48 protein-coding genes and 2 pseudogenes (2 of these 50 cut by a window edge) are annotated in these 57,671 nt (G+C 44.3%); 5 read left to right on the forward strand and 45 right to left on the reverse strand.

Annotated features, from left to right (window positions below; all coding sequences use genetic code 11):
- The 4 genes from ACFQ0C_RS01995 to ACFQ0C_RS02010 all read right to left on the reverse strand — a co-directional run.
- Window positions 1–620, reverse strand: partial view of an ABC transporter substrate-binding protein gene (locus ACFQ0C_RS01995; RefSeq protein ID WP_379363465.1) — the beginning only. 754 nt of this gene lie to the left of the window's left edge; the window shows 620 of its 1,374 coding nt (coding positions 1–620); it begins with the start codon at window positions 618–620; its stop codon lies off the left edge, out of view.
- A gap of 96 nt (window positions 621–716) precedes the next feature.
- Window positions 717–2,267: a response regulator transcription factor gene (locus ACFQ0C_RS02000; protein WP_379363467.1), complete on the reverse strand. Its 1,551-nt coding sequence runs from the start codon at window positions 2,265–2,267 to the stop codon at window positions 717–719.
- Entirely contained in the window at window positions 2,267–4,090 is a 1,824-nt protein-coding gene (locus ACFQ0C_RS02005; protein ID WP_379363469.1) for a sensor histidine kinase, read from the reverse strand. The genes ACFQ0C_RS02000 and ACFQ0C_RS02005 overlap by 1 nt, the downstream gene beginning before the upstream one ends.
- A 31-nt stretch (window positions 4,091–4,121) precedes the next feature.
- A complete protein-coding gene (locus ACFQ0C_RS02010) occupies window positions 4,122–5,015 on the reverse strand; it encodes an AraC family transcriptional regulator (protein ID WP_258212285.1) in 894 nt (297 codons plus the stop codon).
- 292 nt (window positions 5,016–5,307) lie between these two features.
- Here ACFQ0C_RS02010 and ACFQ0C_RS02015 point away from each other — a divergent pair, with 292 nt between their 5' ends.
- The gene (locus ACFQ0C_RS02015; RefSeq protein WP_379363471.1) at window positions 5,308–6,480 is read left to right on the forward strand and encodes a copper amine oxidase N-terminal domain-containing protein; all 1,173 of its coding nucleotides are present in this window, start codon (window positions 5,308–5,310) and stop codon (window positions 6,478–6,480) included.
- A 48-nt stretch (window positions 6,481–6,528) separates the two neighbouring features.
- Here the strand turns inward: ACFQ0C_RS02015 and ACFQ0C_RS02020 are convergent, their stop codons facing one another.
- From ACFQ0C_RS02020 to ACFQ0C_RS02120, 21 genes are all read right to left on the reverse strand, one after another.
- The gene (locus ACFQ0C_RS02020) at window positions 6,529–7,080 is read right to left on the reverse strand and encodes a class I SAM-dependent methyltransferase (protein WP_379363472.1); all 552 of its coding nucleotides are present in this window, start codon (window positions 7,078–7,080) and stop codon (window positions 6,529–6,531) included.
- The gene (locus tag ACFQ0C_RS02025) at window positions 7,080–7,751 is read right to left on the reverse strand and encodes an ABC-2 transporter permease (protein ID WP_379363473.1); all 672 of its coding nucleotides are present in this window, start codon (window positions 7,749–7,751) and stop codon (window positions 7,080–7,082) included. Before ACFQ0C_RS02025 ends, ACFQ0C_RS02020 begins: the two co-directional genes overlap by 1 nt.
- Complete coding sequence (locus ACFQ0C_RS02030; protein WP_258212289.1) at window positions 7,738–8,439, reverse strand: ABC transporter ATP-binding protein; 702 nt, start codon at window positions 8,437–8,439, stop codon at window positions 7,738–7,740. Before ACFQ0C_RS02030 ends, ACFQ0C_RS02025 begins: the two co-directional genes overlap by 14 nt.
- Window positions 8,436–8,804 (reverse strand): GntR family transcriptional regulator, encoded by a 369-nt coding sequence (locus ACFQ0C_RS02035; RefSeq protein WP_379363475.1) that lies wholly within the window; start codon window positions 8,802–8,804, stop codon window positions 8,436–8,438. Before ACFQ0C_RS02035 ends, ACFQ0C_RS02030 begins: the two co-directional genes overlap by 4 nt.
- A gap of 130 nt (window positions 8,805–8,934) precedes the next feature.
- The gene (locus ACFQ0C_RS02040) at window positions 8,935–9,327 is read right to left on the reverse strand and encodes a c-type cytochrome (protein ID WP_379363477.1); all 393 of its coding nucleotides are present in this window, start codon (window positions 9,325–9,327) and stop codon (window positions 8,935–8,937) included.
- Window positions 9,328–9,449: 122 nt separating this feature from the next.
- Complete coding sequence (locus ACFQ0C_RS02045) at window positions 9,450–10,682, reverse strand: S-layer homology domain-containing protein (RefSeq protein ID WP_379363479.1); 1,233 nt, start codon at window positions 10,680–10,682, stop codon at window positions 9,450–9,452.
- Window positions 10,683–10,865: 183 nt separating this feature from the next.
- Window positions 10,866–11,942 (reverse strand): response regulator, encoded by a 1,077-nt coding sequence (locus ACFQ0C_RS02050; protein ID WP_379363481.1) that lies wholly within the window; start codon window positions 11,940–11,942, stop codon window positions 10,866–10,868.
- Window positions 11,920–13,677 carry a sensor histidine kinase gene (locus tag ACFQ0C_RS02055; protein ID WP_379363483.1) on the reverse strand — a complete coding sequence of 586 codons (1,758 nt, stop codon included), beginning with the start codon at window positions 13,675–13,677 and terminating at the stop codon, window positions 11,920–11,922. Before ACFQ0C_RS02055 ends, ACFQ0C_RS02050 begins: the two co-directional genes overlap by 23 nt.
- Window positions 13,678–13,896: 219 nt before the next feature.
- Entirely contained in the window at window positions 13,897–14,829 is a 933-nt protein-coding gene (locus tag ACFQ0C_RS02060; protein ID WP_379363485.1) for a manganese-dependent inorganic pyrophosphatase, read from the reverse strand.
- Between the two features lie 258 nt (window positions 14,830–15,087).
- The gene (locus tag ACFQ0C_RS02065) at window positions 15,088–15,879 is read right to left on the reverse strand and encodes a flagellar motor protein MotB (RefSeq protein WP_258212296.1); all 792 of its coding nucleotides are present in this window, start codon (window positions 15,877–15,879) and stop codon (window positions 15,088–15,090) included.
- Between the two features lie 2 nt (window positions 15,880–15,881).
- Window positions 15,882–16,667: a flagellar motor stator protein MotA gene (motA, locus tag ACFQ0C_RS02070; RefSeq protein WP_258212297.1), complete on the reverse strand. Its 786-nt coding sequence runs from the start codon at window positions 16,665–16,667 to the stop codon at window positions 15,882–15,884.
- Between the two features lie 357 nt (window positions 16,668–17,024).
- On the reverse strand, window positions 17,025–17,852 hold the full coding sequence (coaW, locus tag ACFQ0C_RS02075; protein ID WP_379363488.1) for a type II pantothenate kinase: 828 nt from the start codon (window positions 17,850–17,852) through the stop codon (window positions 17,025–17,027).
- 47 nt (window positions 17,853–17,899) lie between these two features.
- Entirely contained in the window at window positions 17,900–18,220 is a 321-nt protein-coding gene (locus ACFQ0C_RS02080; protein WP_379363490.1) for a histidine phosphatase family protein, read from the reverse strand.
- Complete coding sequence (locus ACFQ0C_RS02085) at window positions 18,220–18,429, reverse strand: histidine phosphatase family protein (RefSeq protein ID WP_379363492.1); 210 nt, start codon at window positions 18,427–18,429, stop codon at window positions 18,220–18,222. Before ACFQ0C_RS02085 ends, ACFQ0C_RS02080 begins: the two co-directional genes overlap by 1 nt.
- Before the next feature lie 12 nt (window positions 18,430–18,441).
- Complete coding sequence (locus ACFQ0C_RS02090) at window positions 18,442–19,326, reverse strand: class I SAM-dependent methyltransferase (protein WP_379363494.1); 885 nt, start codon at window positions 19,324–19,326, stop codon at window positions 18,442–18,444.
- Window positions 19,327–19,973: 647 nt separating this feature from the next.
- Window positions 19,974–20,930 carry a 3'-5' exoribonuclease YhaM family protein gene (locus ACFQ0C_RS02095; RefSeq protein ID WP_379363496.1) on the reverse strand — a complete coding sequence of 319 codons (957 nt, stop codon included), beginning with the start codon at window positions 20,928–20,930 and terminating at the stop codon, window positions 19,974–19,976.
- Window positions 20,931–20,962: 32 nt separating this feature from the next.
- Window positions 20,963–21,229 carry a DUF1294 domain-containing protein gene (locus ACFQ0C_RS02100; RefSeq protein ID WP_379363498.1) on the reverse strand — a complete coding sequence of 89 codons (267 nt, stop codon included), beginning with the start codon at window positions 21,227–21,229 and terminating at the stop codon, window positions 20,963–20,965.
- A gap of 252 nt (window positions 21,230–21,481) precedes the next feature.
- The gene (locus ACFQ0C_RS02105; RefSeq protein ID WP_379363500.1) at window positions 21,482–22,924 is read right to left on the reverse strand and encodes a nicotinate phosphoribosyltransferase; all 1,443 of its coding nucleotides are present in this window, start codon (window positions 22,922–22,924) and stop codon (window positions 21,482–21,484) included.
- A gap of 454 nt (window positions 22,925–23,378) precedes the next feature.
- Window positions 23,379–25,391: a penicillin-binding transpeptidase domain-containing protein gene (locus ACFQ0C_RS02110; protein WP_379363502.1), complete on the reverse strand. Its 2,013-nt coding sequence runs from the start codon at window positions 25,389–25,391 to the stop codon at window positions 23,379–23,381.
- Window positions 25,392–25,607: 216 nt separating this feature from the next.
- Window positions 25,608–26,276, reverse strand: a complete 669-nt coding sequence (locus ACFQ0C_RS02115) for a YdeI/OmpD-associated family protein (protein WP_379363504.1) — start codon at window positions 26,274–26,276, stop codon at window positions 25,608–25,610.
- A gap of 93 nt (window positions 26,277–26,369) precedes the next feature.
- Window positions 26,370–26,684 (reverse strand): Dabb family protein, encoded by a 315-nt coding sequence (locus ACFQ0C_RS02120; RefSeq protein ID WP_379363506.1) that lies wholly within the window; start codon window positions 26,682–26,684, stop codon window positions 26,370–26,372.
- A 296-nt stretch (window positions 26,685–26,980) separates the two neighbouring features.
- Here ACFQ0C_RS02120 and ACFQ0C_RS02125 point away from each other — a divergent pair, with 296 nt between their 5' ends.
- Window positions 26,981–27,100: a YjcZ family sporulation protein gene (locus tag ACFQ0C_RS02125; RefSeq protein ID WP_379363508.1), complete on the forward strand. Its 120-nt coding sequence runs from the start codon at window positions 26,981–26,983 to the stop codon at window positions 27,098–27,100.
- A gap of 204 nt (window positions 27,101–27,304) precedes the next feature.
- On the opposite strand, the gene ACFQ0C_RS02130 is transcribed toward ACFQ0C_RS02125, so the two are convergent.
- From ACFQ0C_RS02130 to ACFQ0C_RS02185, 12 genes and pseudogenes are all read right to left on the reverse strand, one after another.
- On the reverse strand, window positions 27,305–27,805 hold the full coding sequence (locus ACFQ0C_RS02130; protein ID WP_379363510.1) for a DUF421 domain-containing protein: 501 nt from the start codon (window positions 27,803–27,805) through the stop codon (window positions 27,305–27,307).
- Between the two features lie 291 nt (window positions 27,806–28,096).
- The gene (locus ACFQ0C_RS02135) at window positions 28,097–29,464 is read right to left on the reverse strand and encodes a DJ-1/PfpI family protein (protein ID WP_379363512.1); all 1,368 of its coding nucleotides are present in this window, start codon (window positions 29,462–29,464) and stop codon (window positions 28,097–28,099) included.
- A gap of 364 nt (window positions 29,465–29,828) precedes the next feature.
- Window positions 29,829–31,205 carry a DJ-1/PfpI family protein gene (locus ACFQ0C_RS02140; RefSeq protein ID WP_379363514.1) on the reverse strand — a complete coding sequence of 459 codons (1,377 nt, stop codon included), beginning with the start codon at window positions 31,203–31,205 and terminating at the stop codon, window positions 29,829–29,831.
- 1,152 nt (window positions 31,206–32,357) lie between these two features.
- Window positions 32,358–34,760: pseudogene (locus ACFQ0C_RS02145) on the reverse strand (heavy metal translocating P-type ATPase); the annotation flags it as partial.
- A 46-nt stretch (window positions 34,761–34,806) separates the two neighbouring features.
- On the reverse strand, window positions 34,807–35,004 hold the full coding sequence (locus ACFQ0C_RS02150) for a copper ion binding protein (RefSeq protein WP_379363516.1): 198 nt from the start codon (window positions 35,002–35,004) through the stop codon (window positions 34,807–34,809).
- Between the two features lie 27 nt (window positions 35,005–35,031).
- Window positions 35,032–35,361, reverse strand: a complete 330-nt coding sequence (locus tag ACFQ0C_RS02155; protein ID WP_379363645.1) for a metal-sensitive transcriptional regulator — start codon at window positions 35,359–35,361, stop codon at window positions 35,032–35,034.
- Between the two features lie 81 nt (window positions 35,362–35,442).
- Window positions 35,443–35,763 (reverse strand): hypothetical protein, encoded by a 321-nt coding sequence (locus tag ACFQ0C_RS02160; protein ID WP_379363518.1) that lies wholly within the window; start codon window positions 35,761–35,763, stop codon window positions 35,443–35,445.
- Entirely contained in the window at window positions 35,738–36,085 is a 348-nt protein-coding gene (locus ACFQ0C_RS02165) for a heavy-metal-associated domain-containing protein (RefSeq protein WP_379363520.1), read from the reverse strand. Before ACFQ0C_RS02165 ends, ACFQ0C_RS02160 begins: the two co-directional genes overlap by 26 nt.
- A 413-nt stretch (window positions 36,086–36,498) precedes the next feature.
- Window positions 36,499–37,845 carry a DJ-1/PfpI family protein gene (locus tag ACFQ0C_RS02170; RefSeq protein WP_379363522.1) on the reverse strand — a complete coding sequence of 449 codons (1,347 nt, stop codon included), beginning with the start codon at window positions 37,843–37,845 and terminating at the stop codon, window positions 36,499–36,501.
- Window positions 37,846–37,908: 63 nt separating this feature from the next.
- Complete coding sequence (locus ACFQ0C_RS02175) at window positions 37,909–38,373, reverse strand: hypothetical protein (protein ID WP_379363524.1); 465 nt, start codon at window positions 38,371–38,373, stop codon at window positions 37,909–37,911.
- A 451-nt stretch (window positions 38,374–38,824) separates the two neighbouring features.
- Window positions 38,825–39,472 carry a response regulator transcription factor gene (locus ACFQ0C_RS02180; protein ID WP_379363526.1) on the reverse strand — a complete coding sequence of 216 codons (648 nt, stop codon included), beginning with the start codon at window positions 39,470–39,472 and terminating at the stop codon, window positions 38,825–38,827.
- 9 nt (window positions 39,473–39,481) lie between these two features.
- Window positions 39,482–41,866 carry a sensor histidine kinase gene (locus ACFQ0C_RS02185; protein WP_379363528.1) on the reverse strand — a complete coding sequence of 795 codons (2,385 nt, stop codon included), beginning with the start codon at window positions 41,864–41,866 and terminating at the stop codon, window positions 39,482–39,484.
- A 400-nt stretch (window positions 41,867–42,266) separates the two neighbouring features.
- Between ACFQ0C_RS02185 and ACFQ0C_RS02190 the strand changes: the two are divergent.
- The 3 genes and pseudogenes from ACFQ0C_RS02190 to ACFQ0C_RS02200 all read left to right on the forward strand — a co-directional run.
- Window positions 42,267–42,473: pseudogene (locus ACFQ0C_RS02190) on the forward strand (DUF2239 family protein); the annotation flags it as partial.
- Between the two features lie 65 nt (window positions 42,474–42,538).
- Window positions 42,539–42,691: a hypothetical protein gene (locus tag ACFQ0C_RS02195; protein ID WP_379363530.1), complete on the forward strand. Its 153-nt coding sequence runs from the start codon at window positions 42,539–42,541 to the stop codon at window positions 42,689–42,691.
- Window positions 42,692–42,709: 18 nt separating this feature from the next.
- Window positions 42,710–43,600 carry an alpha/beta fold hydrolase gene (locus ACFQ0C_RS02200; RefSeq protein ID WP_379363532.1) on the forward strand — a complete coding sequence of 297 codons (891 nt, stop codon included), beginning with the start codon at window positions 42,710–42,712 and terminating at the stop codon, window positions 43,598–43,600.
- A 474-nt stretch (window positions 43,601–44,074) separates the two neighbouring features.
- Here the strand turns inward: ACFQ0C_RS02200 and ACFQ0C_RS02205 are convergent, their stop codons facing one another.
- From ACFQ0C_RS02205 to ACFQ0C_RS02240, 8 genes are all read right to left on the reverse strand, one after another.
- A complete protein-coding gene (locus tag ACFQ0C_RS02205; RefSeq protein ID WP_379363534.1) occupies window positions 44,075–44,353 on the reverse strand; it encodes a hypothetical protein in 279 nt (92 codons plus the stop codon).
- A gap of 102 nt (window positions 44,354–44,455) precedes the next feature.
- A complete protein-coding gene (locus tag ACFQ0C_RS02210; protein ID WP_379363536.1) occupies window positions 44,456–45,844 on the reverse strand; it encodes a PASTA domain-containing protein in 1,389 nt (462 codons plus the stop codon).
- 722 nt (window positions 45,845–46,566) lie between these two features.
- Complete coding sequence (locus tag ACFQ0C_RS02215; protein WP_379363538.1) at window positions 46,567–47,337, reverse strand: sugar phosphate isomerase/epimerase family protein; 771 nt, start codon at window positions 47,335–47,337, stop codon at window positions 46,567–46,569.
- A gap of 34 nt (window positions 47,338–47,371) precedes the next feature.
- The gene (locus tag ACFQ0C_RS02220) at window positions 47,372–49,750 is read right to left on the reverse strand and encodes a hypothetical protein (RefSeq protein WP_379363540.1); all 2,379 of its coding nucleotides are present in this window, start codon (window positions 49,748–49,750) and stop codon (window positions 47,372–47,374) included.
- 274 nt (window positions 49,751–50,024) lie between these two features.
- A complete protein-coding gene (locus ACFQ0C_RS02225) occupies window positions 50,025–54,215 on the reverse strand; it encodes an S-layer homology domain-containing protein (protein WP_379363542.1) in 4,191 nt (1,396 codons plus the stop codon).
- A 106-nt stretch (window positions 54,216–54,321) separates the two neighbouring features.
- Complete coding sequence (locus ACFQ0C_RS02230; RefSeq protein WP_379363544.1) at window positions 54,322–55,836, reverse strand: extracellular solute-binding protein; 1,515 nt, start codon at window positions 55,834–55,836, stop codon at window positions 54,322–54,324.
- A 41-nt stretch (window positions 55,837–55,877) separates the two neighbouring features.
- Entirely contained in the window at window positions 55,878–56,759 is an 882-nt protein-coding gene (locus tag ACFQ0C_RS02235; protein WP_379363546.1) for a carbohydrate ABC transporter permease, read from the reverse strand.
- A 19-nt stretch (window positions 56,760–56,778) separates the two neighbouring features.
- Window positions 56,779–57,671 carry the 3' portion of an ABC transporter permease gene (locus tag ACFQ0C_RS02240; RefSeq protein ID WP_379363548.1) on the reverse strand. It continues 28 nt past the right edge of the window, so the window shows 893 of its 921 coding nt (coding positions 29–921); the start codon falls outside the window, past its right edge; it ends in the stop codon at window positions 56,779–56,781.

A 57,671-nucleotide genomic window follows, 5' to 3' on the forward strand; every position in this document is an offset into this window, starting at 1 on the left:
CCTGAGGCTTTAATTTTATCGCTGTTGGCAATGAATTCTGCCCATGTTTTCGGTACAGTCAGACCAAGCTCTGCATACACCTTCTTGTTGTACAGAATCCCGCCGACATTCGATGACCCACCTGGAACTCCGAATACCTTTCCATTCGAGGTTACGGTCTCTTTGTACGAATCCAGAGGATTAGCCATGAACGGTTCTTTCGTCAGATCAACGAAGTTCTCTTCAGGATTTAGCGCCTTTAGTAGTGAACCTGAGTTGTAATAGAGAATATCTGCCATTTCACCTGTAGCCAAACGAGTTTTAACCAAGTTGTCGCCCTCTGTCCCGTCCGGTTTAATATCGAACTTGATTTTGATATTCAGCTTTTTCTCCGCCTCCGCCGCGACAGCTTGTGTAGCAGGGTAAGGAGTACCTGTAGAACCAATCAGCAATGTTAGCGTCACTGGTTCTGCAGGCTTGCTTGGCGCAGGTGCAGGAGCGGCTGGAGCTGCGGGCGTAGAACTTGCAGCAGGTGCTGGAGCAGTGCCTGCTGCCGGCTGGGATGAAGTACTGCATCCCGTGAATACGGTTGATATCAGGGCCGCGTAAGAACATACAGTTAAGAACCTGGCTCGATTCATAGTGGTATCCTCCTAAAATTTTTCACAGCATAATCTCGTGATTTAAATAAATTGTACGTGCCGCTCTGTTTTTTGAACACTTGCGATTTGTACTTGTTAACGGGGGGGATTTTTCCTATTTTTGCTGATTGGTCTTACTGCATGCCGCTTGGCATAGGTGATCGGAGCTACTCCGACTATTTTCTTGAACAAAGCACTGAAATGTTTGGAGTCCTCATAACCGACAAGCTCACTTACCTCCTGCAGCCGCTCGACTCCTGAAGTCAGCAGCTCCTTAGCCTTTCGGATCCGGTAACCGGCCATATAATCAGAGAACGTCGTTCCTGTCTGACTTTTAAACAAGCGGGATAGATAACCGAGACTGACATGATGATCCGCTGCAAACTGCTGTAAAGAAATGCTATCCTGATAGCTTTTATGTATATGCTCGAGCAGCACGGGAATAAGTCCTTTCGGACTAAGATCTTTCACCGCCAATCCACAATAGAGGCTTACGATGGTTTTGTTGAGCCATTCGAACAATTCATTGTAATCACCAAAGCGATTGAGTATTCGGTTGTCTTCCTGCAAATCGTTGATGCTTGTCGGCCCCTTCCCAGAAGCAAGTAAATTGTATTTCAAGGAAAACAGCATATCGTGGATGAAAAGCCTGAGCTGCCGCTTGGTTATTTGCTTTTCGCTCAAATCCTCCAGTATTTGTTCTAATACTGCTTGCCCCTTCAGCATATCGCCCTTCTTAGAATAGGTCTCCATTACTCTAACCTTTTCCCACAAGTCGCCAATCTCGGCATCGTAATTTTTCATTCCAGGCATTATGCAGGTTGACTTACCAAAAATCATATTTTCATTCATATGCTGGTTCAAATCCATAAAAATGCCGTACAACGAATCGGACTCCGATTTAATGGCAAACCCCATATGAGCCGGCCTTGGAAGCTGCTGTAGCTGTTGGAATAAAACCGATAATTTTTCTCTAATACGGCCTAACTGAGCTGTGTCTGCTAACGGAATCAGAATCACTCTTTGTCGGCAATCGAGGTCCAGGCAATGTAACTCCTTCTCTTGCGCGGGTCCAAATGCGAATGGCTGTTTAAACTCTTTCATACCTATGCAGGTATCTTTCCAGCCTCTTAACACCACCCCGGTTTCCAATACGAGCAGTACCATACAGTATGCACGTCCATTAACGGCACGCAAAATATCATATTGCGGAATGTCAGCAGTTAAGAGCATCTGCCCTATCGAACCACTCATCCATTCCTCCGTTCGTTTGCTATCCATCTCGATGTGCTGTATGGCTTTATCCACCGCTTTAAATAAAACATCCTTTTTCACAGGCTTAAGCAAATAATCGAATACGCCGAATTTCATCCCTTGTCGGGCATATTCGAATTGATCGTGAACGCTTAATATCATACTTTTGATGGTTGGGTCCAAGTGGTGCAATTGCTCAATCAGCTCAAGTCCGTCAATTCCTGGCATATTGATATCGGTCAATACCAATTGCGGGCATATGGAGTGTGCAGCCAGCAAAGCATCATCCCCATTGTCATAGGCGTAAATACTATGTTCGGGCTCGTAGATTTTTAACAACTCAACCAATTCAGCCAATGCCCATCGCTCATCCTCTACCACGAAAATATTCATTATGCGATTCCACCCTCTTCCTGTTGAACAATGAGGAAAGGGATTACCAAAGTCACCTTCGTCCCTCCGCCTGTTTTGCTGAATAAGCTAAGTCCATATTGTTTCCCATAAAATAGCTGGATACGTTGGTGGATATTGATTAACCCGACTCCATGCGTTAAATCCGTAAAGTGATAATGCATATTGGAAATGTCCAGAGCCTTGCTCAACTGCGCCTGCTTTACATCAGTCATTCCTTCTCCATTGTCTGTTACTGTTATGGTTAAAAGCTCATTGCATTTGGTCGTATGAATGGTAATGCAGCCTCCCGATTTCATTCTGCGAAGACCATGATTAACCGCATTCTCGATGAGCGGCTGAATGGTTAGCTTAAGAATCGAAGCTTGCAGATGATCATTCGGAATATCACATTGCAGCTCCACACGATTGCCGAATCGGTGCTGCTGTATTTTGAAATAATTGTTGATATGATCAATTTCCTCCCATAAAGAAACGGGTTGATGAAGATTTTTCATGCTATATTGGAACAAACTGGCCAATGACTCCGAGATTTCGGCTACCTCTTCGACTCCCCTTAAACGGCTGATCGATTTCATGATATTGAGTGTATTGTATAGAAAATGGGGATTAATTTGCGCGTGCAGTGCAGAAAGCTGAGCATTCTTCTCCGCCAGTTTCGATTCGTACACTTCTTTGATCAAACGGGACATACTGTCGAGCATCAAATTATACATCCGGCTCAATCGCCCGATTTCATTGTTCCCTGCATACTCCATCCGTTGACTGAAATCGCCCAGCTCCACGCGGGACATTTTGCGCATCAGATTATTGAGAGGAAGCGTAATTTGATGAGATAGAAGATAGGAAACGGCAGCAATTAACAGCATAGTAATAATTCCGACGATTATCACAATATCCTGAACCTTTTTTTGCTTTAACAAAATAACATCCTTCGGGATAAGAATGACTGTATTCCAGCCGGTATACGCAGATTTTTCATAGGTGTACAAATACAGTTTGTTGTTCCACTGCAGCTCCCCTTCGGGAACGGTCCTCTTGAATACAGCAGTGTCAAAATCGGCGTGTGAAAGCCCGCTCATCTGGTCCCAATTTTCAAAAATAACCTGCCCCTCATCACTCACTAGCAATACATGCATGGCGTTGTTGCTTTCATTGGCTTCCTTATTGGCCAGCACCATTTTGAATGCATTTATATCGATGTCAATGCTAACGAATCCAATAATCGTTTGAGTGGGGATTTTTGTGATTTTATGGATAAAAGAAACGATTGCTTCAGACCGATCTCCGAACACACGTTCTCTAATGGATGGTTTCAATAAAAACGGCTTGCCACTCAATACATCTGTAAAATTCCGCAGCTCCTCGTTTGTAAAAACTTGGGACGGTCTCGGATGATTGACTACCTTCGTATAGTGATACCCATGTCCATCCAACGTATAAATCGAAATACTCTGCACATAAGATTTGGGGTATGAGAAATTAAATAAAACCGGGTTTAGCTTGTAGCCAATAGTTTCTTTCTCAATCGGGTTAGTAGCTTTGAAGAAATCAAATAAGTTGCTTTGAATAGCGGGGTCAATGGAAATGGATAAAGATAATTCTTCAATATTTTGCATATACAAATCTATCATCTCGGAAAACTGCTTGGCTATGATTTTGGATAAGGAGAACGTCTGATTTTTTACATCACTTGTATTTTTATAATAAAAAATAATGCAGGTTATACCGACAATAAACAAGGCTACGATGGAAAAGGAAATAAACATTTTGATCTTCAGCATGCGATCATTCCATCGTCTCATTGGAACAGTCCCTCCAATTATATGCTTACCTTCAAGACGATTCCCGGTACTTACCCGGTGAACACCCTACTTGTCTATGAAACAGCCTACTGAAAAACGCCGGATCCTCATAGCCTACTTTGCCTGCTATCGTTATCACCTTCTCATCGGTCTCCAGCAGCAAATGTTTGGCTCTCTCAATACGTATCTGATGGATCATATTAACTACAGTCATTCCCAGTGCTTCTTTAAAAACCCTGTTTAATTGTCTGGGACTAATGGTAAACAACTCGCAAAGATCCGGAATTGACAGTTTTTTATCATAATAACGTTCCAAATAACCGCAAATCCGACGAACGAGTAATTGTTTTGAATTCCATCGTACAGGTTCTCTCCCACACTGCCCTTCTGCCTGCTGGTAAGCCCGTGATAACAAGATAAGCAGCTCCACCATCTGAAGCCGGATCAAAGATTCGAAACCGGAGTACCTGCTATCAAATTCGTTCATTATGGTTTCCAACAGTAATAGAGTGCGAGTCGCATCCTGACCATTCAGGTTCAATCGCCTATGAAAGCGTTCTCTTTTATCCAAAAAAGGATGTACATAAAAATAATCCATAGACTGGGAAATACCTAGCTCCAGCAGCCAATTGCCTTGTATCAAATCGGACAAAAACAAGCAATTGATAATCTCGATTTCTTTACCCGGCTGAATGCTGTAAGTATGAACTTCGCCCGGATTAATAATAAACACATCTCCTGCCCGGATTTCGTAATGATTGCCTGCAAACACATGCTGGGCTTCACCGCGGACAATATATACAAGCTCCACAAAATCGTGGCCATGCAACAAAGGAACATGCTCATGGTCATGGAAAAACCGCCGGATCCAGAAAGGAAAAGATTGCTCTTTAATAAATTGGCTGCTGTGCAACTGTCTCTCCATATAAAGTCCTCCTGTAGGTAACAATATTTCCAGAACTGGCGGCCGTACAGTATATAGTTTTTTTTGCTATTCTATGCAGGATACATCTATATATTACGGCAAGTGTCCAAATTCATCATGGTCGATTGTGACATTCTTATAGCGTATTTATACATTTTGAATATGACTAGTCATCGTTTTTCGCATGAAAGGACATGATTCATAAGCCACTTCCTACAGTCATTCGAAAGGAATACAATGAACCTTGCTTTGGGAACATTAGAATTTTTAGAATTGGATGGTGAAAGAGAGAATGAAAAGCAGAATGCCTCGTACTACTATGATGATCATTACCGCCTTACTGTTGTTGATGTTTGCATGGCAAGCCGTTGCAGCGTCCAAACCCGTGAATGTATATTACAATGATGTGCCGCTTGAGTTTGAAGATGCGCCACCTGTCATCGTAGATGGCACCACACTCGTGCCTTTCCGCGCTTTGTTCGAAGCGCTTGGCTTTCGGGTGAAATGGATCGATTCGGACGGTATCAAGCAAGCCATAGGAACAATGGACGGTCTTACTATCCAGCTTACCATAAATAGTAAAGCAGCCAAAGTCAACGACGTCGCCGTTCCGCTAGAGGTTCCGGCACAAATCCTGAACGGCAAGACGATGGTTCCTTTGCGGTTCGTATCCGAGAACAGCGGGTATGATGTATCGTTTGTAGATAAAGGAAGCGAGTATGTTATTAACGTATTGCACGGCGGACTTGCTCCCGCTAAGGAGGCATCTATGAGCGTCGAGCCTTGGGTGGTGAAAGGCGTAGTAGTGGACGGTCAAGGCAAACCTCTCCCGGGTGCACAGATCTTCGCGGACAATACGTTGGTATATAACAGCAACTTAATCGCCATTACTGAAGCGGATGGCAGCTACCGTATTCAATTGCCCAAGCTCGCAACGACTTGGCAAATGAGTGGCAATATTACGCGGAAGCAGAACAGCAATACATTCGAGATTGACCTGACTCCCGACAACGATAATCCCTTCGCCGGCAATACAGGAGCTATTCGCAACTTCCAATGGAATTCGACCGCGGCAAGACCCGAAGGATGTTTTTCATGCAGCGGTAAAGTGCTGTTCACGACTGAATTGATCCATCCGGATGATCCGACCCTTGTCCCTCCGGAACGGGAAGATGTCAAGCTGACACTTGTTCCTCAAGGTCCACTGCTCGATGGAAGTGCAGGTAAGACGATCTCCGCACACGGCGAAAACTCGCCTGATGGCTTCGGTCTACAGGATGTTCCTTTTACACGCTACAAGATCACAGCCCTTTACGAACCGAAGAATGATAAACCTCGCGCAATGCTAATTCGTATAAATGGCAAAGGCGAATATACCGATTCTTTAGTGACTGATTTCCAATCCTTGATGACTGGCATCTATCATATCGAGCTTGAAGTGAAGCTCGCCCCCAAAAAGCCATGAGCAGTAAAAAATAAGCAGGAGCCTTCATCGGGCTGACTGCTTTTTTTATTACAACTTTTTTTTACATTTAAAAACCCATGCAGGAGGAACATTCATCCAGGTGTAGCCGGTATCCATCCATGGAAAATACAGTTGAAACTCCCTTTTCAGCAGCAAGGTGTACTGAAAGGCAACAAAGGTTCCGTTTTCTGCTAAAGAGTCATGAATCGTTCGGAACAGCTGTTCTTTCAGTTCTTGTGAAAAGTTGGCAAAAGGCAGCCCCGAAACAATCAAATCAAACGGTTTCCCTGTTTCTTTCACGATTTCGCCGAGCTCTAATGCATCTTCAAGTACTTTCAATTGTGGAAATTGCTTCCCCAGATCTTCCCGAAACTTTTCGTTTTTTTCGAATAAATACAGTTGGCTTTGAGGACTTCTATTTTTCTCTATATATTGTGTTATCACACCAGTCCCTGGGCCAAGCTCTGCAATCTGGTTCATTTTATGCCAAGGCAATGTTACCGGAAGCATCTTGCGGATTAAAAAACCTGAGCTCGGAATAACACTGCCTACTTGACCTGAATTCATTAGAAACTGACCGAAGAAAGACGGCTTTTTCATTAAACACCTACTTTCTTTTCCAACAAATACATGCTAACCAGAAAGTACGCAAGACTAAGGATAGCTAAAGTCAATATCGAGGGAAAATTGGCAAAAGTAAGGACCCCAACCAGTAATCCGCAAAAAAAACTGAGGAAGGTTGCACCTAAGGAAAGTCTGCCGCAGCATTTTCCAATAAACATACTCAATGAACTTAAAAATACAACACTTGTTAAGACTAAAAGCAGCTTCAGTACTAATACTACCTTCGACCATTCGAACGTGATTAAGGGCTCAGCTCTAAGCAGCATCCCATCACTTAGCTTGTATTGCATCCATAAGCCTGCGATCATCACCACAGTAATCAACACTACCTCCAGGACAATCGAGATATATTTCGACATAAGCAAATAGGTTCTATGAACCGGCAGGGACAGTAAGTGATAGATCGAATGCTGCTTCCACTCTTCACGCCATGTTGAAAAACAATGCAGAAACGGGATAAGCAGCACAATGGAAAATAAGGTAATATTCATTACCATGACAAATCCATAAGCGTCACTAGGAAGTTGCAGTTGGTACGTTAAAATGGCAATTGCAGCATGTAAGAGTACAAAAGCACTCAAAGTCGCGATGATGGTATTTCTACGATTTCGCAGATCGGTTATTAGCAACCGCCTAAACGCGTGCATGGTCATATTCCTCCTTCAAGATTTCGATCAAGGACTTATTCCTCTCCTGTTTTAAAGTTTCAACATGACCTGTCAGCATTAGGTTTCCTTCGTGTATAAACAATACCTCATCGAGCATAACTTCAACTTCCGATATTTCATGTGTTGTAATGATAATGGTTTGCCCTTCTTCCATGAAATCTTCTACAATTGCTTGGGCAATCTGCTGTCTTGCGAACGGATCGATTCCGGTAAAAGGCTCATCCATAAGTAAATACTTGGCTTGCCGGCTCAAGGCCAGAAGCAATTTCATCTTGGCTCTTGTCCCTTTGGATGCTTGTTGAATCAATGAATCTTCCCTTAGCTTAAAAAAATCGAGCAAATGATGAGCCTTCTTATCATCCCAGTCCCAATACATATCCTTCATATACTGTATCGCATCACTTAATTTCATCCATGGATACCAGACATCTACATCAGGAAGATAGGTTAACATCCCTCTTGTTGACAGACTTGCTGTTTTCTCGTCAATGGTGATTAAACCTTGGTCCAAGCGCAACAGACCTGCAACGGCTTTGAGCATCGTCGATTTCCCAGCACCATTGGATCCAAGCAATCCAACAATCTGCCCTTCTCCCGCGGTAAACGAAATACCATCCAAAGCTTTTTTGTTGCCAAATGATTTTACGGCATTATCCACTCTAATCATTGCGAGGTCCCCCTTTCCATGTATCTTTTCATCGTATCTAATATCTCCGAATCTGATTTCCCGAATGAACGCAGCATATCAATGCTTTGGCTTACTGCAGCGTTCAGCGCTTCTTCTCGAAGGGTTTCAAGAATAATCTTATCCGTTGTTATGAAGCTGCCTTGACCTCTGGCTGTAATAATCAACTTCATATCTTCCATCTCTCGATATGCCCTCTGAACCGTATTCGGATTAACCCCCAGTGTTTTCGCAAGCTCACGTCTTGAGGGGATTTCTTGCCCCAGCTGATACGTGCCGTTGATGAGCTTTACTTTGATATCATCGATTATTTGAGTATAAATCGGTTCCTTCTGATTAAATTCCATAGTATCCTCCATACAGCAACTCTTCGTACCACTGTATTAATTAATTAATACAGTATCACAAACTAATAAATGAAGTCAACGAGAAAAAGCTTAAAAAAAAGAGACAACCATAGAGGCTGTCTCATCCGATTTATTTTTTAGCCGCTAACCAATCAGCTAATGTCGCAATTTCATCATCTTTTAATTTTCCTTTAAAAGCTGGCATTCCACCTCGGCCATTTGCTATGGTTGTAGCAATCTGATCCTTCGATAATTTTGCCCCTACTTTTTGGAGGTTCTTTTTCGAATCTCCCATACCATCCAAGGTATTTCCATGACAGGCGATACAATTTGCTTTGGCAATAGCCTCCGCATTTGCGTTGGTAGTTGCAGTACCGCCTCCTGGAGTTGTACCTGGAGTCGTTCCACCCGTATTGTTTCCAGCTTGTTGACCCGCATTATTATTGCTCTTGCCACATGCCGTCATTACACAGACGATCGCAATGACACATAGGATTAAGATGAATCGCTTCTTATATTGCATGATCTAGCTGCTGCCCCCTCATTCACCTTTTTTAGTAAAACAAGTATCGGTCTTATTATTTTCAGGTAGTAAATATTTATTCATGCAGCTCTATTTACTCCTTAAAGACCGATTCCCCTTCACTACTTACGGGAGAATGAAAATATGACAGGTTGACCGTATGGCATCACGTTGATTTCAACTGAATAATCGCCTATTTGCAGCGTCTTATTCTCAACTGTTTCTTTTTTGGCAATTTTATCGCATACCCGCACAAATTCCTGGTAAAAGGTATCCGCATTATAACCAAATATAAAATCAGTAAATTTGCGAATACTTTCCATATTCCGGGCTAGCACGCCATCCTCTACCTTTACCGTTACCCCATATGTACGAAATTGCGGCTCCAGCCACAATGAAACCTCGTTTGAAAATCTTGCAGCGTCGGTCGTACCGTTTAATGCAGTGTTTTTGGCATCACTGTCCTTAAACAGTCTTAAAGTCGTTTCCTCCAAATCATAGTTGGTGCCTCTGAGCTTGCCTGCATCTTCCATGATGTCATAGGTTTGAAGCATTTTTTGATCAGGAAAAATCAGCTTTTTATAGCTTCCGTCTTTTGTCGGAACAACTCTAACATTTTCATTTTTAAGTCCGGAAGTCGAGATCCGCATATTTTTATCCATCAATCGTTCCAGAATTCGCAATGCTTCGGCTCTGGTGACATATCGACCAACACCGAAGTAACCATTAGGATATCCTTCCATGATCCCTTTGGCATACACCTCGCTTACGAACTTTTGCTGTCTTGAGGTAGCGCTTTGAAAGTCTCCAAATTGGGAGGCCAGACTTACACTGTATTTCTCGTCCTCCAAATATTCCGTTTCCTTGACGGTATAATAAAGAATTTCTGCAACGTCCTCCCGCTTCAAATTCGCTTTATAATCGGGGAACTGGTTTTTACTTATCAGGTTCAAACCGCCAGCCAGATCGATGTATGGCTTTGCCCAATATCCAACTGTGCTCGGCTTGAATGAGAAATCCCGGAAATCCTGCTTCAACACACTTTGGTTAACAGGACTTACTTGCTGAAGAAAAGATGCCTTCCAATTGCGTTCTCCATTCGGATACAGCTGTGAGAAAGACAGCAATAAAATTTTGATGAATTGATCGGCTGTCACGGTTTCATCAGGACGAAAAGTACCATCCGGAAATCCATCCAGCAAGCCTTGCTCGACAAGCTGGTTGATGGTTTTCTCAGCCCAATGGGCTTTAACATCCATGAATTTTGTCGCTCCTGCGGCCTGTACCATTCCGACAGAGGTTGACATGATACAACAAATTGTAATGAGTGCTACAAGCTTTCTAAGCTGTTTCATCTAGCCATATCTCCGCTTCTCTATAAGAAATTTGGGCAATTAATGCGCCATTTCCTAGAATACCCTTTCCCATTCCGTTTGAGAACTGGCTCTATGCCTATATGAGAAGCCGAAGTAAACTATCAATTCTGGGACTAAAGCCATAGAATGAACCTTGAAGTATACTTGAGACGGCTTCCGGGCTTAAACAGGAATACGGATCAGCAGCAATGTTCCTATCGGGTCAGCACTCGCTGTCAATAACAAAGTCCCTCCCAACTGCTTAACCCGTTCATACATGCCAGTCAATCCGAACCCCATCTCGGTTGTGTCGTATGGACGTCCGTCATTCCATAGTGAGAAGCGCAGCTCTTCATCTTGAATATGGAGCCGAAGCTGGAAATAATGTCCGTTACCATGTCGAATCCCATTCGTTATTCCTTCCTGCAACGCATGATAAACAACTTTCATATAGAATGGATCCGTTACAGGAACGGGCAGGTCAATCATACAATTGACGGTAATGTCGGCTGTTTGTTCCGCCTCCTGAATGAAACGTCTTAGCTGACTCTCCAGATCCGCTTCCTCATCTGGTTGCTTCATAACGCGCACAGCTACTCGAATATCATCTAAGCTTTTGCGAATAAGCTGCTGTGACTGCTCCAAACGGTATAATCCCTTCTCATCATTCCGAATAATTAATTGTCTGGCTGCTTCAATCTGAACTAATGTAGCAGTTAAGGTATGTCCAACGATATCATGAATATCATGAACGATTCGATTGCGTTCCTCTATGACAGATTGCTCAGCATGGGTTCTGGCCGCCAGCAATTCCGCTTTTAATTGCGGCAGCTGGTGCTCCAGAGCTTCCTTGGTTCGTTCCAGCTCCGCTTGCTCTCTCATGCGGTGCTTCTGCTGCTCCGTTATTTTGCTGATAGATAGCAGCAGCTCTTCGTCCCGTACAGGCTTAATTAAGTAATTGACTGCCTGGAGTTCAACAGCACGTTTAGCATACTGGAAATCTGCGTAGCCCGTTAACAGGATACAATCAATAGCTGGCCAACGAGTACGTACCTGCTCAATAAGCTCAAGACCTGACATAACAGGCATACGTATATCTGTAATGAGGATATGAATATGATGTCGGTTGATTAGCTCCAAAGCCTGCTGCCCCGAATATGCTTGATACACATGAGTGACCTCGAAATTTTCCCACGGTATAGTTGTAGCCATGCTTTCAACAAGATGCTTGTGATCATCAACGATCAGTATCGAGAACATATGAATTCACTCCCTTTTCCAGCTCGGCTTTCTGCCAACGCAACACAACCTTCATACCGCCTGATGACGAAGCCTCGAGCGTTAGTCCTGATTCAGGGCCGAATTGATAACGAAGCCGCTGATGAACATTCCATATCCCGAAGCTCTCCCCTTCAGTACCAGGCTTGGATAACCGTGCATTTAGCTTGTTAAGCTCCCACTCCTGAATACCTACGCCATCGTCCTCAACCGTAATGGTATACCAATCGGGCTCATCTGTACCTATAATCACAATTTGCCCACCTTCTGGCTGTGACTCCAATCCGTGAACAATAGCATTTTCCACAATAGGTTGGATGAGCAATCTAGGGATCGTCGCATTATACATGGAGGGTGGAATCGAGATGTCATAACGGATTTTGTCCAATTGATAATTCATAATGTGAATATATGAGGTTACGAAGGCAATTTCTTCACTGATGGTAGTTTCCATGGAGCCGTTACGGGTTGTATATTTGTAATAGTCCGCTAAGCTGTACGCCATCGAAACGACATGCTGAGAACGGTTCATTTTGGCCATACTAATGATGTAAGCCAAGCTATTATAAAGAAAATGCGGATTGATTTGAGATTGCAACTGCTTCATCACAGCTTCCTTCGAGCGAATTTCTTCCAAGTATACCTTCTCAACCAAATGTTGAATTTGAGCAGCCATTTCATTGAATTGATTAATTAAGCGGTAAAATTCCTGGTTCTTATTTCGTTTAATTCGCGTGGAAAACTGTCCTTTCTTAATACGATAAACACTCTCTGTCAACAGTTTAATCGACACCTGCACTTGAACATACAGAAGGAATACAGCGGCAACTCCTACTGCGAGCAGAAGCCCCACCGTTACATAAAACAAATTCTGGCTTCCAGTAACCGGCGCTAATATGTCTTCTAGCGGAACATAATCTACCAATGTCCAGTTGATTTGAGGAGATGTGTAGAAATAGAGTAAATACTTCTTGTTCCCTAACATTATAATATCGTGATTTTTGATGGGGCTGTTCCCTGACAGATCATACGACGCAATAATGCGGTGTGCCATACCTTCTTCCGATGTGGAGTTTAGTACATATTGTCCAGGAGCTTTATATAAAAAAGGATCGTTATTCCCTTTCGTCTTGAAGCTGTCGAGCAAAGATATAATCGTTTCTTCCATCAAATCTACTTCCACGATGATCGAGGCTTTCCGTAAATCAGATACACCTGCATAAGGCTCAACAAAATATCGGGTAAGCACTCTTTGGGTTATACCGTTAATCATGGTAGACCTTAAAGTCCATGTGGTATTTACATGAGTGGTCAAATACGATTCATCGTACTTTATGGGTGAATGCGAGGAAATAGCACTTTTAGATGCAGGGAAGTACAGGCTGATGCGGCTCATCCAATCCGAGGACAAGCTAAAAAGCGCCAGCTTGCTTTCAATGTTGGCCACAAGGGCCGAATAAGCATATCGGTCAGCAGGAATCACATTTCCTGCAAGCTCGGCAAAGTCGGGGTCCTTCGTAATAATGTTCGTATAGTTGGAAACTTGATTCATTGCACCATCAATTTCATTAAGGAAATATACCAGCCTGTTCTGATTCGACAAGTTGATCTGGTCCTCAACAACCTTGATGGTCTGCTGATTGGAATACATATATAATAAAATTACAGGTATCATAAGCATCATAATTAGCAGAAACATCTTCGAAATAAGATTCATAGGTCCCCCGGTATAAGTGAACAATTGGATCAGGGGTTTATACCCAGAAATTTGCTCTAGTCCCCCTCTTTTTAGCTTAATGGAACAGAGCAGGAAATACAATCGGGATTTGCTTGAATATGAAGTATGAAAGGCCATGTTTCTCAACTGTTGTTGAAAAACATGGCCTCTTCGATGCTCTCGATCTAGTTGTACATTTATTTTGTTCCGTCTTTGACCTTACAACTTATTAAACACATCAGTTAATACAGGGACAATTTGCGATTTACGTGAAACTACACCTTTAAGCACGGCTTTGTTATCAGCCAGAGTAACATTGTAAGCTTGCTCCACCGCATTTGTTTTATTGCCTAATGCCAGGGCAACGGAATCGTTATTTAGAATATCAGTAACGACGAATACGAATAGATCCAAGCCTTTTGCAGCAATAATTCCATTAAGCGCCTCTTCCAATTCAGCTTGTTTATCAAGAATATCGTTAGGATCTACAGCATTTACTTGTGCGATTTCAACTTTGTACGAACCCATGCTGAACTCTTTTGCATCAAGAGAAATCAGCTCTGCAATTGTTTTGTCGCTAAGATCGGCTCCTGCTTTCAGCATCTCCAGCCCGTAGCTTTCCAGGTTGACGCCTGCGATTTCAGCTAATTCACGAGCTGCAGCCACATCTTCTTCCGTGCACGTAGGAGATTTTAAAAGCAATGTATCCGAAATGATAGCCGACAACAACAAGCCAGCTATTTCTTTACGGACAGCAATCCCATTTTCTTTATACATTTTATTCAAAATCGTTGTTGTGCAGCCAACTGGCTCAGCACGGTAATACAACGGATGACTTGTCTCAAAGTTAGCAATGCGGTGATGGTCAATAACTTCAACAACACGAACCTGGTCGATATCAGCTACGCTTTGTTGGCGTTCATTATGATCAACCAAAATAACAGCTTTCACTTCATTAGCTACAGATTCAACTAAACGTGGAGCAGCAACATTAAAATAGTCGAGCACAAACTGAGTTTCGCCGCTGATTGAACCCAAACGAACCGGCTCCACATTTTTACCTAATTGTGTTTTCAAATCAGCATACGCAAGAGCAGAGCATATTGAATCGGTGTCCGGATTCTTATGTCCGAAAATAAGTGTTTTTTCCATGAAAGTTACTCCTTAAGTCATTTTTTTGGCCGAGAAAATTATACCATATAAAGATAATCCCTTTCTAGATTATATCGCTTAATTCTCTTATTCCAATGCTTTTACACAGATTATTAGAAAATAATCTTAACCATGCACCTGATAGTCGATGAGGTTTCTGCTTTTACGGCTACTGCTCTTTAGCATAATTCCATAAAACTCAAAAAAAGATCCCTGTCTGTATGGCTCAAACAAGGATCTTTCGTATTCTTTTGACGACTATTCCGGAGCTTTAATATTCCGCACGACACTAACTTCTACGCGGCGGTTGTTGCCTCGGCCCTCAACGGTCGCGTTAGTGTCAACAGGACGGTATTCCCCATAGCCAGTGGAGCTAAAATAGGAGGGGTCCAGCGTCTTCCTGGCCAGAACAACCTTCATGAAATTCAATGCGCGCTTCGAACTCAAATCCCAGTTATCGCTAAACTCGCCCTTAGAAATAGGGATATTATCCGTGTAGCCCGCCACTTCGATTTGATACCCCGGGTATTGGCCCAGCATATCAGCGATAGCAATACCCAATTTCTGCGAATCTGCCTTAATAGCAGCCGAGCCTGAATCGAATAGCGCGTTATCACGAATTGTAATAACAAGTCTATCGTTAGTCAGCTTCGTTTCGAGCTCTGCCGCCAGCTTGTTATCGTTGATATAAGCGTCCAGCTTTTTCTTAAGCTCTTCGAGCTGCTGCTTTTCCTTCTCCAGCTGCTTCTGTTGCTTTTCTTTTTCCTCTTGCTTTTCTTTCGTGTTTTCCGATGTTTCATCTTGCTTGCTCTTATCAACATTCGGCGTTATATCTAAAGGAACAAGATTGGACGTTGCAAAGGGAGCGGAACCTCCGGTAAAGGCAGAATTAAGCGACTTCATAATAATATCGTATTTCTTGGCATCCACCTTGCTGGAAGCGAACAGGATGATAAAGAGCGCCAGCAGCAAAGTAAGCAAATCAGCATAGGGGATTAGCCAGGATTCGTCTACATGTTCTTCATGATGCTCTTTCTTGTGTTTCTTCATGACTACACACCCTCGTTCGCAGCTGTTTCAGAATCACGTTGAGAAGTTGGAATAAACACCATTAGCTTCTGGCGGACAGCAACGGCTGAAATACCTGACTGTATGGACAGAATACCTTCTACCATCATCATTTTGATTTCTACTTCTTTCTTCGATTTCTGCTTCAGTTTATTAGCAATAGGATGCCATAAAACATAACCGGTAAAAATCCCCAACAAAGTTGCAACAAAAGCCGCCGAAATCAAATGACCCAATGCTTCAATTTCGTTCAGGTTGCCTAATGCCGCTATAAGACCTACTACTGCGCCTAAAACACCTAGGGTCGGAGCATAAGTGCCCGCTTGTGTAAAAATCAAAGCTCCGTTACGATGGCGATCTTCCATAGTTGAAATATCTTCAAGCAAAACATCTCTTACAAAATCCTCATCATTACCATCGATAATGAGACGCAATCCATTTCGCAAAAACGCATTCTCAATCTCATCAACCTTGCTCTCCAGAGCAAGCAAACCTTCACGGCGAGTGATGCTCACCCATTCAACGAACATGTTGACCAAATCAAGCTTCGAAATCAGCTTTTGTTCTGTAAATGTCATCTTCAACAGCTTGGGAAACTTCTTCATCTCTTCTAACGAGAAGCCAATAAACAAAGAAGCCGCAGTTCCGCCAAAAATAATTAAGATCGCAGCAGGGTTTGCCAGAGCAACCAGACTCGCTCCTTTCAAAACCATACCAACACCTATCGAGATAATAGCAAGAATAATACCAATAATAGTAGATTTTTCCATGATAGATTCCTTCCGAATATGTAATAAATTCTAGTAGAGACAGTTGGGTTGTAGCCGGACTTACTGAACCTCCAATCCTATTATTAATCACATCCGTTCTACGAAAGTTGGATTATAGGGTTAGCATTTTATCATTTCGACACAGTTAGACATTTTCCTGCTTAACCCAATTAATTAATTGGGTAATTCAACCCAATATAAGTTTGTAACAGCTGGAAGGAGAAAAAAACAGAGATGAACCACGCATTTATTAGGTCTTTTATACCATGACTAAGTCCTTCGTCGCCATAATATCCCGTTATATTTTCATTTTAAAATAGTCCTTAAAGTACTTTTAATTTGAAATAGTTTCATTTCTCACAAAGATAACCAAGCGCCGATAGCTCCGCTATACGATCCTTTTTCCAAAAATACGGCTTCCGCTCCTCTAAGTTTGGTGTAACCCACAACGATATCCTGTAATAATTCATTGCTCACAAAAGATGATCCTATATACACAATACTGGAAACACCGCATTGACCCGCTGCAAGAACACTGGCTGTAGTGACGGTTTCTCCAACAAGTCCCATCACTGAAGCTAACAAATCCGCGATATCTCTAGTGCTTGAACCATCAGTTCGTACATTGCCAAAATTGCTAGCTGTCAAATCGCCTGGAATAGGCGGCACGGCCCCTTCGTAAATATGGCTGACCTTTAAATCCACATGCTCCCTGTTGCCTTTTTTGGCAGTCTGGATAATTTCATTGTAATCCCCTATCCCCGTTAATAAATAGGACAATCCTATCAAGGTCCCTCCCCCAACCCCGCTTCCGCCAAGTCGATAGTGCTTATTCGTGTCTGCATAATGAATCGACGTTCCTGTACCGCAATTTGTTAGAACGAAGGCTTCCGGTGCCCCCTCAACATCTTTCAATAAATACTGTACCCCTCTGCAAGTAGCATCGAACTCTACAATCGTGCTTACTTCATGCTGTGATAGACAGGATTGCAGAAGCGCTGCTTTGCCGCCGGTTATACAAATCTTAGCCTGGGGAGCATGCTGCTTGATCCATGAGGCTGCTTCCCGAATCTGAGGGGATGGAAAATGGATATACTCCATTACCTCTTCCGACTCCGCTGCCCTGTAAGCTATTTTGATTAGAGTACCGCCAGCATCAATACCCATTTTCATAATTGGTTCCAATGAACAGTCGCCTCTTTCCATCCTTCGATGTCGATTATTAATTGACTCTATCCTTCGTATTTATATATTCCACAGTAATCAATTTCTTCAGAATGTGTCCCCAGCAGAGAGGCTATTACCATACCGTGACATACTACAATGATTTGGGAATACTCTTTATACCTGCTCAGCACTTCTTTAGTTCGTAAGAGCAGATCTTCTCTTGTTTCCCACAGTCTTGTCTCTCCAACCGGATATTTCCCATCATGAAGCATAAAATCGTTCCAGAGAGCAGTTATTTCATCGACAGTTTGAGCTTGCCAGTTATCTGGAGTCCATTCATGCAAATCAAATTCAACCTGCAGCGGCAAACCTAACGTTCTGTTCATTACCGCGGCAGTCTGGAGAGATCGTGTGTACGGTGAAGAAAGAATGAGCTCACAGGTCTGTAATTCGCTGCCTTACTCAGCAGGCCTTCTGCCTGTTTAATTCCTCTTTCAGTTAAAGGGACAAAATCTCTTCTTTGGCTGCTGAGCTGCCTTCTATCTTTAAGGCTCCAATCAGGCTCACCATGTCTCACCAAATAGTACAGGGTCATGAATCATTCCTCCTATATCGTATAGCTGACATACCAGAAGCTGTTTCCTGCAAACACCTTAAGCTGCTTAGCCATCGGATTGAAGATGTCGTAGAGTTCTTCTTTGGAATAATAATTTTTTACGATTTCGTGCTTTGAGCCATCCACTAGCTCTCGAAGCTTGAAGGTATCCTCGCAATCTTCTTTATAAACCAGTTCTCCGCCTCTTCCGCTAACATACACATTATCTGCCATAAAAACGTTAGCACCGGGGCCAAGTCGTTTGTGCAAGCCTGTTAAAAAGTCGTCCAGCTTATTTTTCGGGATATGAGAAAACCAAAAGTTAGCAAGAGCTCCATTAAAAACACCGGGAATAGAATCAAGCTCATAAGCATTTCCAATCAAAAAGCTGGCTTTATTTTGAGGTATTTGTTTGGCTTCTGAAATTTGTAGCACTTCGGGTCTAATATCCGTACCCGTAATGTGCTTTACAGCCTCGGCGGCAATTTGAGTCCAGTAACCGGTACCACAAGCTATTTCAAGTACCGTCCTGTCAACAAGCGCATCCTTCATAGCCTTAGCTATCAGTAAAAGCTCATTTTGATAATCGGGTTCATCCCGGTGGTATATCCTTTCATATTCAGCCGCTCGCAAACCATAATAGGCTTGTAATTTCGCGTTGTCTTGATTTATAGTTTGGATTCTCTCGGATAGTAAAGTTGATTCCTTTTGTTTGGTATCCAGGAGACTGGAAAAAATAGCGCTTCCCTGTGATTTATAGTTGGCTAGCAAGCTATGAGTCGCCATGACAATCACCTGGGTCATAGAGAGTCCTGTTTCTGCTGCCATGTGCTCCAGATCACTCTTCACTTTATCCGGCAAATATACAGATAATCGTTTGGTCTTATCCTCGGTCATAAGCCATTGCCCCCTTAGATCATTTCAAATAAGTTAACATATATTATATGTTAATTCAACCTATTTTATATGCTAAGCTTTATTTTGTTTACATAATAATTATTATGTAATCTTTAGTGGGCTTGACCGAAAGATTTTCGCAAATTACTGATCCTAATACGGAAGTAATTGTTCCTTTATCACCTGAAAAGTCCAAATATCAGAGCGATAAGGGAACAGCCAGTTCCGTTATTGCCCTGTTTTTGTGCATAAATGCTCCAATCCGGCCAACATAGCGGAATTCCCACTTCCTCTATTGCCCCAGATTGGAGGCGGCAGATGGAATAGAGGAACTCTCTGTTCCGCACAAAATCCTCCAAGGCTCATCGCCGCAATCCCTATAAAAATCCCCTTGATCATGGGGTACATTAATGCTCTTAAGCTCTAATATAGCTCTAACCCAAGCAAGGTAGGCAGGTTACTCGCTCAATCTTCATTCGTGTCATAGCGGTAGCTTTTCTTGCAATAGTTAGAAAGGTGAACCTCCGGTTCAAACTAATACTTTCTAACTATTATAAAGAAATAAGGAGGGAAGGATGCCTAAAGCATCTTCCTCTCCTTACTTATGAAGCCAAATACTTAGTATGTTTATCCTTCCGCATGGGAATTTACCACTTCATACGGTAAACAGGCTTATTTTCCAATCCTCGAATGAGAGGTGTCCAGCTTTCAGTGTCAGGCAATACATCAATGGCATCCTCCACCATTTGCAGCTTGGCATCCAATGCGTCAATATGATGCAGAGCTACTGCTTCCGCTGTCTGAGGCTGGACCGGGCTCCCCCATTCTCCCAAGTTGTGATGAGATAATACCAAATGCTGCAATGCAAGCACACGCTCCGATTGTAGATCAATATCACATCGAATAGCCGCCTCCGTGATCCAACTGGACGCCATAGCGATATGTCCTAATAATTTGCCTTGAACGCTATACTCCGACACTATTCCCATCTGAGCAATCATTTCCTCCGGCTTAGCTATATCATGTAAGATTATACCAGCTTTAAGCAAATCCGCATTCAAAAAAGGCCGCTGCTTGCAAATAAAATCTCCAATTTCCAGCATCCGTACCATATGATAAGCCAAACCTGCGAAATAAGCATGGTGATGGGTTTTAGCCGCTGGATAATGCATTAGCTTTTCTTCCACTTTGGAAACACAATAAGCAACGATCTTTTTAATTTCCAAGTCACTTATGTCTTCAAGCACTTGTTTAATGGTATATACGAGATCTATAGGAAGAATTGGCGCAGACCGAATAAAATCGGTAAGCGTTATGCCATCATCATCATTTGCTTTACGGATTTTGGTTATTTTCACCTGCAGCTTTTCCCTGTATGTATGCGCAATTCCTTGAACCTTCACAAGTCCCATAGGGAAGAAAGTTTCCTTGTCAGTTGTAGTAACATCCCAATATTTAGCTGAAATCTGACCACTCGAATCGCATAAGACAATGTCAAAATAATCCTTCGCAGGAGTCCCGTTCGTTTGCTTAACCTCCAGCTCCTTCAATAAATAAAAGCCGACGAATTCATCCTGATGATTTAGACTTCTAATAATACTCATATGCTTTCCTCCGAAATTTTAAAAATTTATAATTAAGCCCATAATTTAAAATAGTAGAAAATGATAACATGCAGCAGTAAAAATAAAGGAATGCCTATTACAAAAGACTTATGCTTCGTTTTATGTCGAAATAACCTCATAGCCAGCCACGCGCCGGCAGCCCCGCCTATAGCAGCAAACATAAACAGCTGTTTTTCAGGAATGCGTCTTGCTTTGTGTCTTGCTCTCGATTTATCCAGTCCCATGCTAACAAAAGCTACTACATTAACCAAAATCAGATATACATAAATCAACTTCAATTTTACTCACCTTCCTTAACGTTCCCCTACTAGACTATAAATCAATATGTTCCTCTTGGGAAGTCATGCAACTGGTTTATCACAATTTCAATGGACTAAAAGTCAATCAGCTGCCCTTTCATAGACACAAGTTTAGCCGAAAGATTTAATCATTCTGGAATGCTGCGTGAATCAAAATTTATTTTAACGACAAATAAGATTACATAACAAATGTTATGTAATCTTATTTACGAGACCTTCATATTCATCGCCTTACTTCGTATACTTATGAATTAAATCCATCTTTAACTCCCATGCTTTTGTGCTGAAATCAACCAAATATTTAGCCGGATTCAACTTCCGCAAAAACTCCGGCCAGAACAGGCTCATCTGCTGTTGATGATACTCCCTTATTTGCTGCAAATCGGGCAAGCGGTAAACTTGCTGTCCATTTACGAAGATTGGACGTAGAAGCGGGACAGCCTCATATTGCTCAATGTATTTGTACAAGTAAGGATGAACCTTGTCATACAGCTTCAATCTCTCCCCCGTCATTACCTCTGGCTCACCGGTTAATGCCACATAATCAGCTTCCGCTTTGCCAGTTTCACGGCTGATCAGTCGGAAGACATCCTTTATCCCAGGTGTAGAAACCTTCTCTGGATTTCCGGAAATTTTAATGACAGGTATCATCTCCCCATCTTTTTCTCTCGCAACTAACTTGTATACCCCACCTAACGCTGGTTGATCCGCTGCCGTAATAAGCTGTGTTCCGACTCCCCAGCTATTAATTTGTGCCCCCTGCGACTTCAAGTTAAATATAATGTTCTCATCCAGATCGTTTGAAGCCACAATTTTGACATAGGATAACCCTGCATCATCAAGCATGGTACGTGCTGTCTTGGATAAATAAGCCAAGTCCCCGCTATCCAATCGAATGCCGCCCATACGTTTACCTTGCTGCTCCATTGTTTGGGCCACAAGAATGGCATGAGGGACTCCGCTTTTCAATGTATCATATGTATCAACAAGCAGCGTTACCTGATCAGGCAGCGCCGCGGCATAACGGTAGAAGGATTCTTCCTCGCTATCGTGATCCTGTACCCATGAGTGAGCATGTGTTCCTTTGGCTGGGATGCCGAACAGCATACCGGCTCGCATATTAGATGTCGCATCGAAGCCAGCTATGTAAGACGCACGTGCTCCCCAGACCGCAGCATCTGCCTCCTGAGCTCTCCTGGTGCCAAATTCCATCAATATATCATCAGGTGCAACTTGACGAATACGCGAAGCTTTGGTTGCTATGAGAGTTTGAAAATTCATGAAATTCAAAATCGCAGTTTCGAGCAGCTGTGCTTCGAATATTCGGCCCTCAACACGGATAAGCGGCTCGTTCGGAAACACAATTGTCCCCTCTTCAACAGCGTGCAAATGCCCGGTAAACCGAAACTCTCTCAGTACCTCAAGAAATCGTGGATCGTAATTCTCCTCTTGCTCCCTCAAATACTGAATACACTCATCATCGAACTGCAAGCTGTTCACATATTCTACAATCCTCTTCACACCAGCAAAAACAGCATATCCATTACCAAATGGCAGCTTGCGAAAAAACACCTCAAACACAGCTTGGCTATTATGTGTCCCGTGAATCCAGTGTGCATACATCATATTGATCTGATATTTATCCGTGTGCAAAGTTAAATTATTATAATTCATCGCTCATCAATCCTTTCAACTACAATACCATTGCTTCAAGCATTCCGAGAAATGCAGTACTCTATTCGTAATTAGAATGCCACAGAAACAAACACATCACAATCTGTCGATGTTGAATCCAAGCAAAAATCCCTCCAAACAGGATCGACTGAAGAACTGACCAGCCGTTCCTGTTACAGCAGGGATTGCAAATGTTACACTATACTATTGCCCACCGCTGCAATCGTTTCTTTACCTTCAATAATAGTACCTGCATTTAAAGACCCTAACTTTCGCCCATCGGGCTGATAAAACCGTTCATTTAAACTATTCTTAAAATAAAAAAAGCCTTTTCCAAAGTCCATTGAACTGTGGAAAAAGCAATCATTTTTAATTATATTAATATTTAATATTATTAATCAATATATTTATTAACTACATATGATATTAACTACATTAATTAATTTGCGTATTCTCATTCCGTTACAAATAACTTGAAAATCGAGCTGATTTTAGTGGATAGAGCATGACTGCCACCGCGATTTTGCACATCCTCCATCATAAGTGCCAAAAGAAGCTGAGGTTTTTTAACATTGTAAGCAACGAACCAGCCTACTTCCTTCCCATCCATGCCTTTATTTTGCTTCAACTCAGCTGTTCCAGTTTTACCCGCAAGTGTCAGTCCTTTTATTTGCGCTCCGCGGCCTGTTCCTTGTGGATGCTCTATAACTTGTATTAAGTCCTGCTGCAGGAGAGCTGCAACTGGTGGAGACATAACAGACTTCTTCCAAACATCCGCTTTCGTCGATATGCCAGGCGTATCCATCAGCAGCTTCGGAGCTATCAGGTCTCCCTGATTGATGAAGGGTGTGTAAGCCAATGCTACATGAAGAGGATTCATTTGAATTTCCCCTTGCCCGTAACCGGAATCGGCTAATTGAATATCATTTTTCATGCTTTTGTTAACCAAGGTGGAAGTGTCCAATGGGTAAGGAATAGGAAGCTTCTCTCCCAATCCGAACTTCCTCGCCTCCTGCATAAAGCTCTCTGTCCCCATGTCCAAAGCGGCTTGAGCAAAATAAATATTATCGGAGTAGAGAAGCGCCTTTTGCAAATCCACCTGAGTTGCCGCTTGCGAAACTCTTGTTACCTCATAATTTCCCCAAGATGCATCTTTCTTCCAATGAAGGCCTTGAATTTCACGTAGTTGTTCCGGATCCATTGTTTTGGTTTGCAGACCCATTGCAGCAGTGAGCGGCTTAAATGCAGAACCAGGCGAGAAGGTACGGGCAAACCGGTTCAATAACGGCTTAGCCGGGTTCTCGCTCCACTCCTTCCACTGACCAGCAGAGACCCCTGCAACAAATGCATTAGGATCATACGAAGGCGAGCTTACAAGCGCCAATACTTCCCCAGTAATAGGGTGAAGCGCAGCTCCCGCTCCTGCACTAGAGCTCAATTGCTGATATATCTCCAGTTGCAGCTCTGCATCTATAGTAAGTGTGATGTCCTCTCCGTTTTGCGCATCCCGTTTTACAACATTCACTTTCTCTTTGCCATTCGCGTCGGCTACATAGATTCGTCCCCCATCCTTACCCTTTAAACGCTCCTCCAGCACCTGTTCCAAGCCTGCCTTGCCGATGTCATCATCGATCTGATAGCCTTTATCTTTGTAGATCACCCATTCCTCTTGAGTTAGTTTCCCAATATAACCAATCAGATGAGCTGCCGCTTCTTGAAATGGATAAGAACGGACTTTTTTCGTTTGGAAGGAAACTCCAGGAATTGCAGTAGCTGCGGCTAGACGCTTATCTGACCGGGAAAGCAAAGCAATTGGAACGAAGTATTCCGGCTTCACCCAAGTTGCATTTCTTTTTTTATCTATATCCTCCATATTTATTTTCAAAAGATCCGCCAGTTGCTGGAGTGCTTGTGAAGGGGGATTCGGCAAACGATTGGGTATGATGCCAACCTCCGCCCTTTCCTCATTAATTGCCAAGCCTTTCCCATTACGGTCTGCAATTTCACCGCGAATCGCTTTGATTTGCTGTACTCTTACCTTGTCCCCTTCCTTCAGAGAAGGAAACAACAGCGAGGGGCTCCAGTCCAAATGCCAGACATTGCTCTCCATAATCATGATAGCAGGCTCGCCAAAAGCTACCGGCCCCGCAAACGTCTCCATCTGAACAGTGATTGGATGCTTCACCGGTTCTTTACCTGTTTCCTGTTTATTTTTACTTGCAGTATCCTGCGTTTGTGGCACGAGCTTAATGGTCAAATCTCTAGCAGAGACTCCTTCATAAATCGATTGATGCCTCTTTGTAAAAGCCTCTTGTGTTATAACCGTTTTAGCTTTGTCGCTAAGCATCGAGTACATAGCGTCATAATCACCTTTTTCCCAGACTGTTATGTATTGTCGCAGTACATCCTCCGAGGTTGGTCCTTTTTCCTTGCAGCCGGCAACTATGGCCATAGCAGTTATCAGCATTAGAATCGTAATCGCATGTTTTGTTATCTCGGTATGCCCCTTCCATTTTAGCTTCAGTTTATATTAGCCTAATTGGTTTTCCTATAACATGAAGAAACAGTCATATTTACATGATGAATCACTAACGGCCAACGCCAGATATCCCGTCACAATTGCATTAAAAAAGCTCTCCTCCCCCAACATATTTCGAGGACGAGAGCTTCATTATTCTTTTCACTATGCTTTTATAAAAGGAGATTTAATGCCCTCCCTAAGCTTTTCAAGCGATTTTGCAACTCTACTAGTCCGGGTTTCTTCCCTTTTCGCATCCGTTACCCATCGCACATATTCTTTACGGCTAGTGAATGACAACCCATCAAAAAACTCCTTAGCTTGAGGATTCTCATTCAATACATGCTGTAGATCGTCAGGAATTTCCAATGTACGTTCATGGGTTGGAATAACGGCAGTCCCCACGGCCCCTAAGGCTCTCCGTTCGCGCCTTGCGCCCGTACTTTTAACCAAATCTATAAGGCGAAACCTCATCGCCGACCAGGTTTCATCGATAGAAACTAAGGCCACCCCTTCATAACCTGCTTCGGAAATGACCTTCCAGCCTTCATCTCTGCTAAGATCTGTTTTTATCTTGGAGCTTTTCTTCGGATAAGTAATCCATAAGAGAGCATCGTATTTAACAGCATGTATGGCAAGAGGAGCGAATTCCTCCAGCTCAGCTGCACTTCGTACAAAGAGATGAACCAAATCATAAGTACCTTCCGGTTGAGTATCAAGCGAAGTATGTTCCGGTAAAGGTATTAATCGTTCTGTATAGCCTGCCGGCGCATTTAAAAGCAAAATCCGTTGTCCGCTTTGAATTCTTAGTTTTTTGAATAGTTCAGCTTCCATTAGCTTCAACTCCTTAATGCTCCTTGTCAGCTTTATCAGCTTAAAAACGCTTGCTGCTGGTTAATATTTCTATATAGGCTGATCCGGTTAATCTTACAATTCTGACTCTAGCTGAAGGTCGATTTCAAGGAATCGAGTGACTTCTTTCTCCCAACGATTCTTAACATAGTCGACATGAACCGGATGAATGTTATAAGCGGAATAGGCAGCACTGTCTGCAAATACCATTGAAAATCCAAAATCATAATCATTTTTCCCGCTTACTTGACGGAAAACCTCAAACTGTTGTACTTGAGGAATAGCTGCGAGAATAGCTTGGCTTTCCTGAAGAAATAACTTTGCTTCTCTTGTACCCACCTCATGCTTCAAATTGAAAATAACCATATGTTTAATTGCTTGTCCTGACATTTATCCAGCCTCCTATTCAAAAATAATACATTCAATACCCATTATTATAACACATCTTAACTTCCTGTTCCTTAGTCCTAATAACAATAGACGGCGCAATAAATGCAACCGTCTATTCAGAAGGAGAACTATGGGATGTGGAATTACTTGGAGAATCATCCACATCATATCATATGAAATTCTATCAAAATTGGAACGACATATTTCCCTTGCAAATGTCTAATTTTGGGACAGTCAAATCTTTTACTCGACCTGTTCATAAAATACAGAAGGTTTAACGAAAGGAGGCTGAAACCATGGGACTTGGAGTTGGAGGACTTGGTGGTGTAGGTAGCTGTGCTAGTTTGTTTACTTCTACTGGTGTGATTCTCGTACTTTTCATTTTGTTGGTCATTGTTTCTCGTGCATTTATCTAGTAGTGTCCAAAAGAATCTTGCTTGGACTCAAGATTATATTTTCTGCGTATTTGGTAACTATTAATTTTGGATATTAGACTCGCCACCCACACCTCATAATATCCTAAGAGCTATGCCCTCATTCCTTCGGGATTAAGGGCTTTTTTCGTTTAATCAGGTTATAGAATCAAGGAAAAAGCCGCTCAGCGGCTTCTAAGAAACACTTTACTGCCTTGTTATATTTTCAAGATCCTGCCAAGTGACGCTTCGGTATTTCTGTTTCTTGAGTACTGACAGCGTTCCGTTCAGTTCCAGTACCGCGAACTCGACATGCTCGAGTTCGAAAATTCCCTTCCCTCTCAAGCCTTGCCTTAATGCGTCCATTGAGTATTTGTACTTCTTCATTTCCCCTTGCAACAGTACACCGTCCTTAATAATCACGATCGGCTCACCGGAAATAGCGGCGTCGGCCTTCTTGCTGTACAATGATATTCTCATCAGCACATACCCGATTATACTGATGACGAACAAGCTCAAGATGAAACTCATCAAACTGATCTTAAGATTGAACGCCATATTACCGCCGATCGTCCCGATCATCATCGTAAGCACGAACAAGTGGTACGAGCTCTGCGCAATCAGGCGCACTCCGATCAATTTCGTGTACAACCATAGCCATAAATAGGCAGAGATCGTTCTTATTATAATCTCTAGGGATTCGTTCAAGTAGTGACCAGGCCCCTTTTGTTCTTCGTGTTGAGAGTTGAAGATTTACGAAAAATCCACGTTTTCCCACTATTATTGCTATGGAGATGTAGTTTTATCCATAAGCCAGGCGATTTTGTCATAATTATCGGCTACTACCTGTCGATAAATCCTTGGTCGGGATGGACTGCACCTACTCACGTTTATTTAGCTATTGTTTTGAGCTTTACTTCATAGAAACGGGATACAGGGAAGTTTAATGACATTAATTAATTTCCACTTCATTTATTTCTTCACCTAGAGCCCCAAAATTTACTTCCATTTGGCAGTTCTCTTCTTAATGATGAATCGTCTATCTATATATAAAGCTACCAACGCTGATATTAATCCGACCAAAAGAGCATTGCCGTAAGTTTCAATAGGAAACAGTTTACCTTCAAGCCTTAAATTGTTGGCACGGTATTCGAATCGTTTCACAGCGTGTTTTGCGGTTAACATGTCCTCTTGCTTTGCTAAATCTTCAAGCGGTGCTTCGAATACAAATCTTTCCGGCGAATCGCTATGTAAGAACTGTAGTTCCTTCGCAATGCCCTTTTTATTCCAGCTTTTCACATCCTCCATAGCCAGAAGTTTTGCCTCAGTTCCCGTAACGATCATTTTATCTAATTTCGGGGCATTCGACATTTGATATCTGGCGATCAAGTTAAGATGATGTTTTGTAACAATGGGTTGTTCCGACTTTGAAATGGAATAGACCTTTGTAGTACCGGTGTCAGCAAATGCATCAAATACTGAAGACAAGGCACTTTCCTCCATTCCGTTGTATAATAGCACACCTGTCTGTGTCTTAATCCACTGAAATGCATAATTCAATACATAAGTTGCAAAGTACCGATCCATGGAATATGGATCTACCGTTGGATTTTGAACGAAATGGTAAGAAGGGTAATTCATTTCTTTAGCTATTTTGGCTGCCATTGGCTCACCTAATTTTTGTGATATGACATAGAGCACCGCATCAATCCCTCCAGTTTGACCACCTGAGGATACGATGTTCCCCTCGGGCACAAACCGTTGATCCATTTTCCATTGAGTATCAGGAAAATTCTTTATTACCCTGTCGATCGCTTGCCAGTGTGTCGTTGCTGATTTCCCTTTCAATAGCCCGGTATCAGCAAGATTCACTGCTCCACCGCAAATGCTTACTAATGTGGTTTTGGAATGTTGTAATATCCATTCACGAACGGGTCGATATCCTATTTCATCAACGATAGGAATGTAGGGGATCACGATAATATCAGGACTTTTGCCTAATAATGTATCCATTTCTTTAAAAGAATAGTGCGGTACCACTTCCAGTCCGCCTGATAATGACTTCAGATTGTTGTCTGGTGCAACGGCGTATACATTATAGGCATCTGCCATAGAGAACAAATCATACGGAATCAGAAAATCAAACACCTCAGTTGTTGTCGTTGAATCCCCTAATATGACAGCTACTGTAGGTTTATTGGGATCATATTCGGGATTTTTTACTCCTTGCAAAGAAGTAGCTGGCTTATCGTAAACTGAACCGTAAAAATCTTTATATGAACGAGAATATCCGAATACTCCGACTCCCCCCACAAATACAATAACTATCAAAAAATAAACAACAAAACGTAATATGAACCTTTTCATTTGATTTTTCTCCTCCTATAGTTATTCAGATCTGGTAATCGGCCTCAATTTGTCATCCCAGCGCTCATTATACAATAGTACGAAACATTGGAACCCGCAAAATTTGATTGAATTCACGCATATAATTGCGGCCCCCGCGCAAAAAAAAGATTCATTTTTATCTCTCAATTTATTTATTAAAAAAAGGTCGGCTTTCAACCGACCTTTAACAAAAATCTAATATATTATTCTTCGGTTGGAAGAATTCCCAACTGTTTTGCTTATTTAATTGCTTCTACCCTATCGGGATGTCCAGTGGTAGGCTCAATATACTTGATTATTCGAGTATATGATACGTTACATCACATCCACTGAAGATTCCCTCTCATGAACGTGCTAATGATTGATGACGACTTCTCCTCCTTTTTCGAATGAATCGTTTATCAAGAAAGAAAGTAGTCAACAATGCAGCTAAACTAAGCAAAATCGGAATACCAAAAGCTTCATAGGAAAACGGTTTGCCTTTGAAGTTTAGATGGGTTGCACGGTATTCCAATCGCTTGGCACCATATTTGGCAGTTAGGACGTCCTCTTGCTTGGCTAAATCTTCAAGCGGAGCATCAAAGATAAATCTGTCAGCAGAGCCGCTGTGAATGAACTCAGGCACCACGTTATTCCCCTTTTTGTTCCACTGTTGGACATCTTCCGCAGTTAAGGACTCCGCTTCCACACCTGGAACGAACATACGGTCCAGCTTCGGTGCATTCGACATTTGATATCGAGTGACAAGGTTAAGATGATACTTCGTAACGATAGGTTGCTTAGTGTCTGAGATGGTGTATACCTTTGTTGTTCCGGAAGCGGCATAGGTATCAAAAATCGTGGTAAGTGCTCCGTCATCCATCCCGTTATACAACAATACCCCTGCGCTTTTTTTGTTCCATTGGAATGCTTGATTAAACGTAAATATCAATTCGGTTCGATCCACATAATAAGGGTCTACCTTCGGATTCTTTACAAAATGATAGGAAGGGTACTTCATCTCTTTCGCTATTTTCTCCGCCATAGGTTCGCCTATTTGCTGTGAGATCACATAGAGGACGGCATCGATTCCTGAAGTGAGAGCTGCTGAAGTGACGGTGTTCCCGTCTGCGACATAACGCACATCCCTTCTCCATTTTGTTTCAGGATATTTATCGATTTCATGATAATCAAAACTTTTCCAATCGGTAGTCGCTTCTTTCCCTTTTAATAAACCTGTATCGGCCAGATTCAACCCTCCAGCGCAAATGCTTAACAACTTCGTATCCGAATGTTTTTGTATCCATTCCCGGACAGGTTTATACTTTGCTTCGTCAACCATAGGCATGGCCGGGATCACAATAAGGTCGGGACTTTTTCCTAAAAATCGATCCAGTTCATCAAAAGAATAGTGTGGCATCAGATCCAAACCACCAGAGAGTGTTTTCACGTTTTTGTCCGGGGCAACTGCATATACGTTATAAGACTCAGTCATAGCGAACATTTCATACGGAACCATAAAATCGAACACTTCTGTCGTCGGATTGGATAAAAGGACAGCTACTGTTGGTTTTTTTGGATTATGTTCAGGGACACTCACGTCTTGTAAGGCAGGCATCGGTGATTGCCGAGTGGGAATCCAATATGCATGATTTGAGCGGATATACCCAAACGCACCAACCCCACCGAAAAAAATAACGAACGTCATTACATAAACAACGACGCGTAATAATAACTTCATACTTGATTCTCCTCTAACCCTTAATTTTTTCTCACTTTGTTGCCGCAGCGGTGATTTCAACATCTTCGCCATCACTCAAAATGGCTACCCCGAGCGGACACTCATTAATAGCTCCCAAAGAAGAACTATAAAGTTTAATCAGGTGATGATTGGTATAATCGAACCAAGGCGATTCATTGTTTTAGCACCTTACTTCCTGGCGTTATCTTGTCTTTAGTTACCCTAATTTTAAGGAACTTGAACAACAAAAGGTACGGTAAATACCTTTCCATCTCTTTGAAATTGCCCCCAAATCTTATATGTGCCTTTTCTTGGGAAGCTAGTTATGAACTTAGCTTGAGGTCCTGTTGCCTTCTCTTCAACCGGGTGGACATGAAGATAGCTTTCGGTATCTTCGCTTAGAATGACGACATGACCTACAGCCCCCAAATACTGTTCCAAATCTGTGATGGGTTCTTTCGTTTTTGCATCGTTAAGTTTGAAGTTCAGTTCGAAGTCCTTGCCGGCTTCCGGGTGATCATTCTCTAAAGTAATTTCAACGCCATCCACATTTTTAGAGTGTCCTTTATCGTTAGCGAGCGGAACGGATGCTGTAGTCCCCCCCTCTACATTTATCCACTTTGTTTGTGTTGTTTTGCTTCCCCCAGTTGGAACATAATCGGCAATCAATTTATATTCACCACCGAATGGGAATGTATTCGTGATAATAAATTCACCCTTACCTTTGTATTCAGGGTGAATATGGTTGAAATAAGATAAATCCTTGCTCACCACGATCAGGTGTAGTAATTTCTCGTGCTCGATGTCAAGCTTATCAACCGGTTTACCGGTTTCATCTTGTAAATGGATTCGGATGGCAGTCTCTTTCCCTGCTTGAGTATTCTCTGTTGACCACACCGCTTTTGTAGCCACCTTGTTCGTATTTTTGCTGTCACTTCCATGAGAATCGGAGCCACCGTGTCCATGTGCGGCCTCTTTTTTCTGTTCTGTCGGTTCTTGGCTAACTGTTGGAATAACTGTTGGAATAACCGTCGGAACACTCGCCTGTTTACCGAAACCGTAACCTGCAAAGAAAGTCATTACGATAAGCAACAAAATTAATATAAACTGCCTTTGACTCATTCGACCGTCTCTCTCCTCATCTTTTCTGTCTACATTCTGTAATCTAAGGGCATTGAGCACAACCGAAACCGAGCTCAAGGCCATCGCTGCTCCAGCCAGCCACGGTTCCAGATAACCCATTGCTGCAATCGGAATTCCGACCACATTGTATGCCAGTGCCCAGAATAGATTTTGTTTTATGTTTATCATCGTTTTCTTGCTCATCGAGATGGCATCGGGAATGCTGTTTAAGTCACCGCGCATTAAAGTTACATCCGCGGCCTCCATGGCCACGTCCGTCCCCGTACCGATCGCCATGCCGATATCCGCTGTTGCTAACGCGGGGGCATCGTTTATTCCGTCCCCGACCATAGCCACCTTTCTCCCGGATTCTTGAAGCTTTTTAACTTCATTCGCTTTGCCATCCGGAAGCACCTCCGCCAATACGTGATCGATCCCCACCTGGCTTGCTATAGCCTTGGCGGTACGTTCATTGTCACCGGTGATCATGATGACTTCAAGGTCTAGCTCTTTCATACGGGTAATCGCTTGTATGGAGGTTTCCTTGATCGTATCTGCAGCAGTCACCATGCCCGCATAACGACCGTCGACGGCGATCAGCATGGCGGTTTTGCCTTCGGATTCTAGCTTGCCCATTTCTTCAAACGCCTTTTCCGCGTTCACTCTGTACCGGGCCATCAATTTCTTTGTTCCAACCAAGATGCCTTTGCCTTCAACCACGGCCATGATCCCATATCCGGGAATCGCTTCGAATGACTCAGTCGACGGCAAGGCAATGCCTTTATCACGGATGCCTGCCACAATGGCTTCTGCCAGAGGATGTTCGGAGTTCTTCTCAGCTGCGCCAACCCAAGATAAAACTTGTGCCTCCTCAAATTCTTTTTCGATCCGCACATCTGTCAATTCCGGTTTACCCTTAGTGACCGTACCTGTTTTATCTAATACGACCGTTGTAACTCGATGGGTATTTTCCAGGTGCTCTCCACCTTTGAACAGAATACCGAGTTCCGCTGCGCGCCCGGATCCAGCCATGATTGACGTTGGGGTCGCAAGTCCCAGCGCACAAGGACAAGCAATGACGAGTACGGCGATCGCTTTCTCGAGAGCCGCAGCCACATCACCCGGCACAACGGCAAAGTACCAGATTAAGAAGGTGATAACTGCAATACCGATTACGATGGGTACGAAGATGCCCGATATGATATCTGCCACACGCTGAATTGGAGCCTTGGATCCCTGTGCTTCTTCCACAACTTTGATGATTTGGGAAAGTGCTGTTTCTTTCCCTACCTTAGTCGCCTGTACCTTGAGGACACCGTTTTTGTTAAGTGTCGCCCCTATAACTGATTCCCCGGCATGCTTCTCAACCGGAATGCTCTCCCCGGTTAACATGGATTCATCAACCGCCGATATGCCTTCTAAAACAACTCCATCAACCGGCACCTTCTCGCCTGGTTTAACCAAGAAAATGTCGCCAACCACGACTTCTTCTACTGGCACATTCATTTCCCCGCCGCCCCGAATAACGGTTGCTGTTTTGGCCTGAAGCCCCATCAACGACTTGATGGCTTCAGAGGAACGGCCTTTTGCTAAAGCTTCAAAAAGTTTTCCGAGCAGGATTAACGTAATCAACACGGCGCTGGTTTCATAGTACAGTGCCGACGAAATATCCCATATCGTTACGTATAGGCTGTAAAAATACGCTGCAGACGTTCCAAGAGCTACGAGCACATCCATATTCGCACCGCCATTGCGCAATGCCTTGAACGCCCCGATATAGAACCTGCCGCCTATAATAATCTGGACCGGTGTTGCTAAGGCAAACTGGAACCAAGGCTCCATAAAAATATCCGGTGACCAAATCCACGAAGTGAACGAGAAGTGACCGACCATGGCCCACAAAAGAGGAAAAGTCAAAACGGCCGATATGATCAACATCCATTGCTGACGACGAATTTCTTTTTGCCGGTGATCTCCATCGCCCTTTGCTTCCGTTTTAGGTTTAGCTTTGTATCCCAACTGTTCAACTTTCTTGATCATATCCTCGGTGCTGACCATGGAAGGGAGATATTCCACATGGGCGGTTTCAAGCGCGAGATTGACTGTCGCTTTAACCCCCTCTATCTTGTTCAACCCTTTTTCAATACGTGTTGCGCAAGCTGCACAAGTCATTCCCATAATGTCGAATTCTACGGCTTGCTTGACCATTCCATATCCCGAATCCTTAATTTTTTGCTCTATACGGGACATATCAACCTTCACAGGATCAAATTGAACTACTGCTTGCTCGAGTGCAAAGTTTACATTCGCTTGGGAAATGCCCTCCAACTTATTTAATCCTTTTTCTATTCGGTTAGCGCATGCTGCGCAAGTCATCCCCGTGACTTGAAACGTGGCTTGCTGGTTAGAATTGTCTGCTTGGGACTGGCTCATTCGAATCACCTTTTCGAGAGGACCTTATGGGTCCATTTTTTGTTATTTAAACTTCGTAACCCTGATCCTCGATCGTTTCTTTGATCGAATCCAGAGTGACTATATTTTCATCGTAATCTACCATTACCGTATTGGTTTGCAGATCGACCTTGGCGTTGGCGCCCAATTTTTTAACTGCACCTTCAATTGAGTTCACGCAATGGTTACAGCTCATTCCTTGAACGTTTAACAATATGTTTCGCATGGTTTATGCCCCCTGATAGATTTTGTATTATTTCATTAGTTTGTTCATCGTAATAAGCAATTCATCAATGACTTCCTGATCACCGGATTGAATGCGTTCTATCAAACAGCTTTTCACATGTCCTTCTAGTAAAATACGACCGACACTGTTTAATGCGGACTGCACTGCTGCGATTTGATTCAAAACGTCATCGCAATACGTGTTTTTACCAATTAAATTCTTAAAACCTCTTACTTGTCCTTCAATCCGGTTTAACCGGGCATTTAAGTTGCCTTTAATTTCGGAATGATGGCTTCGTCTTTCTTCATTTACAGAGCAACAATGAGCTTCGGTGTCGGTGACAGTAATTGGATTCATCTGCAATGTCAACATTTTTGCCTCCTTACTTTTTCAGATAAAGAATCATATGATAAATGGCTCTCGGGGCTATGCCACGATTTACTTCAGGACGTCCAGTGTTACCCGGTCCACAAATTTACTGAACTTCTCTTTTCCTTCAGCATGTTCTTTATAATAACGAATAATGTTGGTAACAGACTGCACTAACTGCTCTTGTGCGATCCCTGACAAAAGAAGCTTTCCCACCGATGCCTTAAGGCTTTTCGGTTCACCTCCAACGTAGACATCAAAGGTATCCTTCACTTTTATAACTGCAATATCTTTTAGCAACGGTTCACTTGTACCGAGTGCACACCCCGCAAAGCCTACTTTTACAGGAGTTGGCGTATTGATGTCACTTCCCACGAACCAAGGAAACAATTTTAGCCCATACACTTTGCACTGAGGAATTGCGCCTTCCACTTGTATGATCTAAAGGGGTCTTACCGTTGAGTTGAAGATTCCCTTGCATTCGAACTGCGTTATAACCGAGAGTTTTGATCATTTGCTCGATCTGTAAGACACTGACTTCAGCAGGGTTATATGTAACCGATGCCTGCTTGAGAAGAAAATTCACATTGGCGTCAGAAACACCGGCAAGTTTGTATAATTCTTTCTGAATTCGATTGGCACAGCGGAAGCAAGTCATCCCTGTTACTTTTATGGTTGCTTGTTCAAGTTTTTTCTCTTCTGATATTTTCATTCATCTCACCCCCGAATACCCCATTGGGGTATGTTTAATAATACCAAATACGAACATCTTATGGACCACTCGCTTGTTTTGGCAACATCATAGACTTATCCTAATACTTCTTGTTATCCATTCATTTATAATTGCCGTATCTTTTCAGTGATGTTCCGCTTGAATCGTTTCCATCAGTTTGATCTGTTTGATTCGCAAAACGAGCGCACATTCGTGGTCTTCGCCCGTGTTTGTGGGACATAATATGACCCAGCTTTCCTGGTTCGGTTATAACCCGATTCCAAAGCGGGTATGAATTCATCATAAACCGGGAAGAGACAGGTCAACGCGCAAACGATGCACACATCCCCGCAAAAAATTGCGGACTCCACGCAAATGATGACACTTCTTTATGTCCAGTGATCGTTGGCTGATCATGAGCGCCTTGTTGTTGGAATGAAACGTTTATCTATATAACGTGCAATCAGGAGTGATATAAAAGCTAGTATTAACGGAGTGATGAAAGCTTCAAAGGGAAATAGTTTACCTTCAAGTTTTAACTTGTCAGCGCGATATTCAAGTCGCTTAGCGGCCCATTTAGCGGTTAATAGGTCCTCTTGCATTGCTAAATCTTCAAGCGTGGCATCAAAAACAAATCTGTTCTTCGTCAAGTGTATGAATTCGGGCTGTACTACTTGATCCTTTTCATACCATCTATTCAGATCCTTCGTAGACAAGCTTATTTCCTTCGTGCCTGTAACGAATAATCGATCTATATTGGGGACCGTAGAGAAATGGTACCTTGTTATAAGGTTCAGGTTATGTTTTGTCACGATTGGCCCCTCCGAGGCTGAAATGGCAAATACTTTTGTCGTTCCTAAGGGTGAATATGTATCAAAAATCGATGCCAGTGCTCCTTCCCCCAAACCGTCATAAAGCAGCACACCTGCCTTTTGCTTATTAAACTGAAACGCTAGATTCAAATAATATATAGCCTCCGTCCGATCGATATAATAGGGCTCCACCTTAGGATTTTTAACAAAATGATAAGAGGGGTAATTCATTTCTTTTGCTATTTTCTCTGCCACGGATTCGCCTAATTGTTGCGAAATGACATAGAGGACAGCATCGATTCCTGATGTGAGACCAGCCGAGGTTGTAATGTTTCCTTCCTGAACATACCGTTGATCTCTTATCCAGTTCGTATCAGGAAAATTTTTTTTCGCCTGGTCAACGATTCGCCAGTGTATCGTTGCTGTTTTCCCTTTTAATAACCCGGTGTCAGCAAGATTCATTGCTCCAGAACAAATGCTTAGTATGTAGGCTTTAGCATGCTTTTGTATCCATTCTCGGACTGGGCTATAGTTTTCTTCGTTGTCCATGGGCATGTAAGGGATCACGATAAGGTCTGGACTTTTTCCTAGTAAATTATCCATCTCTTCAAAAGAAAAGTGCGGGACTAAATCTAGACCGCCGGTTAAAGATGTTATATTGTTGTCCGGGGCAACAGCGAACACATTATAGGCATTGGTCATAGCAAACATTTCATAAGGTACCATAAAATCAAATATCTCAGTGATTGGACTGCCTAATACGACCGCCACAGTAGGTTTATCCGGATCAAACTCAGGTTTTTTTACTCCTTGTAAAAAAGGTGCTGGTATTTCACGTTCGGAAAGCCAGTCAGTACGAGAACTTAATGCTCCATATGCACCAATTCCCCCTACAAACAAAATGAAGATAGAAAAGTAAACTACATAACGAAGTAAAACATTGTTCATTTGCGCAACCTCCAATCAATATTTCTTCTTCATACATTTTCTCTGCCAAATCACTCTTATCGCTCATTTAAACTTCATTACTAGTAGATATCCCATGAGAATAATCATAGCAAGTAGCACTATCATAAAAGAGGGCATGAAGCTCCATGCTATGAAAAACCAAGCAAATAATAGTGAAACCGGACTTATTGCTCTAAGTAAGATATAAAAAAATGCGCCAAAGCTTGAACGATTGAACGGTGTCGCTTCAATAAGGAGCAACATCGGATTACATATCGTCCCAAAAATTAATGGAATCGAAACATATATAGGAAATTCAGTTTGTAGAGCAAATTCCAAGAGAAATACAAAAGCTGCGGCGAAAGCTTGAGTAAAAAAATCCAGGTGAGCTGATCTTAGTTTGCGAGGATTCGTAAATATTTTTGTCCATTGCGGGGATCTTTGATAATGCACTGCCGCGAGAGGAAGCGATAAGATCAAGCCCAGCATAAATGAGAATAATCCCCATTGTAAAAATTGAATATTCATAATTGTTCTCCTTTTCGAGCGAATTGACACAGCTACGATGTCTTCTTAATAACATCATACCGTGGGGCAGTATCATGTATCGCGCAAACCATGAGGGAGGGAACGCAAATGATGAGGGATGACAGCGCAAAAGTTTGCGGTCCGCACGCAAAAGGCGAGCCGTGCCTGTTACGCAAGTCAAGTGTGGAGCCTGACTTCCCGCAAATCAACATAAAAATCCCCTTCGATCGGCAGTATCTGCAAGACGTATCATCGAAGAGGATCATTTTTACTCTATCACTACGCGCCAACGTTTTTTCTCTTCCAATGGAAACGTCGGTCCACAGCATACGCCAGCAAAGTAGCGATGGCAAGTGTCAGCGCACCATAGGCCCAGTTTCACCAAAGTAACGTCCTGACATCGCTCTAAACAAAAAAATGACGCCACAAACGGCGCCATTCCTACCACACCTTAATATAAGTCCTCAGCCGGTAAAATCCCCAGACTCTTGGCCTTCTTAATAACCTCGACACGCGAGCTTGCCTGTAGCTTCTGGAAGAGTTCCGTCAGGCTGTACTCAAGAGAACGTTGGCTGATCATCAGAGTTTGAGAGATCTCCTTGTTGCTCTTCCCCTTGGCGAGCTCCCGCAGCAGCTTATCCTCCTCTTGCGTAATTGTCGTTTCCTCCCGTCCCTTCTCTCCCTGGACGACAATCTCCTGCCGCCTGAGTTGCTTCAGTAAATACATCGGAACGATCGCTTCCTTCCTAGCGGCGCAGCGGATCGCTTGAATGAGTTGCTCACGTGTGGAGGTTTTGGCAATGAATCCAGACACGCCCGACTCCATCAGCAAGTTAAAATGCGGAGCGATCTCGAACCCGGAATAGATGATGATCACCGCATCGGGAACGTAATTAAGAATTTTTCTTGTGAGATCAGCACCATTAATATTCGGCATATAGAGGTCAAGAAGCATGACATCAAACTTCTTAAGACGCACAAGATCAGGAACGCAATACACATCCGTTTCAATTGTAACCTTTATGCCCGGCTCGGATTCTATCAGCATCTTCGTCCCTTCCACTACTGAACGATGATCATCTACCAATAATATTTCCATATCTCTCACCTATAAATTAATTTTTGGGAAATAAACCATTACCTGAACACCCTGCTTCGGTTCTGACTTAAACTCAATCTTCCCCTCCAGACTGAGCACCCGCTTCTCCATTCCGGCTAGTCCCATGTGCTGGAAGGAACCATCGAACGCAGATATGCCCATACCCACGCCATCATCGGAATAAGTAAAATATATCTGGTCGGCACTTTCGGTCAGCGACATCGTGACCAACTCCGCTTTGGAGTGCTTGGACGCATTGTTAAGAAGCTCTTGAATAATACGATACATGCCCAGTATTTGTTCTTCACTCAGGCCGTCCAACTGCTGTCCAGCATGGAATTCAATCTCATAATTGGCAAACATCCTAGTATATTCGAACAGACTTTTGAGTGATTCGACCAGTCCCATCTTCAAAAGAAAGGGCGGGCGAAGCTCATTGCAGGTAATGCGGATCTGATGGATCGCATCGAGCAGCCCTTCTTCAATTTGCATCAGTTCCCCCTGCGCCTCTGTACTGAACACACCGTCAGAGCGCAGAGACTCCAGCCTGCGGTACCAGATAATCAGATCCTGCAGTACGGAATCGTGCAAATCGCTCGATAGGGCGAACCGCTCCTTCTCAGACAGCTTGAACAAGAGTCTCAGCATCCACTTCGGTGTCTGGCTGGTCATAACCAGTTCCTCCAGCCGCTTCATGAGATCTTCAATCAGGCGAAGATTATCATAAAGCAGAGTCACATAATGAACGGCGGTTTCTAGCCACTGCTCCTCAATCGGAAGGAACGCATGTTTCGCAACGATCCGCAAGTAGACGGGATGCTTCTTCTCTCCTATCGGAATCCAGGTATCCTTCGTGCTCATCGATACAGATTCCTCTCCTCTCGGCACCTCCTCAATCGAAGCGTCCCTAACCTGTAGAACGGCACTGACCTCCTGGAGGAGGCGATGCTCGAGCTCTGACACCTTCATGACATTCGCCAGATCATTCGATAGACGGTTCAGGCTTTGCTGCAGAAATTTATACCGCTCCTCACTCTTGATAAGCTCCCTTTCGTCGAGCTTTCGTTCGGTGATATCCTTTACGATCCCATGAATTCCGTTCAAGCTGCCAGATAGGAAGATCGGTACAAATGTAATACTGGCGATCCGCTCCCCATGATTGCTGATGAGACGGCATTCGATATCTCGCGGCTTGCCTTGCTGAAGCACCTCGAGGAGGATCGCAAATACCTGCGGATGATCCTCATCGTAGATCGTTCCCAGAAAGCAGCGCCCCGTCAGTTGGGACAGCTGAACGCCAGTAATATTTTCGAACGACCGGTTCGCATTCACAAAGTAAAAGCCGTTTAGTTCAATGGAGAAAACACCATCCAAATTGTTCTCGAACAAAGACTTATACCGCTGCTCGCTCTCCTCCAGAGCCAACTCCGAACGCATCTTCTCCGTAATATCTAAGATCATTCCGTCCAGACGTTCGATATCCCCCATATGATTTTTCCATGGATGGACGATCAGTTCGCCCCACCTGGTTTCTCCCTCCACATGGATATAACGAATCGGCTGGCGGATTGAAATGCCTTCATCCAGCTTACTTTTAATCTCCCCCATAAGGAGAGCATTATCATCGGGGTGGATATGGTCGTGTAACCGGATCGGGTTGTTCATGATTTCTTTCCGGGGAATGCCGGAAATTCTCTCGATACTGTCGGAGCAAAATGAGTATCGGCTAAAATCCTTATCCGTTGACCACACTGCCGCATTAACACTATCCAGAATGTTCTCCAAGAGCTGCTCCGCCTCTTTACGCTCGGAGACTTCTCTTGCTACAGCCACCACGTACTTTACCTCTCCATTATTGTCCAATACCGTCCTAACACTTGCCTCGATATGAATCAAATAGCCTTCCTTGTGGATTAACCGATACTCGAGTTGTGTCGATTGCTTTGATTCAATGGCATTCTTATGAACTAGCCTCACACGCTCTCTATCGTCGTAGTGGATGATATCGAATGCATCCAGCCCCTCATACTCATATACATGGTAGCCGGTTAGTGAAAAAATGGAGGGGGACACGTAGTGAACAATGGCATTATGATCCACCAGAACGATCGTATCCGAGGTGTTTTCGGTGATAATGCGATATCGTTCCTCTCGCTCCGCAGCCTCGGCATCTTCCTTGACTATCACGGTATAGGCAATGGCCACACCGTTCTCATTCAAAATTGGTATCCTTTGAATGGCCGCTGCAGATGGAGCATTCGCTTGCCCGTACCTCACCTCGAAGGCTTTATTGCCCCAAAGGAATCTCTCATCCCGATCGGTAATACACATGGGATCCGGCAGGTGCAGCAGCCACTGCTGAGCTCCCTTGATCACATCCTCAAATACTCCCATGATGTTCTCCTTCTATACTAATGAATTGGATACTTTCATTATATCGGATTTCCCCTCATCTTACCGCGCAAAAAAATGGGGAATGCCCGCAAAAAGTGCAGGCATCTCGTCTAGACCATGTGTTGAGTAAGCTCTATTGCAAGGATCTATAAAACGATTCTTATTTTTTCGCTAGGACTGCTCAACTGTAATTAATTGGGCTCGGCGGTGTATCACGCATAGAAGAAGCGCCGCACTGAAAGCATCGAACAACTTCAATATTGCACTCAGGGTAAGCTTATGATTTTGCTGCCATGGTCGCAAGTAATTCACTGACTTGTCGCGTATTTAAGTAAACATCTACTTAAGATTAACGTTGCCCTTATCTTCATAAGGCGGGTGCTGTTTGACGATTACGTTCCAGAGCAATATCCGAGAGTCGCAAGAAGCAACATATAACTTTATGACAGCTATGGCCGGGAACTTCCATCAATACGAAGAAGCTCTGCGGGCACTGTATGCTAGTGATTTGGATCGTTTTTACCACTTCATCAATAACTGGTCACCTGATATCAGAAACCATGTCAAAAGATTAGCCGCTAATGCATTCCCTGAAGGGAACTTATGAATGAAAGCATTTGGAGGTGTAAAGAATTAAAAAAGGAACTACGAAAGGAGTCGCTATTACAGAGTTTGAATCTATTCGTTACATCGAACCATCGCAGCGCGCAGTCGTTTCTTGCTTTTTCAAGTCATCAAGACTACCTGACCGGTATCGGGCATAGGACTGCAGCGATCGAAGATTCACGCCTTCTGCCTATGGCAGAACTTCCGATACCGAATTAATTGAAGGAGAACATGATCATGAACATTCTGAAAGTCAACGGCGTTGATTTGGCCTATGACAGTTTCGGTAACGAAAATGACGAGGCTATTATCCTAATCGCCGGGCTTGGAACCCAGATGATCCGATGGACGGTTCCGTTTTGTCGGATATTAGCAGCGCGGGGCTTTCGTGTGATCCGCTTTTACAATCGCGACGTAGGTTGCTCGACACACTTTAGCCATTATCGGGCGCTGGATTTTGACGCACTGGCGACTGCTCTCATGTCAGGACAGCGACCGGACATCCCTTACACTCTCGATGACATGTCCAACGACTCTATCGGACTGCTCGATGCCCTTTCAATTGACCGGGCACATTTCGTTGGCAGGTCGATGGGCGGAATGATCGCCCAGATTGCAGCCAGTGAGTACCCTGAACGAGTTTTATCACTCACCTCCATTATGTCTAGTTCCGGTAATCCAACCCTTCCGCAAGCTTCCCCGGATGTCATGGCGATGATGACTAAACCGGCGCCGAACCCCTTTGAGGATGAAGCAGGATTTTTGGCGCACAGCCTGTCTTTTGCCAAACGCATCGCCGGCACTGGCTATCCGTTTGAAGAAGACGCTTATCGGGCACTCATTCTGGAGGAAGTCCAGCGAGCCTACGATCCAGGCAGTGTCGGACGACAAATTGCTGCGATCGCTGTCTCCGGTGACCGTCGTCCGCGGCTGGCGACCATAAAAGTACCAGCACTTGTCATTCATGGAGTGGATGATCCCCTGTTCGTCCCGGCGTGTGGCGAGGACACGGCTTCTGCCATCCCGGGCGCTGAGCTAATGTTGGTTGATGGCATGGGACACGACCTGCCGCACCAACTGTACAAAGTAACCATTGATGGCATAGAGCGAACGGCTCGTCGCAATTGACACTCGTCTCCTGAATAGCAACCAGCCGGAGTCCAGCGGTACCTAATGGAGCTGAGTAGGCCCGGGGGCGCAGTGCTGATCAATTTGCACCCTTGGTACATACAACCCGCGTGGAAGCGGCGGTGCTCTTGGAACGGTTGTTAAAGCAGCTCCATTTCATCAATTAACGGGGCTTCCTAACAGAGACTCCATTTGAACGTATATGTGGGAACGATCGAATAAGCGCCGGTTTAATGATAACATCGTGAGCCGGTGCTTTTTCTGTGGGGATTTTCCAAACAGACGATGGTCAGATTCAGAAACGAATTATTCAAGTAACGAGCACGTTAGTTCAAAAAAACAGCCACAGTCTAGGACTTTATTTTCTCGTCCTTGGCTGTCGCTGTTTCAATTTCAAGTCTCAGTCTATAACTTATTTTATGGAGTCTGACGGTATGACAATTAGAAAAGCCGCGTGGAATAAAGCCATCCAGTCTATAGCTTTATTTTCTGCTGACATTTGTAATACCAGAATTCAGTATCAACCAGAACACCATCATGATCGAAGAGTATGTACTTTTCATTGTTTCGTTCTCCTTTGTCAGCTGCGGCAACCATGCCTACAGATCCTAATTCGGGAATAATCACATCATCGTCCTTCTTTACTATATTAGCCAATTGGTCTAGTAATTCGGAAGTGTGAGTTGCGTCAATGATGACCGTGGATGACTTCAAGATTCCTTTCTCCACACATTGTTTTACGATTTCGGTCAAGCTGCATGCGACTCCTAATGATAATATATTCTTGAATCCGTTCCCTTTTTTTCTTTGTCTACGGTGCGACGAGCCTCATGGCCGCCGACTTTTGCTTCCGATCTACTTTCCTTTGCTCACCCAGAACGTGATGCGGTCGCCATTTTTCACGGGAGTACCGGGAGTAAGGTCTTGCTTGAACACAACCCCTTTGTCGGCGGCATTTGATTCCATGTAAAACTGATATCGAAGCCCAGAGGCAATTGCTATCTTTTCGGCATCCTCCCTTGTATGAGCGACCAAATCCGGGACAATGCCCTTCTTGGCTTGTATCGCGCCATCGTCTGGCGGCTGAACCTCGACTTTATCACTCGGTACAACCGTTCGAGCTTGCATCGTGGATGCCGATGCTGAAGACTCCGGCGTCTCAGTACGATTTACCGATACAGCTGTGGGACCGAGCGTTGGAATTGTCTGCGACTTAGAACCGTTTAAATCGTCAGGGAGCGGACGCAGTATCAGCCAAAGCAAGAATATAAGTACTCCGGAGCCGACAGTAGCAAACAGATGCCATTTGCGCAGCTGGAACGTCTCTCGGAACAGATTGCGCAATTCCGCCATTTTGCTGGCCGTTGCCGCACTGATGCGCGTCTGAGTCTCCCCAGGTTTACGCCCTTCTGCCGTTCGCTTTTCGGCCTTTCTCTTCTTATTTATAGGATCTACAAACGAATGTGACTCACGTATGGCGGTTTTCCGCTCCCGTCTACTTGACGTCATCATATCGTTTACCGGTAAAACCGATATTAGAAGTGGATCCTTCCCCTCGCCACCGATACCGAGCAGTACTTCCAGCTCTTGCTGAAAATCGGCAAGCGTGCATAACCCTTCATATGCCCTGCTGGCCAAAGCTATAGCACGTTCCCGAGCTACATCCGACAAATCCGCAAACGACCGATTCATCTCGAATGTATAGGCACTAATAGAGGATGTCGGGATATCTGTTTTGGCACCTAGCTGGTACAATAGCAGTGCCAGCCCCGGAACTCCGCGTCGTCCGTACTTCCCCTCCGCCCAAAAATTTATGATCCGCAACCGGCCGTTATCTTCAATCCAAAGATTATCCGCGTCAACGGAGCATTCGGGCAGCCGTCTTCGGTGAGCTTCTCGAATGCCCTTGGCCAGCTCGTGCACATACATCAGCGCCTTGTGACCCGTTATCTCCAGATCTATCAACCGATCGGACAAAGGTCTTCCTGTTTCCGCCTGAAGAACGGCAAACAAAGTTCCGTTTTCTGAACCAGCATCCAGAACGCGCATGAAATGCTCGTCGGACATCTGGGATGCTTTTCTCATAAAACGTAAAGCTTCCTGATGCGCTAGTTCGTCTGCCTCTTGAAAAGTATATAGAAGAACACTACGTTTGAAGGTCAGATCCATCCCTCTTAACAATAGCCCGTTCGTTATTTCTTTAATCGGTTGTTCGGGCATATATCGATTTCCGATGTTATCCATAGACGTATTCCCCCTTATACGTATATTCTATTCGTCTAACATCTAGTTTTTGCGTCATTACTGGTTATATTTACCATGGCCAATCGTACAAGCTCTTATCACAGGAAAGATGAATAGATCCTGTCCCTACTAAAGAAAAGGAGTTCTTATTTGTTTGGGCTTTTGACTACGCTGCTGATGCAGGATTTAATTGCGCTTATGAGAATATACTACTTCATCAAATGAAGATTCAATTCATCTTTTTTCAATTCTATTTATGGAGGCTCAGTTCTTGTAACGAAAATGCAATCTTGGGTCGGAAAGGGTGGTTTTATGTAGAAAAATGGGTAATGTTCTTTTCGCGAGTTGAAAATGGGATAATGTTCTTTTCGTCGAATCGCGACATAATCATTTGTGCCATTATTAAAAAAAGCCTCAATATATGCGACATTGAAACGGACACTACTTTTGTATTCCGACACAAAGTGACGTAGCGTCTCCACTACATGTGCAGACACGATCACGACTTTCGCCTTCTGGATACGTACTTCCATCATGAACGAAGACGCCCCATCTCACTCTCCCGTTATTTTCAAACGCAAAAAGCCGCCGGTCCATGCCGGCAGCTCGTTGTGAATAAATATTATACTCATTTTCGTTTAACATAATAAATTTTTACATCTATAGTATCCTCCCATGGGTTCAATTATCATTTTCACAACCACTTCGGGTATTTATTAAAGTTATCGTTGGGCTACCCGGCTTGCCGCCAGTTTCTTTAAGTTGTTCAAGCTAATCTGCAAGCTGTCCATTGGATTACCGGGGCAAACATCCTGCTCCACCGCATACCATTCAACGCCGGAAGCTTCACACCAATCCAATATAGGGGCAAAATCGATGGATCCCGTACCCACCTCCGCAAACGTCTGCTGCTCGTCCATAGTCATATCTTTCAAATGGATGATGGGCATCCGGTTGGCATAGGGTTTAAGGAAATCTAAAGGATCGCGGCCTCCTTTCTTCACCCAATAGACATCAATCTCGGCCAGCACCCGATTATCCGGAACAGGCTCCAGCAAGTATTCCAAAGCCAGCTTCCCTTCAACCTCGGATTCCAGTTCAAAGGCATGGTTATGGTAGCTGATCCGAAAGCCTGCTGGGGCCAACTTGCAGGCGACTTCATTCAAGAATGATCGGACCGAACGGTAGCCTTCCTCGTTTCGCTGTTCTCTTCCAATCACTTTAAGCACGATATCCCTTGTATCGAACAGCTTGGCCTCTGCAACTACATCATCCAGCTCTTCTTGTAAACGGTCTAACGGTACATGAATACCGGCTGTTTTCAGCCCGGTCTCCTGCATGACGGAGGCAATCTCCCTCGGATCGTAACCCAAAAGCCCGGAAATCTGTACTCCCGCCCACCCCATGCTCTTCAATTGTCTCAGTATGCCGGGAAAATCGTTCCTGCATAACTCTCTAACCGTACTTAACTGTGCTGCAAATTTGTGATGCACAATCAACACTCCCTTATTTCAGCTAATAACTCTCTCATGGCCATGGCGTGAGCACTTGCTGCAGCCCGAGCAGAGCCAGACTGTTTGATTCATTACTGACCCAATTTTCGTTGCCATAAACGGACCAATCGGCATTCATTTGAAAGGTGTAACCGGCTAACGATTTCGGATATCCATTCAGCGTGCCGCTCCCAGCCGTATTCGGTAAGTACATGCCGCGCGGATTGTCGGATAATGACTTCGTATCCACCCTCAGCATTTCCGTTTCGAGATCCGACCATTGGTTGGCGGGCGAAAAAGAGATGTTGGCTATATGGAGCGTCCCCAACAAGGACCCCTGCCTCATTTCCTTGCTCGTACTGACCGTTCCCCCCAATCTTCCATCGTAGTTAGTTCCCACAAGCATATTAGCGTAAAAACCGCCGTTTGTTGTGTCATGGATCGGTTGAGTGCGGAGCGCGTTCAGCATCTTTTTCGCAATATTCGTAAAATCATTTTTGATCGTTGTGTTTGTTGTGATTGCAGCAGCTCTCACAAGAGCATCAACCTCTTCCGAAACCTCGCCTATTTTTGCCTGAGTATCCCATTTTTTATTGCTTCCATAGGTGGCATCATTGATGACGTAGATACGCGTGAACAAGTTATAGCTGCTGCTAAAGGCTTGATTGTAGGCGGTCATAACCTGATTATATCCGGCTGTCACCCATTCGGGATGATTAAAGCGTGTTCCCGCATCAACAAGGGCTGCACCAAGCTCAACTTGACGGTCAACTCGATAGGCATCTCCAAGATAGATCGTGCTGGAACCACAGTCACAGTTTCCCATATTCGTTTCGTGCTGAACTCCCAGCGCCGGATCGATATCGTTATATTGCTTCTGAGCCCAATTTTTAATGACATTTTCCCAATATGTTATATCACTTGAACTGTCGGTATAACTGCGTAGTCGGAGCAGTACGTAGTACATCCACCCCTTCGGGCTACTAGTGGTTCCATATTTGGACTTCACCGTTGGCAAAAGGCGTGTGATGGCTGCATTCTGAGAAGTATCGCCCGGATGGCGCCATTTATACCAGTACATATGCTGTAAAGCGCGGATATCGTTCTGACTATCATGTCGTGTTGCAGAGCCCCGGGTATCGCAAGCACCACTGCCTTCGCAGTTAATCTTCGTCGTATCCCCCCGGTGCCAGTTGATATAGATTCCGTTGTTGGTAGGATCCCATCCATAGGAGTTGATCCCATCCAAGGTCATCTTAATGACGTCATCAATCATAAGCTCCGTTGGGGAGGGACCGCCCGATGAAGGTTTGACGAAAATCGTATAAACGGCTGTGCTAGTGTTTCCGTTGTTTCCTAAGGAAACCGTCGATCCGCTGCTAAAAGACATTTTATACAAGCTATACGTATTGTTTTGGTTGTTGGTAATGTCTTCATTCGTATCGGTCCAGCCGGACAACCATGAAGGCTTTGGTATAATCGAATCATTGTGTGCCACATAGACATCGGCAGCCGCATTCACTTTAAAGGTTACTAGCGTTGTACCCGTATAGGATTTAGAGTCGTTGGCCGTGCGAATCCAATCACTTCCTGCTACACTTGCGGGAACCGCATTGAAAGTATACGTTCTGTCACCATACTGGGTATCTCCCGATTGAACATTAGTTTGGATCGACCAATTTGCAGCAGTGACGCTATCGTTCACGACCATATTAGTGATAAGTGACGAAATGGGCGAAGTCTGATAACCCGGAGTAACCACATAAGCATTGGCTGTATTCTCGTTCATCTTCAAACTCGCACCAGAGCTCATATTGTTAGTTGTAATATTCAGCACGACGTCATAATACAGTTTGTCTCCAACATTAAAATTTACCGCTGCACCTATGGTGGCAGGCAAGGAGACCAGAGTGCTGCTGCTTCCGATACTCTTGCCTGCGATAGCCGAATCGATGATTAGCGTGTAAGTACCTCCCGAGCTTAGTTTATATACGCGAACATGAACATCGGCGATAATCGTGCCGGCGCTCGTTTTGAGGTCCTGACCCGAAGCCCAGCTGCCCGCCGGGAATTGCTGTCCTTCCAATGTGCTAACATCCCATATAAAACCATTTCCAGAAGGATTCGGAGCACTGGATCCGACGCTTCCCGTTCCACCCTTTGAAAGCAGTTCTACCCATCCTGTGGAAGCATTCACTGTTGTCGCGTAACTGGTCGGATTGCTCGGCGAGTTGGGCGTCAGTTGGCGCGCATTCGGCAGTAAGGTGTCATCTGTCTTCGTTGCGTACACGGTAAGAATGGTAGCACCAGAAGCTGTTGGAATAAAAAACAGATTGCTTACCATAGTTATACAAGCTAACACAAGTAGGCAAGGCACCTTTGACCATGAAATCCAATTCCATATCCTCTTCATAAAACAAATCTCCTTTCGCATTTAAAAATCATTTTAAATCCGCAAGGTGTCTAAGAGCATAATGTTTTTTAATCATGCCTCTGTGTCGGAATCTTGGCTGCCACCCTTGGTATCACCTTCTTCATGTAATCTTACAAGGATACCCGGCCTCGCCGTCTGTAAAATTGGTGTGCATTTGACCAGGTTAATGTATCAACTTAACGAAACCGGATCCAGGCGATCCGATCAGATAGAAATGGTTATTCCATCTGACCACCCGCCAAGCTATGTTCTTTTAGCTGCTGTACTGCAAGCTGTCAATGACGCGCTGAACCATCGCTGCGCTTTCAGCACGGCTGGCATTGGCTGCTGGTGCGAATTCGCCGCTCCCGACGCCGTTAACGATACTCATCTTCGCCAGCTCCGCAATGGCGTCCTTCGACCAATCCCCGAATCGGTTCGCATCGCTGAACATGGTAATTTGCTCTTGCGCCTTCGGATTGTCATACCCGGCAAACTTCATCGCTCGGTACAGCATCACGGCCATTTCTTCACGGTTGATCTTCTTGTCAGGATAGAACAGGCTGCCTTCGTAGCCCGAAACCATTCCCGCTTGTACCGCCGCCTCAACGGCACCGCTGTACCAGTCATTTGCTTTCACATCTTGAAAACTCGTCTTGCCAGATGTTGCTTGGCTTAATCCAAGCGCCCGTACGAGAATCGCCGCAAACTCCGCACGCGTAACCGATTGATCCGGAGCGAACTTGTCAGGCGATACGCCCTGAACAATCATCTTGTTTGCCATCTGCTCGATACTGTCTTTTGCCCAGTGGTTCTGGATGTCGGCAAAAGTCATGTTGTTCACGACCACCATATACGTACTGTTCGAACGGCTGTAAATCGTCACATCTGACTTGTTCACCTTAAACGGTACAGGCGAGTACGATACATGGCCCTCACTGTCCTTCTCCACACGTACAACCGCTAGGTTACGTTCGCTTAAGCTTGATGCCTCCGCCTTCAGCACCCGCGACACATATTTGTTGAACGTATCGATGACGATGTCTTTGCCTGCCTTCGCTTTAACCGTGTAGCTTACTGTGCCCACAACGGTCATCCCTGCTTTTTGCGCCTGCAGCTTCGATGCATCGTCTTTGCCGATGCTGACTTCCAGCTCCACTTTTGCTTGGTCTACACCGAGATTGGCAGCCAAAGCCTGTAGATTGACTTCACTCAACGCCAAGGCATAGCTGCCGAGCTTGGTATCGATATAGACAATGGTCGCCTTGTTCCATGAACTCAATGATTGCACCAAATCGTTTGTAAGCGTCACGATCATTAGATCCACCGCTTCTTTACTATCGACGTTCAAGTAGATTTTGCCTGTGCTGTTGTCTTTCATCAAGCTTTCTACCGCTTTCGCATCCACCTTGGCCGTTGCTGTTTTTACTCCGCCTACTTCCGTCACAATAGTACTCACGCTTAAGGATGATGTATCGTCCACTAGCTTCGTATTCACTGGATCCGTTGCAGCCGGAGCGCTAGCGCTGCTTCCACCTGAGCTGCTGTTGGATGAAGAATGTCTGGTTGGGCTTTGACGTTGGACGTTTATTGTATAAGTTTTGGTTGTCGATTGAGCCGTCACTTCGATCCTGATTTCATTGATGCCGACTAACAAGTCAATCGGTCCGTATACAGCTCCACTGACGGTTGCAGCTCCGTTTACCCTCAAGGTCGCGCCAGCATCATTTGCCGTTGGAGTGACGGTGACACTCGTAACGTTATTCGCCACGTTGACCGTATATGCAAGACTACCCGGAGCAAACGTTTCGTTCAGTGTGCCTCCGTTTACCATTAAGCTTTTCAACGTTGCATCGGCAACTGTTGGAGTAGCAGTGGTGTACTGAAGTGTAACCACCTGGCTATCAATCATGTGTGCCTTTATCGCATACGCTTTAACAGTTGTGTTATTTGTAATCAGTATCGGACTACTACTGTTAAACACCTGACTAGCTAGTGTCGGGATCGAGCCATCGAGCGTATAATAAATCGTTGCTCCGGGTGTGGCCGTAGATAGCGTAATCGCTGTACCAGTCGCTACTGTTCCAGCTGTCGGACTTGCTGTTACCGCTGCAACCGGTGCAAGCTCCGTGCCATCCAGTCCTTGTGTTAGCACCTGTTGAATCCCAAGCAATGCCAAGCTGTTCGACTCATTGCTGATCCAGTTCTCGATATCATAAATCGTCCAATCGGTGTTTAATTCATAAGCATATCCGGCATTTGATGTAGGATACCCATTTAATGTTTCTCCTGCCGGGCGCGTATTAGGCAAAAACATGCCAGAAGGGGAAACATTGAGCGTATCAACGACTACAGCTCTCATTTCCTGCTCCAGATCAGTCCATTGATTGCCCATCAGCATATTGGCGATATGGAACGTACCTAGCAGAGAGCTTTGCCGCATTTCTTTCACCGATTTGTCCACATACCCATCCGGCTTTCCTTCATAACTCGGTCCTAAATACATTTTGAAAAAATACCCACCGTTATCCTTGTCATGTACAGGAGAGGTTCGTAATCCATTCAGCATTTTAGTGGAGATGTCGTAGAAGTCCTTCTTAATTTGCGGATCGGTTGTCACTGCACCCGCGCGGACAAGCGCATCGATCTCCTCGGACACCTCACCCATCTTAGCCTGCATATCCCACACTAATTTGTCACCGTATTTGGCATCATGCTCTACATAAATACGGGCAAACAGGCCGTACTTTTCGATAAAAGTTTGCTGGTATGCCGTCATCGTCTGCTTGTAGCCTGCAGTCACCCATTCCGGCTTGTTAAACCTCGACCCCGCATCGACCAAGGCAGCCCCGAGCTCGACCTGACGATCTACCCGATAGGCATCATCCAAAAATATAGTGCTGCTTCCGCAATCGCAGTTCGGCATATTTTGATCATGCTGTAACCCGAGCGCAGGATCAATAGAGTTGAATTGGTCCTCAGCCCAATTCAAGATGGTGTTCCTCCAAAGCTCTTTGTCCGCAGGATTGTCGGCATAGTTGTACAACCGCAGAAAGACGTAATAGAGCCATCCTTTGGCAGCTGTGTTCTTACTCCAATCATTACGTACTCTTGGCGCCAAACGGTTAATCATTGTGTCATACGTCGTATCGCCGTTATTCCGCCACTTGAACCAATACAGATGCTGCAACGCGCGAATATCATTCTGTACATCATGGCGGGTAGGTTTGCTGCGGTCGTCGCATGAGCTGCTGCTGCACTGCACTTTGCTCGTGTCATCCCGCCGCCAATTAATGAAAATTCCATTGTTGACCGGATCCCAACCATAGGAACTGATCCCGTTCAACGTTGTTCGAACAATGGCATCAAGCTCTTCATCCGTTGCTAGTGGTTTAGGCGGTTTGATTGCCGGTATCGCTGGATACACGTACAATGTATATTTATCTGAGGCCGTTGAATTGTTAGCTACATCCTTGAAGGTAACCGTGATCGTGGAATAACCCGAACCGACCGCATTGACTTTACCGGTTTGGGATATCGTTGCGACGGACATATCGCTGCTCGAATACTGCGTTTGCGGTGAAGCAGTCACGTCATATTTTTTCTGATTACTGTATACTGCCGTGACAACGGACTGCATCGTTGCTCCTGCCGAACCGAGAATCGTCGGAGATAGCCCTTTCAATTGAACACCTACTAAGGCTGGTCCTGCCCCCGTATCCGGCGGATCCACATAGGAGCCGGATGATTTCGTGGTTAGCTTCAGGTTGCTCTTCCCATTAACGGTATCTACATCAAAAGCGCCTTCACCCTTCGTGATCTTTAGCACAATATCATAATAAAGCAGATCGCCGTCTCCAAAGGTAACATCATAAGCCGGTGATGCTGGTGCTGCTTCACAAGCTACCTTCCCATCCGTGCTTCTGCAGTTTTCCGAGACCAAATCAACAATTGGAGTATATACTGGGTTGGCCGTTCTGGCTCCGCTTAATTTGTAAACCCGCAAATGAAGATCGCCGGTGATCCCGTCGGATGTCTTTGCTTTCATCGCCTGAGCGGCATGCCAAACGCCGCTCGTTGTATAGGTTTGACCTGCCAAACTTCCCGGAAAAACGAATCCATGCCCCGATGGCTGGGGAGGCGTACTCATCGGCTTGATGCGGGTTTCTAAGGTAAGCTCCGAGCCAGCTCCGTGCGAGTCAACCTCCACCCAACCTGTAGTAAGCGGGAGAAGATTCGTCTGGCCCGAACTGGTAGAGCTTCCGGTTGGTGCTGTCATAATAAGCTGATTCGCCGCAGGAAGCACCGTATCTTCCGTATTGGTTACGTAAAGAGCACGATTAGACGGAGTATACGCCGCATGGGCAACAGGCTGCAGTACAGGCAGCAAACTCACTAGCAAGCACACGATCATAATAATGGAGAACGAACGCAGACAACGATTATTTTCGTGAAGCGCTTTCATTATTGCTAACAACTCCCTTCAATATCATATACGTCGGAGAGGATGATAGCTTCCCTGCTGAAGGAAATGCAACAGGGAAGCTAAGCCCCCTTTTAATCGAGTCGGATTATTTTTTATTCGCTTTGGCGTAATCCGCGCCATACTCTTCAATCACTTTGCTGCCGCCTTCTTTGAGCCATTGGTCGACGACTTTGTTGAATCCGGCTTCATCCAGCTGTCCCATAATAAACTTGACGCGAGCATCGTCGATCAATTTGGTCAGCTGTTTCCCCTGCGTATTCATCGTATCCGAGTTGAACGGATCAATTGGCCGCGGAATCGCATATTTCACATCATCGCTCTGCAATTGTTTGTATTTTTTGATGACTGCCGACTCTTCACCCTTCTTCGCCAGTTCACCGCGGTCGAAGCGAAGTTGGTTGTAAGGCGCCCAAATTTCGTCGTTCCACACTTTATCATCCAGACGAACTGGTTTTCCATTGTCTATTTTGAAGTGCTTACCTTCAAAGCCCCATGCCATCAAGTCTTGTACCGCCGGATCGGCGAATTTATCCAAACGCGCTAAAACTTGTTTTAAGTCTGCTTCGGTTTTGATGCTCGTTTTGGGGAACAAATACATCCCGTTATAACCGGTACCGGCCTGAATTCTTTTCCCGTTCTTTCCTTCGATTGGACCGATGACATCCAGCACCGCTTTCGGATCTGATTTTTGCAGTTCGGTAAAGCGCGAGCTTACATCGTCCAAAACGTTAAAGTATATGCCCGCTTTTCCTTTATTAATTAAATTGGTGCTGTCCGTGGCCACTGCGAAATCCTGATTGAACCACTTATCCTGATACATTTGACGGTATAATTTCATAACCTCCATATAGGGCTGGGTCATGAAATCCGGAATAAATTTGCCGTCTTTCACTTCCCATTCGTTAGAGCCGCCATAATACATCATAAAATGTTTAAAGCCTGTCGGTACGGGACCTTTCGAAGCAAAGCCGTACGTATCGTTTTTACCGTTCTTGTCCGGATCATTTTCTGTAAATGCTTTGAGTACTTTGATCAGATCATCCAGCGTTTGCGGTTCTTTCATACCTAAATTGTCCAGCCAATCTTTGCGGAAAACGATACCGTCTCTCGCTGGTTCTCTAAGCTTCGGAATGGCATACATTTTGCCGTCGATCGATGTATTCTGTAAGCTTATATCCGGCAGTTTGGATAAATTAGGAAACTGCTTCAATAGGGGACCGATTTCCCAGAACATGCCGGAACGAGCCGCATTGACTACAACCGGGGATTTTTCAGTAATAAAGAATACTTGCGGCAAATCATTTCCCGCTATCATCGCCGTCATTTTATCCGTGTAAGCCGGATTCGGAATCCATGTCATATCCAGCTTAGTGTTCGTCAGCTCTTCAAACTTTTTCATGAATTCGCTATCGACCTTTGGCGGTTCCGTTGTGAAATAAATGTTGGACATGGTCATTTTCAATGGGCCACTCTGAACAGGCGCTTGCTGCACATTCCCCGCCGCTCCCGGCGTATCCTGCTTGTTGCTGCAGCCATACGAAAATGCTGTTAACAAGCTTAAGGTGGTCAACATTACTGTCATTCTACTTTTTTGGGTCATTTGAAACTGCCTCCTTTTTATTGTCAATAAATATATCAAACTCACCCTTTTACAGAGCCGAGCAAGACACCTTTGGCAAAATGCTTTTGCAGGAAAGGATACACCATCAAAATCGGAAGGGTCGAAACGACAATAACAGCCATTTTAATCGTTTCTGCAGGGGGAGCGACATATTCTGCGCTAAAACCCTGAGAGTCGCCGATGCCGCCCTGGGACATAATGACGATTTGGCGCAGCAATACCTGGATCGGCCATTTGGTGGTATCGTTGATGTATAAAATTGCGCTCATGAACGTATTCCAATGGCCAACTGCATAAAAGAGCGAAAACGTCGCCAGTGCGGGCGTGGACAAGGGCAGCACGATCCGAATTAAGGTTTGCAACTCGTTACATCCGTCGATTTGGGCCGATTCCTCCAAGCCATCAGGAAGCTGCTGAAAAAAGTTTTTAATGACAATAAGATTAAATGAATTGATAGCGCTTGGGATAATGACCGCCCAATAACTGTTCAGCAAACCCAATGCTTTGACGACCAGAAAAGATGGTATCATTCCTCCGCTAAACAGCATTGAAAAAATAATCAGCAGCATAATCGGGTTGCGGCCCTTCAGACCTTTTTTGGCTAATGGGTATGCCATCAGCACCGTAAACACCAAATTAAACAGAGTGCCCATGACGGTAATAAATATCGTTACCCCTAAGCTGCGGATAAGAGTAGCCGTCGAGAAGATGTACCGGTACGCCTCCAAAGAGAACTTGGTCGGGAACAAGATGAAGCCCTTCTCGAGCAGCTCTTGTGTTGTAGAAAATGAACCGGCGATCGTGTATACGAACGGTATAGAGGTAGTCAGTGCCAATAGCAGCAGCAGCGTATAGTTGGTAAAGTCAAACAGACCACTTCCTAAGCTTTTGTCTCGTACCATGAATGTTCTTCCTTTCTCCTTAATATAGGCCTTCATCGCCGAGTTTTTTGGCCAGCTTGTTAGTGGAGAGCACGAGAATCAGCCCGACAATGGATTTGAACAGACCGACAGCCGTCGTAAAGCTGAATTGGCCTTGGGTTATGCCGACGGTATACACATATGTGTCGAACACTTCACCGACCTGACGGTTCATGGCGTTCAGCATGAGCCAAATATGCTCAAACCCGGTATCGAGAAAATGGCCAACTCTCAATATAAGCAAGATCACAATCGTACTGCGAATGGCTGGCAAGGTGACGTGCCAGATTTGACGCAGCCTTCCGGCTCCGTCCATTCGGGCTGCTTCGTACAATTGCGGATCTACGCCTGCAAGCGCCGCCAAGAAAATAATCGTTCCCCAACCCGCTTCCTTCCATAATGTTTGTGAGACAATCATCGTCCGGAATAAGTCCGCGCTCAGCAGAAACTGAATTTTTTGCCCCCCATACGTTGCGATCAATTCGTTGACAATCCCGCCTTCGGTCGTCAGAAAAATATAGGATAGACCAACGACGACAACCCATGAAACAAAATGCGGCACATAAACCATCGTCTGGACAAATCGCTTGAACGGCTCTTTGGCCACTTCATTCAACATGAGTGCAACAATAATCGGCGCCGGAAAGAAGAAAACAATATTATAAAAAGCCATGATAAGCGTGTTACGCATCAACATCCAAAAATCCGGTAACATAAAAAAACGTTCAAAATGCTGAAATCCAACCCAGCTACTTCCGAAAAAACCAAGAAAGGGCTGATAATTTTGAAAGGCAATCAGAACTCCCCAAATCGGAATGTATTTAAAGATGATATAATATACAATACCGGGGAACAGCATAACATATAGCCAGCGATGCTTGATGAAGTAATTTA

The organism is Paenibacillus sp. GCM10027630 (genome assembly GCF_042676305.1).
GTDB lineage: Bacteria > Bacillota > Bacilli > Paenibacillales > NBRC-103111 > Paenibacillus_S.

Coding starts and splice junctions, on each gene's coding strand:
- ACFQ0C_RS02010 (WP_258212285.1), bottom strand. CDS start 5,015: ATGGAGAGACAGTTGCACAGCAGCCAATTTATTAAAGAGCAATCTTTT.
- ACFQ0C_RS02065 (WP_258212296.1), bottom strand. CDS start 15,879: ATGAAGAAACACAAGAAAGAGCATCATGAAGAACATGTAGACGAATCC.
- ACFQ0C_RS02015 (WP_379363471.1), top strand. CDS start 5,308: ATGAAAAGCAGAATGCCTCGTACTACTATGATGATCATTACCGCCTTA.
- ACFQ0C_RS02035 (WP_379363475.1), bottom strand. CDS start 8,804: ATGGAATTTAATCAGAAGGAACCGATTTATACTCAAATAATCGATGAT.
- ACFQ0C_RS02200 (WP_379363532.1), top strand. CDS start 42,710: ATGAACATTCTGAAAGTCAACGGCGTTGATTTGGCCTATGACAGTTTC.
- ACFQ0C_RS02175 (WP_379363524.1), bottom strand. CDS start 38,373: ATGAATATTCAATTTTTACAATGGGGATTATTCTCATTTATGCTGGGC.
- ACFQ0C_RS02135 (WP_379363512.1), bottom strand. CDS start 29,464: ATGAAAAGGTTCATATTACGTTTTGTTGTTTATTTTTTGATAGTTATT.
- ACFQ0C_RS02155 (WP_379363645.1), bottom strand. CDS start 35,361: ATGAATCCAATTACTGTCACCGACACCGAAGCTCATTGTTGCTCTGTA.
- ACFQ0C_RS02230 (WP_379363544.1), bottom strand. CDS start 55,836: ATGACCCAAAAAAGTAGAATGACAGTAATGTTGACCACCTTAAGCTTG.
- ACFQ0C_RS02110 (WP_379363502.1), bottom strand. CDS start 25,391: ATGCTGATAACTGCTATGGCCATAGTTGCCGGCTGCAAGGAAAAAGGA.
- ACFQ0C_RS02165 (WP_379363520.1), bottom strand. CDS start 36,085: ATGAAAATATCAGAAGAGAAAAAACTTGAACAAGCAACCATAAAAGTA.
- ACFQ0C_RS02235 (WP_379363546.1), bottom strand. CDS start 56,759: ATGGTACGAGACAAAAGCTTAGGAAGTGGTCTGTTTGACTTTACCAAC.
- ACFQ0C_RS02225 (WP_379363542.1), bottom strand. CDS start 54,215: ATGAAAGCGCTTCACGAAAATAATCGTTGTCTGCGTTCGTTCTCCATT.
- ACFQ0C_RS02150 (WP_379363516.1), bottom strand. CDS start 35,004: ATGCGAAACATATTGTTAAACGTTCAAGGAATGAGCTGTAACCATTGC.
- ACFQ0C_RS02120 (WP_379363506.1), bottom strand. CDS start 26,684: ATGTCAGGACAAGCAATTAAACATATGGTTATTTTCAATTTGAAGCAT.
- ACFQ0C_RS02185 (WP_379363528.1), bottom strand. CDS start 41,866: ATGGGAGTATTTGAGGATGTGATCAAGGGAGCTCAGCAGTGGCTGCTG.
- ACFQ0C_RS02105 (WP_379363500.1), bottom strand. CDS start 22,924: ATGAATTATAATAATTTAACTTTGCACACGGATAAATATCAGATCAAT.
- ACFQ0C_RS02125 (WP_379363508.1), top strand. CDS start 26,981: ATGGGACTTGGAGTTGGAGGACTTGGTGGTGTAGGTAGCTGTGCTAGT.
- ACFQ0C_RS02090 (WP_379363494.1), bottom strand. CDS start 19,326: ATGACCGAGGATAAGACCAAACGATTATCTGTATATTTGCCGGATAAA.
- ACFQ0C_RS02025 (WP_379363473.1), bottom strand. CDS start 7,751: ATGCACGCGTTTAGGCGGTTGCTAATAACCGATCTGCGAAATCGTAGA.
- ACFQ0C_RS02000 (WP_379363467.1), bottom strand. CDS start 2,267: ATGAATATTTTCGTGGTAGAGGATGAGCGATGGGCATTGGCTGAATTG.
- ACFQ0C_RS02095 (WP_379363496.1), bottom strand. CDS start 20,930: ATGAGTATTATTAGAAGTCTAAATCATCAGGATGAATTCGTCGGCTTT.
- ACFQ0C_RS02170 (WP_379363522.1), bottom strand. CDS start 37,845: ATGAACAATGTTTTACTTCGTTATGTAGTTTACTTTTCTATCTTCATT.
- ACFQ0C_RS02005 (WP_379363469.1), bottom strand. CDS start 4,090: ATGAGACGATGGAATGATCGCATGCTGAAGATCAAAATGTTTATTTCC.
- ACFQ0C_RS02020 (WP_379363472.1), bottom strand. CDS start 7,080: ATGAAAAAGCCGTCTTTCTTCGGTCAGTTTCTAATGAATTCAGGTCAA.
- ACFQ0C_RS02040 (WP_379363477.1), bottom strand. CDS start 9,327: ATGCAATATAAGAAGCGATTCATCTTAATCCTATGTGTCATTGCGATC.
- motA (WP_258212297.1), bottom strand. CDS start 16,667: ATGGAAAAATCTACTATTATTGGTATTATTCTTGCTATTATCTCGATA.
- ACFQ0C_RS02115 (WP_379363504.1), bottom strand. CDS start 26,276: ATGGAAGCTGAACTATTCAAAAAACTAAGAATTCAAAGCGGACAACGG.
- ACFQ0C_RS02060 (WP_379363485.1), bottom strand. CDS start 14,829: ATGGAAAAAACACTTATTTTCGGACATAAGAATCCGGACACCGATTCA.
- ACFQ0C_RS02045 (WP_379363479.1), bottom strand. CDS start 10,682: ATGAAACAGCTTAGAAAGCTTGTAGCACTCATTACAATTTGTTGTATC.
- ACFQ0C_RS02080 (WP_379363490.1), bottom strand. CDS start 18,220: ATGAACAGAACGTTAGGTTTGCCGCTGCAGGTTGAATTTGATTTGCAT.
- ACFQ0C_RS02210 (WP_379363536.1), bottom strand. CDS start 45,844: ATGGATAACATCGGAAATCGATATATGCCCGAACAACCGATTAAAGAA.
- ACFQ0C_RS02030 (WP_258212289.1), bottom strand. CDS start 8,439: ATGATTAGAGTGGATAATGCCGTAAAATCATTTGGCAACAAAAAAGCT.
- ACFQ0C_RS02050 (WP_379363481.1), bottom strand. CDS start 11,942: ATGTTCTCGATACTGATCGTTGATGATCACAAGCATCTTGTTGAAAGC.
- ACFQ0C_RS02140 (WP_379363514.1), bottom strand. CDS start 31,205: ATGAAGTTATTATTACGCGTCGTTGTTTATGTAATGACGTTCGTTATT.
- ACFQ0C_RS02055 (WP_379363483.1), bottom strand. CDS start 13,677: ATGAATCTTATTTCGAAGATGTTTCTGCTAATTATGATGCTTATGATA.
- ACFQ0C_RS02220 (WP_379363540.1), bottom strand. CDS start 49,750: ATGAAGAGGATATGGAATTGGATTTCATGGTCAAAGGTGCCTTGCCTA.
- ACFQ0C_RS02180 (WP_379363526.1), bottom strand. CDS start 39,472: ATGGAAATATTATTGGTAGATGATCATCGTTCAGTAGTGGAAGGGACG.
- ACFQ0C_RS02085 (WP_379363492.1), bottom strand. CDS start 18,429: ATGACCCTGTACTATTTGGTGAGACATGGTGAGCCTGATTGGAGCCTT.